The following is a 57,671-nucleotide window of genomic DNA, read 5'->3' on the forward strand; positions in this document are numbered from 1 at the left end:
AATTTTACCCCTACAAATGATTTGGTTGCCAGTGGTTGGAATGAGCTTACTACCAATATTTCCAGAACCTTGGCAGCAATTGAAGTGCTGACTCCGTTAGCGGATGAAGGAGATGCAGAAGCTGCAGGGGCTTTGTATGAAATGAAAGCGTTAAGGGCTTATTTGAACATGTTGTTGTTAGACAGTTGGGGTATCGTGCTTAAAAAAGAATCATCTGAAGAACTTTCTGAGGTATTGAGAACCCAAGATGCCATTGATTATATAGAAAGTGAGTTGTTGTCTGTTGTTGATGTAATCAATGATGATAAAGGACCTGGTAGAATGACACGTCCTGCCGTTTACGGATTCTTGGCTAGATTAAATCTTAACGCTGCTGTATACCGTGACCCTTATGGTACGCCTAATTTTACGCAAGCCGATATGGATGCGGTAATAACATATACCAGCAATATCATAGACTCTGGAAGTTTTTCGTTATCTCCGGAGTATTTTGAACTGTTCAATGATGAAAATCATTCAAATCCTGAGTTGATATTTGCATTAGATCAACGTGGGGTATTGACAAGAGAGCATAGCCGTTGGGCATATTGGTCTATTGCAGGATCAATGTTTCCAAGACCGGAGTGGCCTAGTGCCGATGGTACTGACGGACCTGCCATTACTTCAGATTTTTATCAAACATGGGCAGATGCCTATGGCGATGTAGATCCTGCAGAAGCAGATGCGCGTTTCTATCAAAAAAATACCTTGGTGCCAGATGTACAATTGGCAGATTTGGAAGGTCGTGAAAAACTGTTGGAGACAGAGACCGAAGATAGTTTTTACTGTGTGCAAGATGTTGCTTTTGAAATGGACAGAGGTATTCTTCGTGGTATACAGTGGGGACCAAGAAAAGGTGATGATGGTCAGTTTCTTACCTGTGAAGACGGTACAGTTAAAATATTACCTGTAAGACAGGTAAAAGGAAACGGTCCTTCACGAGATATAGGGTATGTAGATCACACTTTAGAAATTGATTTCACTAATGAGGGGTCATTGCATAATACAGGATATAGAGTTTCTAAATATCAATTTAGTCGCACCTCACCAAACGGTAATGGTAACAGTAGTGTTGATTTGGTGTTGATGAGATTGGCTGAGGTATACTTAATGAGAGCGGAAGCTAAATTAAGAAATGGCGATACCGCTGGTGCTTTGGCAGACGTGAATATAGTAAGAACATCTAGAACAGCACGCCCAGAACAAACTCCCGCTCCTTTATCTACTATAGATGCGGATGACTTATTTCGTGAGCGTGGTTTTGAACTGTACTGGGAAGGGTTTAGACGAGGAGATCAAATACGTTTTGGAAAGTATGAAGATAGCTGGACAGAAAAAACGGATACAGATGTAAATCATAGATTATTCCCTATACCGCAAAGTGCCGTTGATGGTGCTTCTGGTATAGACGGATTCTTGGATCAGAATCCAGGATATTAATCAAAAACTAAATATATTTGGAAACGGTAAGAATGTAAGTTCTTGCCGTTTTTATTCTTTAAAGTGGGTAAATACCCCGAGGCTTGCCTCGCCTGTCTTCTTTAAAGTCTGAAAACGTCTTTTAAAAATGCCCCACGGGCTTACCCTAGGGAAATTTACTTCCATAAATAATTATACAATGCGAAAAATTTTAATGTTAATTGTTGTAGTACTGTTACAATGGGCGTGTACCTCACAAACAGCCATAAGTAAAGAAGAAACAAGTGTGTTTACCTCTAAAGAGGAAGCTCCGGTAAATATAATTCTCATGATCGGTGACGGTATGGGTGTTCCTCAAATTTCTACCGCTTTTTATTTTGAAGATCGAACTTCGAATTTTGAACGGTTCAAAAGTATCGGGTTTCATAAATCTTCTTCCACCAGTCATTGGATTACTGATTCTGCTGCTGGTGCTACTGCATTTTCAATTGGAGAGAAAACTTATAAAAGGGCTATAGGTGTTTCGGCAGATACGGTTCCAAAAGAAACGATTTTAGAAAAATTACAGAATAAAGGCTATAAAACAGGACTTATTAGTCTAACATCTTTAACCCATGCCACACCGGCTAGTTTTTATGCCCATGTGAAAGATAGAGATATGCATGAAGAAATAGCCGAGCAATTGGTTGTCTCTAATGTTGATTTTTTTGCAGGTGGTGGAAAGAAATATTTTAACCAGCGTAAGGATGCTAAAAACCTATTTCTAGAATTGGAAAATAGGCAGTACAATATTGATACTTTGGCATTGTCAAAGCCCAATGCATCTACTAAAAATGCATTTATTTTAACCGAGGAAGGATTACCATCAAAAATAGATGGTCGTGGTGATTTTTTGAAAGAGGCTACACAAAACGCACTACAGTACTTTGATCAGGCGAACCAGCCATTTTTTATGATGATAGAGGGGTCTTATATAGATTGGGGAGGTCATGCCGAAAATGCAGAAATGGTAATCTCTGAGGTTAGTGATTTTGATCGAACGCTGGGTGCTGTTTTAGATTTTGTAGAAAGTCATCCTAATACTTTATTAGTGGTTACAGCAGATCATGAAACTGGCGGAGTAAGTGTTGGTAAATTTTATGAAACAGATAAGGAAAGCGGTAAGAAAACAGAGGTGCCACAAAAGGTAGGTGTATATTTTAATACCGATCAACACTCGGGCGAATTAATTCCAGTATTTGCTAAAGGGAAAGGTGCTCATAACTTTCAAGGGATATATGAGAATAGTGAGATTTATCATCACATGATTAAAGTGATTTTGGAGAGTGAATAATGTTCAAGGAAACTAAAATAAATGGTATGGTCTTTATTTTATTAAACTTTTGAGATTTTACTATTTGATATATAACAATCCCCTCAACAAACCAGAGGTTTAACTTATTCTACCACTTTTTATAACCATCTAATAACATTAAAAAAGTTACTAATAGTAAATAAATACTGAATTTCGAAGTAAATATTTACTATTAGTAAACAAATGTTGCGTGTTTAAAATTTCTAAAATAAATATGAACGTACTTCTGAACGGAGCTTTTGCTTCATTCGGACTCTACTTTTGTATGTATGCTTTTAGAAAGCCTTTCTCGGTAGCAACATTCGATGGTCAACTTTTATTCGGTATCGATTATAAGATTCTTCTCATTCTGGCTCAGGTAGTTGGGTATATGCTTTCTAAGTTTATCGGTATTCGGGTGGTTTCGAGTTTAAAAGCACAGCATAGAGTGGCCTACCTAACGGGTATGATACTATTTGCAGAGCTTACACTTGTTTTATTCGGACTATTGCCAAAACCTTATAATTTCATCCTTTTCTTCTTTAACGGACTTTCCCTAGGGATGATTTGGGGAATTACCTTTTCTTATTTAGAAGGTAGAAAAATGACCGAAATTCTAAGTATTATTTTATGCTCAAGTTTTATAGTTTCTAGTGGAGCCGTGAAATCTGTTGGGTTGTGGCTAATGACCACTTATGCTATTTCCGAATTTTGGATGCCGGCGGTAACCGGTGCAATCTTTTTACTTCCGTTTTTTATATGCTTGTATTTTTTGAAAAAATTACCACCGCCAACGACAGAAGATATTAGTCTTAGAAAAAAAAGAAAACCAATGTGTGCGGCAGACCGCAAGCAGGTGTTCAAAAGATTTTCTTTTCCCATTATAATTTTAGTGGTCTTTTATACAGCGCTTACGGCATTGCGAGATTTTAGGGATAATTTTTCTAGGGAATTATGGGACAGTGTAGGCTGTGCCGGTGATGCTTCTATCTATACCTTGGCAGAACTGCCCATTGCATTTTTAGTCTTGTTGGTACTGGGGTTGTTCGGTTTGGTGAAAAATAATTTTAAGGCATTTATAGGTTTTCATTTCTTGTTGATATTGGCAAGTATACTTGTAGGTGTTTCTACCTTTTTATTTCAGCACGGTGCGATGTCTCCCGTATATTGGATGGTGCTCATAGGCTTCGGGCTGTATGCCTGCTATGTTCCTTTCAACTGTATATTTTTCGATAGAATGATAGCAACATTTAAAATTAAAGGTAACGCTGGCTACCTTATTTATATTGCTGATTCTTTCGGCTATTTGGGTAGTATGACTGTGTTGCTCTATAAAAACTTTGGACAACCCAACAGTTCATGGCTTCAGTTTTTTGTAAATGCTACCTACAGTATTGCATTTTTGGGTGTTGGTGTTTCCGTAGTGTCAATGTTTTATTTTCAAAAGAAATACAAGCAAGATAATTCTAGTTTCCATTTTAAAATACCTATTGTTAATGGCAGATATTGAGTATGATTTAGTTGTAGTTGGTGGTGGAGTATTAGGTACTTTCCATGCCTATCACGCTATGAAAAAAGGATTAAAAGTGGCTTTGCTCGAAAAAGATGCCATGCCCAAAGGGGCAACCGTTCGAAATTTTGGGCAGGTAGTACCATCTGGGATGAATACCAAATGGCAGCAGTACGGGCGTAAAAGTTTAAAGATTTATAAGAAGATTCACGCCAAATTCGATATCTCGGTACGTCAAGAAGGTTCTATTTATTTGGCTTCCAACGAGGAGGAAGTTCAGCTTATAGAAGAGTTAAAGGAAATAAATCGTGCCAATGATTACACATCCATACTATTTACAAAGACGGAATGTCTTAGAAAATATCCAGGACTAAACGACCAATATGTAAAAGCTGGCTTATTTTTTCCGGAGGAAATTACCGTAGAACCCCGTACTATGATCGGTCGTGTACATAAGTATTTAAAGAAAAAGGGTGTCAGTATTTTTTACAAAGCCAAAGTAATAGAATGTAACGCTCTAAATAACGAGGTAAGTACTCAATTGGCCAATGGTAGAATGCTGTTGTCTTCTAAAGTGATTATCTGTAATGGGAGTGATTTTAAAACCTTGTATCCAGAGATGTTCGCTACCAGCGATTTAGAAATTTCTAAGTTGCAAATGATGAAGACGAAATCACAGGGCGATTATAAAATTAGTGGTTCTATTTTAACGGGACTTTCCATAAGAAGATATGAGGCTTTTGCCGAATGCCCGTCATATTTAAAGATCAAATCCAAAGAACCATTGGATAGCTTAGAGAAAAAATGGGGTGTTCACATTTTATTCAAACAAGCTATGGATGGGGGTGTAATTTTGGGAGATTCTCACGAATATGCGGATGCGGATAATATAGATGATCTTGGGTTTGACCTTAATATGGATATTGATAATCTAATGTTGTCAAAAGCTAAAGAAATTTTTAGCTTACCTACTTATGAAATAGAACAACGCTGGTTCGGTATGTATTCGCAATGTAAAAACGCCGATATTTATGAGCGTACCATTGACAGGAATATACATATCATAACCGGTATTGGCGGCAAGGGAATGACGGGCAGTGCCGGTTTTTCAAAACATAACATTCAACAACTTTTTAATATTTAACATGCATACAATTAAATTGGCCGTATTTGATATGGCAGGTACCGTTGTCAATGAAGACAATGTGGTATACAAGACCTTACAGAGAGCTATTAATGAAAGAGGATTTCAAGTAACCTTGGATTTTGTCTTGGAACACGGTGCCGGTAAAGAAAAACATCAAGCTATAAAAGATATAATTAAAGCGGATATTGGTAGTGTTGATACAGATATGGCAGCTTCCATTTTTGAAGATTTTAAAGTATTGCTGGGTAAGGCTTACGAGCAATTGGAGGTTGATAGTTATGACGGGGTAGAGGACTTGTTGCTGGCCTTAAAGGAGAACGGAATAAAAGTGGCTTTGAATACCGGTTATGATACCCAAACAGCCCAGTTGTTATTAGATAAAATGGATTGGGTCGAAGGTAAACAATATGATGTTTTAGTAACTGCGGATGATGTTGTTCTTGGTAGGCCTAATCCAGATATGATCGTTAAGGCCATGATGAAACTTAACGTGCAACAAGAAGAGTTGGTGTTAAAAGCAGGTGATTCTATTATTGATATAGAAGAAGGTAAAAATGCCAACTGTGGTATAACTATAGGTGTAACTACCGGTGCACATACCAGACAACAGTTGCTTAGTGCAAACCCCACCCATGTTTTAGATAGCTTGACCGAATTAAAACAGTTGTTATTGCCATCATAAAGAATAAAATGAAGATAAAAAAAGCCACTGATTGTGGCTTTTTTTATTTGAATTCTGTGGTTAATTATATAAAAAAATAGAGCACTAGCATAGTTGCCGTGCTATTACTTCTATTTTCGGGTACATGGGCAATTCTACCATCAAAAAAAATAGAATCCCCTTCTTTTATAAGTACTTCTTCTTCGTCTATAATGTAGTAACATTCTCCCGAGAGCATGTATTTGAATTCGTAGGCATCGGTTTTCACCTTATCTCTTTTAGAATTTGGATGCACGTGTAGCAATACGGCTTCAAACCCAAGGCTATTCAGTTGTTTTCCGAAAATAAAGGAATACGAAAATCCTATGGCATCGTCTTCTTTTTCAATGGTTGTATTTTCCTCTTTTCTCGATACAATAAAATTGGCGCCATTAGATTGTGGTAGCCCGCTAAAAAAATCGGTCACCTCTATATCCAAAGAGCTAATAATTTTTAAAAGCACGGGTAAAGAGGGTATCGTTCTTCCATTTTCTATTCTAGAAATAAGTCCGGCAGTGACCCCTGCACGCATGGCAATTTCACTAATAGTCAAATTTCCATTTTTGCGAATTTCCTTTATTCGTTTTCCAATTCCAATAAGGTAATCATCCATTGATAAGTGTTCTCCTACAAACATAATGAAAAATAAAATGTATTGGTTTTTGGTGAGTGGTATGGCTGTTAACACCCATTATAAAGGGGCTTAACATAAAACTTACATTTTGCATATTTGTAAATAATGTTTAACTAACTTTTAGGTAACTTTAGCCTCGCAATGGTTGCAATTGCTTAATATATAATAGGCTTGTCATTGAATTTTCATTTAGATATTTGCTGAACTAACAAACCAAAGTTTACAAATACGAACAAAATGAAAAAAACATTATTAATTACAATGCTTGTATTCTTAGCAAGTTTTGTAGCACATGCCCAAACTGTATTTACGGGTACTGTGTTAGATGAAAACCAAGTTCCTTTGCCTGGTGCCACAGTGGTAGTGAAAGGAACAACGAACGGAGTTGCTACCGATTTTGATGGTAACTTCAGTATTGAACTAAACAGTTCAGATGATATTTTAGTGGTATCTTATATCGGGTACATTAAGCAGGAGTTTGAAACTGCGAACAAGCTTACGGGTACTATATCACTACAGCCAGATTCTCAACAACTAGATGAGGTTGTGGTTACCGCATTGGGTATAGAAAGAGAGAAAAAATCGCTGGGTTATGCTTCGCAAGAATTGGATAACGATGAAGTTGTTCAGGCAAGGGAACCCAACTTATTGAACAGCATGTCCGGTAAAGTTGCCGGTTTGCAAATTACCAACAGCCCAACTGGTTTGGGTGGTTCTGCAAGGGTTTCTATTCGTGGCGATGCTTCTTTAGATATTAATGGTAACTCGCCATTGTTCATTGTTGACGGTACACCTATTAGTAATGAAATTGTAGGGTCGAGCGGATCAGGTACACAAAGTGTAGATTATGGTAACGGCGCAGCAGAAATCAATCCGCAGGATATTGAATCGATCAACGTATTAAAAGGTCCGGCTGCTGCCGCACTTTACGGGTCAAGAGCTGCGAATGGTGCAATTATTATTACGACAAAAAAGGGAACGTCGCAAAGCAGTAAACTGGGAGTATCCTTTAATACCGGTATTACCATTGAAAATGTTTTGATGTTGCCAGATTGGCAAAATGAATATGGTCAAGGTAACAATCAACAGTTCTCTTTTGTTGATGGTAGCGGTTCTGGTATTGCCGATGGTGTTGATGAAAGTTGGGGACCTCGTTTAGATACCGGACTCATGATCGCACAATTTGATTCGCCAAGAACAGACGGTACTCGTGGTGGCGACACTTTTGTTAGTGATGCCGATATAATTCCAACGCCATGGGTTTCTCAACCGGATAATACTAGAGATTTCTTTGAAACGGGAATTACAAAGACCAATAGCATCGCTATTTCTAAAAGTGGAGAAATGGGGAACATGCGTTTGTCTTTTCAGAATTTAGATCAGGAAGGTACCTTACCGAATACCGATTTAAAGAGAAATACTTTAAGCTTTTCTGGTACCATGAACGTATCGGATAAGGTTAAGGTAAATGCCAATATGAATTATGTAAAAACCGACAGTGACAACAGACCTGCGGTTGGTTATGGTACAGAAAGTATTATGTACTTGTTTATCTGGTACGGTCGTCAATTGAATACCAATAATTTAAGAGATTACTGGCAGCCAGGTTTAGAGGGTACGCAGCAGTTCAACTACAACTACAACTACCACGATAACCCTTACTTTACCATGTATGAGAATACAAATGCGCAAGACAAGGATCGTATGTTCGGTAATGTGAGTCTTACCTATGACATCAGTGAAAACTGGAAGTTATTATTACGTAGTGGTCGCGATTTCTATAGAGATTTTAGAGTTCGTAAAAGAGCGTTTAGTACACAGCGTTTCCCATTTGGTACATACCAAGAGGATAATATTTTCTTCGAAGAAAGTAACTCAGATTTCTTATTGAGTTATGATAAGGATTTTGGTGAAAAGTTCAATTTAAATGTTTCCGCAGGTGGAAACCAATTGCGCCAAAAGCAAGATTTCACTAAAAGTGTTGCACCACAATTAATTAACCCTGGGGTGTATTCTTTTAACAATAGTAGACAGGCGGTACAGGTAAGTTCTAACAACAGTGAAAAACGCATCAACAGTTTATATGGGTATGCACGTTTTAGTTATGACAATGTATTGTTCATGGATATTACAGGTAGAAATGACTGGTCTAGTACTTTGCCTGAAGGAAACAACTCGTATTTCTACCCATCGGTAACATTAAGTGGTATTGCCAGTGATATGTTCAATATGCCAGACTGGGTAACGTTTGCTAAAGTAAGGGCTGCTTATGCTGAAGTTGGTAATGATACCGATGCATATAGGTTACGTAGCTTCTATCAAAACGAAACTCCGTTCGACGGTTCTACGCCAATATTGACGGAATCATCTTTAATACCGAATGCAGATTTAAAACCAGAGATTACAGGTTCTTACGAATTCGGTTTAGATCTACGCTTCCTGCAAAGCAGAATCAATTTAGATCTTACGTATTATGACAGTTCTACTAAAAACCAGATTATCAACATTAGTACAGATATCGCTAGTGGTTACAGTAGTCAATTGATTAATGCCGGTGAAGTTCGTAACTACGGTTTTGAAGCTATTGCGAACTTTGTTCCGGTACTTACAGATAACTTTAAATGGAGCTCAACGTTCAACTTTGCTACCAACAAAAGTGAAGTGACAGATTTAGGCGATGATATCCAGTTCACCTTAGCTTCAGCGAACGGGGCATATATTCAAGCTCGTGAAGGTGGTTCTATCAGTGCGATTTACGGTAGAGGTTTTCAAAGGGTAGAAGATGAGGACAGCGAGTATTTTGGTCAAATGATCATCAATAATCAAGGTATTCCAGAACGTACGGATGATTTAGTTTACCAAGGCGATTATGCACCAGACTTTACTTTGGGCATGCAAAATACGTTTAAGTATAAGAATGTTGACCTAGGATTTTTGATCGATACCAGACAAGGTGGTATCGTAGTTTCTAGAACAAAAACCATTGGTAGTACTTCTGGTCAATTGCAAGAAACATTGGAAGGTAGAGAAACAGGTATCGTTGCAGAAGGCGTAGTAAATACCGGTACTGCAGAGAGTCCTAATTATGTGCCAAATACCGTAAATGTAGATGCTAGAACATTTAATAACAGATACTACGAGAGAGATAATGTTGAAGCTGCAAAATATGATGCTTCTTACACTAAACTACGTGAGGTTTCTTTAGGGTATTCTTTCCCACAGAAAATGATCAACCAATTGCCTATTACCAATGCAAGAATTTCTGTAACAGGTAGAAACTTGATTTTATGGACAGATAACCCACATTTCGACCCTGAAACGGTTGGGGTATCGGGTGGTACGCTACAACCGGGTATAGAGAATATGTCTTATCCAAGTTCACGTTCGTTTACCTTCAATTTACAGGTTAATTTCTAAGAGTAGAAGAAACTATTAATTAAAGAAATCATGAAAAAAACACTATTAATTATATGTTCTTTAGTACTGGCGGTAAGCTGTACCGAAGATTTTGAAACGATCAATATAAACCCTAACTATCCTGCTTCTGCTGAGCCAGGTTTATTATTGCCGGGCGTACAAAGAGAGATGGCTTACAATTGGGGCGATCAAGGTTGGGAAGAAGGTTTTACCGTAGTACAATATGGGGCTAGACTGCAGTTTACCAGTGGTGATACTTATAACTGGTCTCCTTCCGGTGATCCTTATGATAACGCTTATGCTTCTTTAAGAGATGTAGAAAATATTATTAGGGATACCGAAGCTAACGAAGATGCCCAGAATTATTACGGCGTTGCCTTGGTGATGAAATCTTGGATCTATTCTTATGTTACCGATGCTTACGGAGATGTGCCTTACTCAGAAGCTACCATGGGTATTGAGAATGGTAATGTTACTCCTGCTTTTGATGCTCAAAGTGCTATATATGCCGGTATTTTGGCAGATTTAGAAACTGCGAATACGGTTTTGACAGATGCCGATAATATTTCAGGTGATATTTTTTACGATGGCGATATTGAAAAATGGAGAAAATTTGCCAATTCGTTAAGATTGCGTTTGTTAATGAGAATCAGTGATGTGGATAATGCAACCGCAGTAGCTGGTATGACTCAAATTACGAGTAATCCTTCTGCATACCCTATTTTTGAGAGTAATGAGGATATGACTTTCGTGGCATGGAATTCAGATAACCCACAGCCAAAATATGACACACGTAGTGGTAGTTTTGATGAGGTTCGTTTAAGCCAAACCTTAGAAACTCGCTTAAAGGATTTGAACGATAACAGATTGTATGTTTTCGCACAGCCTACTACAGCTTCTGAAAAGGGAATTTTCTCTGAAGATTTTGATGATTATGTAGGTATGCCAAATGGTTTGGATGATGAGGCTGCATTAGGCTACAGTCCGTCTGAAAACCCAGATGAGTCCGGATCAAATTTCATTTCCAGATTGGGTATTTTGTTAGGTTGTAGAGCATGTAACCCAGAGCAGGCATCTGCTACCGCTTCACAGACCATTATCATGAGCTATTCTGAACTACAGTTCATTTTGGCAGAGGCTGCGGAAAGAGGATTCATTTCTGCAGGTGATGCGGCAACGTACTATGAAAACGGAATTAGAGCTTCTTTTGAGTATTACACAGAAAGAGTTGCTGCTGGCGGATGGTCTGATATTGCAAACGCTATGCAAGCAACGGATCTTGATGCCTATGTAGCGCAAGATGCCGTAGCTCTTACGGGCGATGCCGATGACAACCTGGCTAAAATTGCACTTCAAAAATGGATTTCTCTTTTCTATACCGGTTTTGAAGGCTGGTCCGATTGGAGAAGAACGGGAATGCCAGAGGTAATTCCTGGTCCAGATGCCGTGAACGATGGTATGGTACCGGTTCGTTTTCAATATCCTAATTCTGTAAAATCCACGAACAGCGAAAACTACAATGCCGCTGTACAAAGTATGGGTGCAGATGATATTAATACCAAACTTTGGTGGGATGTTGATTAAGCATAGGATTAAAAAATACTCTTCAATTATTGCACTGACCATAGGGATGACCTCCCTATGGTCTTGTGATTATGACAAGTTGGATAATATGGGTGCGGAAAATACCCATGTTGTGGTCATCGGTTTTGATGGGTTGAGTCCCGACGGACTCCAGAATGCAGATACGCCTACTTTCGATAAATTGATGCTAGAAGGTGCATCTACAATGCACGCTAGGGCAGTTTTGCCAACAAGTTCAAGCACCAATTGGGCTTCTATGATCATGGGTGCAGGACCAGAGCAACACGGTATTACTTCCAATTCATGGGAGAAGGATAATTTAGTTTTACCGGCAGTTACGCAGAGCGAACCGTTTTTATTTCCTAGTATTTTTCATTTAATCCGTGAACAACGAAAATCGGAGAAAATCGGAGCCATTTATCATTGGGGCGGTTTTGGTCGTTTATTTGAAAAAAGTGCCGTTGATTTTGACGAAAATCCGGCTACGGAAGAAGAGACTGCCGTAAATGCCAGTAGTTATATTAAAGTAGAACAACCGTTATTTACGTTTATTCATTTTGACCATATTGACCACGCAGGTCATGAGTTTGGGCATGGTACAAAAGAGTATTATACATCTGTTCAAAAAGGAGATTCATTATTGGCTGAGATTATGAAAGCGATAGCGGAATCTGATATGGCAGATAATACCATGGTCATCATTAGTTCCGATCACGGGGGTACAGGAAAAGGGCACGGTGGTGAATCTATGGATGAAATAGAAATACCATTTATCCTTTGGGGAAAGGGTATTAAAAAGAACTACCAAATTAAATACCCGGTATATCAATACGACAATGCAGCAACCGTTGCACATGCATTACGTATAAAAACACCGCGTGCTTGGATAGGTAGACCTGTTATTGAAGCATTTGAGGGCGAAAAAATAGAAGATGATTATCCTGTTTTGGTACAATTGAAAGACCCAGAATTGTCTAATCCGGCAAAAGGCTATGCTGCTGAAGGCGGATTGTTCAATGATTCTGTTGAACTCATTTTAAAGAATCCGAATTCGGTAGGTGAAGTAAAGTATACATTAGATGGAAATATGCCCAATAGTGATGCCGACACTTTTTCGTCACCCGTAGTGCTTACAGAAAACACGGTGGTTAAAAGTGCTGTTTTTGTAGACGGTACATTGAGTAGCGGGGTAAAAGAAGCGTATTTCAGAATTAAACCAGTGACATTAAAAGCTCCTGTTTCTTATGAGGTTTTTCATTTGGATAACCTGTCGTTTATTCCATCCATCGGCAATAGAAAACCAGATGCCACAGGTGCCGTATTCGAATTTTCATCGGAAGAGGTGGGTCAACATATTCAATCAAATACGTTGTTCCGCTTTAAAAGTATACTTGAAATACCTACGGATGACAACTATAATTTTGCCATAAGATCAGATGATGGTAGTCAGTTATTTATTGATGGTGATTTGGTGGTAGATAACGATGGTGACCACGGCGTAAGAACAAAAAACGGAAGCATTGAACTTGAAAAAGGGAAGCATACCGTTGAGGTACTTTGGTTTAATGGTGGAGGTGATGCTTGGTTAGATGTGTATGTGAAAAGTAGTGAAATGCCCAATCAGATCTTGTCGACCAATCTTTTAAGAAACTAACATTGAAAAGGTACAAATATCTCTTAGTTATACAGATTCTTTTGGTATCGGCATTTTGTTATTCTCAGGGTATCGATAAACAATTACCCAGCTGGGAAGAGGGAATAATGGATATTCACCATATCAATACAGGTAGGGGAGATGCCGCTTTTGCCATTTTACCGGACGGTACTACTTTATTGATCGATGCTGGCGATATGTCTGAGACCCACCCGAGAACACTGTCGGCAAGAAATGCACCTAGATTGCCAAATACCAATAAAACAGCACCAGAGTGGATCGTTGATTACATGCATCAATTTTTTCCGAAAGGATATAAAAAACAACTGGATTATGCGCTGATCACACACTATCATGATGATCATTTTGGTGAATTGGATAGTTTAAGGATAAAAGCCGAAAATGGTGATTATAGGCTCACTGGTATTACCGAAGTAGGCAATAAGTTTCCTATACATAAAATATTGGATAGAGGCTTTACATACCCCATTAATTTACGTAACCCCGAGATTCAAAATCAAGAAAGGTTTCAAAATGATGCCTATGGTATGGTGCCGACGCTTAAGAACTATTGGAAGTTTCTATCGGCTGAACAAACTCGAAATGGTTTGGTACACGAGCAATTGATACCAGGGCAAAATAACCAGATCGCTTTGGTGAACAAAGCGAAAAAGTATCACAATTTTAATATTCGCAATATTGCCGTAAACGGAACAGTTTGGACGGGGGTAGGTAATGATACATTGTCTCTCTTTTCAAAAGGGGAATACCCAGGTGAGAATAATTTGAGTACCTGTATTAAAATTAGCTATGGTAAGTTCGATTATTTTACCGGTGGAGATATAAGTGGAGTAAATGGTATAGGTGCTACCGATGATAATTCTGTGGAATCTCATATTGCACCCGTTATTGGAGCGGTAGATGTGGCAACCTTAAATCACCATGGCAATCGCGATTCGCAGAATGATGTCTACGTGCGCACATTGAGACCACGGGTATGGATTCAACAAAACTGGTCATCAGACCACCCAGGTGATGAAGTATTGAGAAGAATAACATCCAAAGAACTATATCCCGGAGAACGTGACATTTTTTCTAACGTCATGTTACAGGCAAATAAAGATGTTATTGGTGGTAGATTAAATCAATACAAAAGTCAAAATGGTCATATAGTGCTACGCGTATATCCTAATGGAAATAGCTACGCCATTTTTGTACTTGATGATACCACGGATAAAAGAGAAATAACCGCAAAATTCGGACCGTATGAAGCAAGATAAACTACAGAACAAGCGTACTGAAGGCGATATTAATCTGACGGCAGCGAGGAAAGAATGGCATGAAAGCATTACCGATCCTAAAACCTTAAAATTATTGGAAAAAGATGCGCGTTTCTTTTTTCATCAAGCATTATCAACTCCGTGCTTAGACGTGCTTGGTAATTGTAACGGCGCACATATAGAAAATATATCGGGTAAGCGCTATCTTGATTTTCATGGTAACAATGTGCATCAATTAGGATTTTCGCATCCTAAGTTGGTAAAGCGTTTAACCGAGCAATTGCAAGGCTTGTCTTTTTCTACCCGAAGATATACGAATGAGCCTGCTATAAAATTTGCAGAGAAGCTCTCCTCCTTACTTCCTTCAGATTTAAATCGGGTTTTAATGACCCCAAATGGTAGTTCGGCAATCGGTATTGCCCTAAAACTTGCACGAGCCATTACGGGCAAGTTTAAAGTGGTCTCTTTCTGGGATTCTTTTCATGGCGCTTCTTTAGATGCGATCAGTGTTGGTGGCGAAGCGGTTTTTAGGGAGTATATGGGGCCCATGATGCCGGGAGTTGAACGTGTTCCGCCACCGGTAACCTATCGCGGAATTTTTGAAGGTAATGAAGCCAAATGTTTGGAGCATTTAGAATATGTTTTCGCCAAAGAAGGTGATATTGGAGCCTTTGTTGCCGAAACCGTAAGAAATACCGATGTACAATTACCATCTGTAGGGTTTTGGAAAGAAGCACGTGCCCTGTGCGATAAATATGGGGTGGTACTTATTTTAGATGAAATTCCCATTGCCTTAGGTAGAACAGGTAAAATGTTCGCTTTTGAACATTATGACATTGAACCCGATATTCTTTGTTTGGGCAAAGGATTGGGAGGCGGAATTTTTCCTCAGGCATGTATCGTTACAAGAGATAGGTATAACACATTCCCAGATATTTCATTGGGTCATTATACCCATGAGAAAAGTCCGTTAGGTGCCATGGCAGCTTTAACTACCTTAGAAATTATTGAGGACGAAAAAATCTTGCATAAGGTTGCCGGTGACTCGCTGAACATGTGTACATCAATGACCATATTAAAAGAAAAGTACGAACTGATTGGTGATATACGTGGTCGCGGCTTACTGTGGGGTGTTGAGTTAGTTACCGATAGGGAAACAAAAGAAAAGGCGGTGCAGCAAGCAGAACAGGTAATGTACGAATGCCTTAAAAACGGATTGAGTTTTAAGGTGTCTGCCGGCAACGTACTACAGTTGGCGCCAGCTTTGACCATCTCAAGAAAAGAGCTAAAAGAAGCCTTGATAATTTTAGAAAATGCACTGGAAAGTGCGAGTAATTAGATACGTATGAAAACAATAAAATTTAATGTATTGGTTATCCTTTTATGGGGAACTGTTCTGAATGCCCAAAAAAAGGCAGCTTTTGTGGTTCAGCCTTATTTGCAAGATGCAAACCCTACCGAAATTACCGTTAAGTGGGAGACATCGTTAGGTGAAGAGAGTGTTGTGGAATATGGCACTTCACCAAAATTGGGGAAAAAGACAAACGGAAATGCTTATGATATTAACTTCGGTACTTCTCGTATTCATGAAGTACACCTAACCGGACTCAAAAGGTTTACTACGTATTATTATCGAGTAAAGACCGGTAAGTTGGTATCCGATATTTTTCAGTTTAAAACTCCTCCATTTGCTAGTGATAACGAATCGTTCAACTTTTTGGCGATGAGCGATATGCAAATAGATCATCAGAATCCAGATAAGTTCAATGAAATAGTAAATAAAGGAGTGCTTCCTTTTTTAAAGTCGGAATATGGTAATGACGTGCCAGATGATTTGGCAATGGTATTGATTCCTGGAGATTTGGTGGAGAACGGAGCAAAATATGAGCAATGGCAGAATGACTTCTTTGAGCCCGCGCAAAATCTATTTGCTGAAGTACCCGTATATCCTGTATTGGGGAATCATGAACGAAACTCCAACTATTATTTCAAGTATTTCAGTCTACCTAAGAATGGTACGGCTGCCTATGCAGAACATTGGTGGTATAAAGATTATGGCAATACGAGAATCATCGGGCTGAATTCTAATGATGGTTATCGTGATAGTAGAGAACAATTTGCATGGTTAAAATCATTGCTTGAAGAGACGGCTAAGAATGCGGAAATCGATTTTGTTTTCGCACAATTGCATCATCCGCATAAATCAGAATTATGGATTCCCGGTGAAGAGGAATCTTCTGGCAAAGTGGTAAAAATGTTAGAAGAGTTTACTACAAAAACCGGTAAACCCAGTTTGCACTTTTTTGGTCATACGCATGGCTATTCAAGAGGACAGTCTAAAGATCATAAACATCTTTGGGTCAACGTAGCCTCGGCAGGAGGCGCAATAGATAATTGGGGAGAATTTGAAGGTAGGGATTATGATGAGTTTAGCGTTACCCAAGATGAGTATGGTTTTGTTATGGTTGAGGTAGACGCCAATAAGAACAACCCTAAATTTACGATCAAAAGAATAAGCCGTGGTAACGAACACAAGTTCAGGGAAAATGAAAAGACCGATGAAATCGTTATCTACGCAAATGCACATAAACCTGATACTCCAGAAGCTATAGCATTTAATGGTAATGTGGAGTACACTGGAGGAATGTTAAAGGCGCAACCTTTTAAAAGCACGTTGAAAGATGCCTACCATGCGGCTTCGCACTGGCAAATAGCCACCATCGAAGATTTCAGTGATTTGGTATTGGATAGTTGGAAGCAATCTGAAAACTGGTATTACGGGGAGAACAGGCAAAAAAATGATAACTTAACCGATGAGCCTACCAAAAGGCTAAAACCAAATACCAATTATTATTGGCGTGTACGTTATAGAGACCAGCATTTAAATTGGAGCGATTGGTCAAAAACGCAGTCGTTTAAAACAAATAATTAATTGATTATGAAAGTACTATTAAGAATGTTTTTGGTGACATTGCTATTTGTGACCACACAGATAAACGCCCAAGAAGATAAAAATCCCAATGTGTTTTTAATTACGTTGGATGGCGTGCGCTGGCAAGATGTATTCACAGGTATGGATACTGACCTATTGAATAGTGAATTCACACAAAATAAAGATTTGCTGATCCAAAAATTTGTGGGTAAATCAACCGAAGAAAATAGGGAAATGGTCATGCCTTTTTTTTGGAATACCATTGCTAAAGAAGGACAATTGTATGGTAATAGAAATAAAGGGAGCAAGGTAGATTTGACCAATAAAATGCTGTTTTCCTACCCTGGGTACAATGAGATTTTAACGGGTAAGGCAGATGACGTCCATATTGATAGTAACGATAAAAATTATAATAAGAACGTAACGGTTTTAGAATTGGCAAACAGCCAAGATGAATATAAGGACAAAGTAGCGGCCTTCGCTAGTTGGGATGTGTTTCCGTACATCATCAACGACAAAAGAAGCGGTATACCTGTTAATGCGGGCTATATGAACGCAATTGGAGATCTGAACGAAAAAGAACAATTTTTAAATGAGATTCAAGAGGAGGCTCCCGTAATTTGGGAAAGTGTGCGCTTAGATGTTTTTACGCATCATTATGCAAAAGAATACGTAAAAAAGAACCATCCGAAAGTGGTGTACATCTCTTATGGTGAAACAGATGATTTTGCACATGGCGGTCAGTTTGATTTTTATATGAAATCATTGCACAATACCGATGCTTTAATAGCAGATTTGTGGGATTATGTACAAAATGATGCATTTTACAAAGACAATACCTATTTCATAATCACTACAGATCATGGTAGGGGAAATGGTGTTCAAGAAGATTCTAAATGGACAAGTCATGGTACAGATGTAAAAGGAGCCGAGCACACTTGGATCGCTATTTTGGGACCAAAGGTAAACCCTGTTGGAGAAGTGGGCAATGGTCAACTATTTGCAAATCAGATAGCACCAACGTTAGCTAAAATATTAAGCTTAAAATCGGATGATAAGTCAATGTCGGCAAAGCCCATAAACTTAAAATAACATTGACAATTTCTTTAAATAAAAGATAGTATTAATCGCCATTTTTACGGTGAGTTTAGAATAATTTAGAGTTGTTAAAAAGCCAATGCCAATTAATTTTGGTGTTGGTTTTTTTGTAACTAATTAAAAATTAAAAGGGCGGTTATTGAGATTATAACAGCCTTTTAATATTATCGTCAATGAATCATTCTAAGATAAAACCTAAAAAATATGATGTAGTTCTATTTTTGCATAATTCTTATTTTATGGTCATTTTTTTATTATTTAATCGGTTGTGTATTGTTTCGTACTTTTATTATAAACTTTCTACTGCATATTTTAAGTAATTGCTAGCCAAATTCTTTGGTATTCCTATTGTGTATTGCATTTTGTATAGAAATCATTAGTTATTTACAAAATATAGTTGTAAGTTAAATCCTGTTAATTTAAGCTTTAAATTTCCCCCTGGGATTAACAAATATTATTAGCTATGAATATAGATACTGTTTGTATTATTGATGACGACCCGATTTGCGTTTATGGGACTAAAATTCTTTTAAACCATAACAATTTTATAAGTGCTAATATTTTAATTTATGAAGATGGAGCAGAGGCGTTGATAAATTTAACATCGCAATTAGATAAGGGTCAGCCAATGCCAGATATTATTTTGTTAGATTTGAATATGCCTGTTATGAACGGTTGGGAATTTTTGGACAAGTTTCACGAATTAACTTTAGCTAATAAACCGCGAGTATTTATTGTAAGTTCACATTTTAATAAAACAGAGATTGAAAAAGGAAAAAGTTATTCTTTAGTACGTGATTTTATTTCGAAACCTTTAATTGCTAAAAATTTGAATGATATTATTGCTATGAGTAAGATAGCGGTGTAAACTTTTTCGTTCACTAAAAGTGAAAATAATAGAAAAGATGGTTTTTACTAATGGAGCTAGATTATTACCTAACTGTCTTCCCAACTAGCTCCAGTTCTGTAAATGCAGCTGGCTGTCAAAAAAACCAAACACTTTAAAATAAAAAAGTCCGACAAGTTTACTTGTCGGACTTTTTTTGTTCTAAAGCGCAAATGAGTTGCGCTTAATTGTGGAGCCGGAGGGTCTAGAACCTTTTTCCTTAAACGCCTATGCATAGGGGTTTAAAGAGCTTATAGTTTTTATACTCACCGAATAGGTGACTTTTTAACAACCCGAACAGATTTTTCGCTGTAAATAATTAAAAATTTAGGCTAGATGTGCTTCTACCCCAAATAAACTATTGATGCATTTTGGCACTAAAAAATTATAAGAGTTGACAGTAATTGGTTATGAAATCTACCATTCACCATCTTTTTATTTTAGAGGAAAATGCAGTAATTAATCAAACTGCACTTAAATAGATTACTCATCTCTGCCCAGTAGAACGTTAGGGTTATAATATTTTGAATTTTCACAAACAGTTTGAGTCCCGTAAAAGGTCAATTAACGAAACTACTAAAAGAGACCATGAACAGGACAGCCTCTAAAAAGGTATTTTATATTTTAGAAATGGTACTGTAATTCGGCCCTATTTTGGAACTTTCCCTATTTCCTAAATCAGTATCACCAGATGGGGGGCTTTATAGGGTTATTTGTATGAAATAGTACTAATTGTACTATACTGTTGTGGCAATAAAGCACTACAAAAAATAGGGGTTTAACATATTAAATGAGTTCGTTGTCCTCTAAAGTCTTTTTGAGCTTAGAATGATTCTCCCAGAACCTGTCTTTTATTTTTTGCATGATGGCCTCAAAATCGGGATGACTTTTTAAAGGTTTAATCAAAGGTTCATCTTCAATTAATAAAAACCAATACAGATAATTCTCTGTTTCGGAAAATATTCTAAGCTGTTCGATAGCCTCATTGATTTTTCCTTCATAAGCGTATTTCCAAACCAGATTCACACTTCTATAAATGGATTGATCATTTTTACAGTACTCTGAGAAATCGTTAAATAGTTTCTCAGCTTTAGTATCTAAACCCATTTTCTTATAGACCAGTGCAATTTTGACGTTTTCCTGTAGATAAATATCCAGTCCCTTTGCTTCCCTGGTTTCGACAAATTTTTTAAAATAGAAATAGGCACTGTCATAATTTTCCTCGATGTAGTACAACTTCCCTATGTCCTGTAAAATATCGAGCCTAGTCGTATCCTTATTCCATTCCTCAATCAGCAAATTCCTGATACGCTCAATATTACCATCCTTGGCGAACAGAATAAATGCCTTTAGGTGCGGAGCAAAATAGTTTTCAGCGTTATAATCCAACGACTTATTGATATATTTTAAGGCTTCATCTGCAAATCCTGATGACACTAGCGCATTACTTAGCTGTAAATAAGTATAGCTCTGAGTGAAGGAATCACTCGCTACATTTAGCTGGACCCCTTTTAATGCGTACTCTAGGTACTTGTTGGTATTGGGAACCATGTGAGAATAAAATTCCGCAAGCATTTGCACCGCCAAAGATGAATTAGGGTTGTACTCCAGTGCCTTGTTAAGATGGGGCAAGGCCAATTTGTACTCCTTTGTTTGTATGTAGTAAAATGCCTTGGCGACTAGGCTTTCGGCAGATTTTGAATCATAAAGTAAGGCCTTATCCGCAAAGCTATTAATCTTTTCGGTGTATTGCTTTTCGAGTTGGGACATTTCGAGCAGATAGTATGAAATAGCGATGTTGGCATAGGCCAAGGCAAACTCCGGATCCTGCTCTATAGCTTTTTCAAATAATGAAATGGCCTTTTCCAAACCTTCATTAGTGCGCGAATAATAAGGATCCAATGCTTGTAGGTAGTAGTCATAGGCCAATAGATTGTCAGTTGGTTTTTTTTCAATTTGCTCCAATTCGGCCGGTGTTACGACGGCTGCAATGGCATCCGCGATTTTTTTGGCCACATCGTTTTGTAAAGCAAAGATGTCTACTACTTCCCGATTGTATTGTTCCAACCAAATTGGGGTGTCCGATGAAGCTTCGATCAATTGAATATTGAGTAACACCTGATTTCCGATTCGTTGGCCACTACCTTCTACCAAGTAGTTCACATCAAGTTCTTCGGCAATCTCTGGAATGCCCTTCTCGGTTTTTCTGTACTTCTCTACCGAGGTTCTACTGATGACCCGCAAGTCTTCAATTTTCTGAAGGTTGTTTAATGCAGATTCCATCAACCCGTTTACAAAATAAAGATTGGTGGAATCGCTGCTCTCATTTTTAAAGGGCAATACTGCGATGGATTTTTCAATTTCCAATTGATGAACCTTATCGTTTTTACTAAAAATTAAAAAGGAAACAACCAGAAGTATAACGGATGTTACAGCAATAAGCGGCAATTTGTAAAGCTTCAAATAGTTTGGCTTAACCTGTTCGATTTCTACTTGTACATCACTTTTTCCAACTTCGCCAGGGGAATATCCGTACTGTTCACGAAAGCATTTAATGAAATAGGAAGTGCTTCCAAAACCTACTTGATATGAAATTTCCGAAACCGTTGAAGCATCTTCCTTTAACAGATTCATTGCTTCTTTAAGACGGACTTGACGTATAAACTGGCTTGCAGAAAGCTGTGTCTGTTTCTTGATCTTCCGGAGCAAGTTGGATCGGCTCATGTGCGTAGCTTCCGCAAGTTCGGACACCCCAAATTGATCGTTGGCCAAATTCTCCAGAATTATGGCTTCCGCTTGTTCGATAAAGGTTGGTTTTTTGGGCGATGGATTTGACATGTTGTTTTTTGCTGGCTCTAAATTAGGGAAAATCTAGAGAATTATGCGTTAACCCTGCAGTCATTGATTTACCGGATAAAGCATCGTTTGCATCATAAGTTACATCGTTGCGCCATAATTTTTATGGTCTCCTGAAACTTTACATAGCTCTCCGCATAGCTCATACGGGTTGCTTCAAGTTCGATGGCATCTTTGTACCAACAAAAGTCATAACAAAACAATTTAAAATAATAATTATGAAAACATCAATCATAAGAACAGCAACGGAATCAAGAACAGGACAGTATTTCTCATCCTTTAGTAGCAGCAAAAGGGCGCAGTGGGCACAATACAGAAACTTCAGCAGATAATCTGAATCAAAAAAAAAGTAAACAATCTATAAAAACAAATAAAGCATGAAAGCATCAATCACAAGAACCGCAACGGAATTTAGAACAGGCCAGTACTTCTCATCTTTCAGCAACAGCAAGAGAACCCAATGGGCGCAGCCCCGGAATTTTAACCGCTAATCACGGTCAATAAGAATTTATCAAAAAACAATACAGTTATGAGAACAATCATCAATCACTCACCAACGGAATCTAGAAGGCTCACCTTTCTTACCCATGTAAAGGATAGCAAGAGAATCCATTGGTCAAATTCCAGACCTTACCTTCATTTAGAAGCCTAGTTTGTTGGTTTGGAAAAAGGGTTAGGCTCTAATCAAAGTCTATCCCTTACCATAACAAAATTATAACAATAATTAAAAATGTAATTATGAAATCGAAGATTCACGAATACCTATTAAAATTAAATAACAAAGACATGAGTAAAACAATCAAAAAACAAGCTAAGTTAAAAGTGGCGTGTGCTGCCTTTACTTTAATATCTGCACTAGCATTTGCACAAAATAATTCTAACACTCTAAACATCTTTAACCGAGATGGTTTTATGTTCGAATTTGGTCTAGGTGGTGGTATAATCAGTATAGAAGATAGTGCTGGAACCCAAAGTTTTGATGATACCCAAGGCGGTGGCACTTTTCCTGAATTAAAGTTTGGCTATATGCTAAACAACCGTTTAGCCGTTACCGTTTCTGCACCTGGAATGATTTACACGCTTAATGATAACGACAGGCACTTTGGAGGCATTATACCTTCTGTTCAATACTGGGTAAAAGACCGGTGGTGGATACATGGTGGTGCCGGTTTAGCCTTAGATGGCCCTGCCTTATATGATATTGAAGATAACATAAATGACGATTGGAATACGGGTTTAGCTGTTATGGCGAGCACGGGTTACGAAGTGTACAGAAAAAACAAATTTGCCTTAAACGTCCAATCCAAATTACTCCTGGGTGGTGTAAAGCTAGATAATAATAATGACAGAGAGGTGGTGCAATTTAGTTTAGGAATTGGCTTTAGCTGGTTTTAATCATTTGCACCGCCAAAGGGTATAATACCCCAAGGCTTGCCTCGAAATTAAAAGTCCGTTTCCTACGAATGCATTGCGGGCTTGCCCCGAGGTCGTTTACTAAAGAAAAAATAATAGCAATAATCAAAAAAAAGATAATCATGAAATCAAAGATTCACGAATACCTATTAAAATTAAATAACATAATCATGAATAAACCATTTAGAATTATCACATTAAGAACCTTGGGATACATGTCATTAGGTCTTCTTTTACTTACGACCGCATGTGGTCAAACAAGCAGTAAATCAAAAACCGAAGTAACCACCAGTACCGAAACCAAGTCGGTAGTTGATGCACCAGAAATGGATATTCAAACAGCGATACTATCGGACAATCTTGAAGCTGTTAAACAGCATATTTCGGCAGGAACAGATTTGAACAAAAAAGACCCTATGACCGGGGCCACACCACTAATCACTGCCGCGAGCTTTGGAAAGCATAAAATTGCGCAAGCCCTTATTGATGCCGGTGCGGATTTATCGGCTAAAAATAACGATGGTGCAACAGCTTTGCATACGGCCGCATTCTTTTGTAGAGTCGAAGTCGTACAGACGCTTATTGATGCCAAAGCCGATAAGTCCGCTAAAAACAACTTTGGTATGACACCAAGGGAAAGTGTAATAGGGCCATTTGGAGAAATAAAACCCATTTATGAAATGCTACAGCAACAATTAGGGCCGATAGGTTTGAAAATTGAGTTGACCGAAATCGAAAAAACCCGTCCGGTCATAGCAATGATGTTGCAATAATCGATTTTAAAATTAAACATGATGAAAACGGAAAGAAGATACGACATTGATTGGCTAAGGGTCATAGCAATAGGCTTGCTACTCATCTATCACATAGCCATCATATTCCAGCCTTGGGCCATGTTCATTGGTTTTATCAAGAGCGATGAATCCCTAGAGAGCCTATGGAAACCAATGACCATGCTCAACGTCTGGCGAATTCCGTTGTTATTTTATGTCTCCGGAATGGGGCTTTATTTCGCTATGCGTAAACGAAATTGGAGGCAATTACTTTTAGAGCGCGCAAAGCGGATTCTCTTGCCTTTCCTATTTGGTATCGTTGCCATTACCACCCTGCACATGTTTATTTTTCAGGAATACTATAACATGCCTTTGGGGTATTTCCCCCATCAAGGTCATTTATGGTTCTTGGGAAATATCTTTGTGTACGTACTCTTGCTCTTGCCTTTTTTTTACTACTTAAAAAAGAATGGAAACGGTAAAATTAAAAGAGTGTTATTGTGGCTAATGAGCCATCCTGGTGGGCCTTTATTGGTATCCCTATTTTTTGTCTTAGAGGTTCTGTTGGTAAAGCCCTCGCTGTTTGCATTATACGCCCAGACTTGGCATGGCTTTGTTATTGGATTTTTGGCCTTCTTTTTCGGCTTTCTTTTCGTGTACAGTGGTAAAACATTCTGGCAGACCGTTTTAAAATGGCGCTGGTTATATATTGGTTTGGCCGTCGTGATGTTCGGTATAAGATATTTTAATTACGCGACGGAAGCACCCGGTTATCTTACGGCTATCGAATCCAATTGTTGGATTTTCGGCGTTTTCGGCCTCGGATATAAGTACTTGAACAAACCAAGTAAAATCCTGACTTATTTGAGCCAAGCAGCGTATCCTGTTTATATCATACACATGTTTGTTTTGTACGCAGGGGCTATGTTCATATTGCCATTGGAAATACCTATCTTATTGAAATTCGTAGGTATTGTAGCTTTTACAGTTTTAGCCTGCTATCTCATTTATGAATTTATGATTAAAAGGATTGGATTCTTAAAGCCATTGTTTGGACTTAAATGGAAATCCAATAATGCAAAAAAGCTCATGAAAATGTATAATCTAAAAATTAAGGACTCTTCAAATTAGTTCCAATTTAAAAAACCGAACGATTGGTCACACTTTTTAAGATACTTTCATGTTGCTTTTTTGATAGTCTTGAAAGTTGAAATGTAACAAGCCTAGGTTTATTAAGTCTTCTTTAAAAATATTAAAATGTCGAAAAAATTAAGCCATCTAAAACAAGTCTTGAAAACAATACTGTTGTTTTTGGGAATTTTAACCTTGCTAAGTGCTGTTTGCTACTATGCAATACTGAGATTGAATCCGACAAGTATCTATGTCGGAGCTTTGATGATGTGCCCTGCACTTTCGGCCTTCATTACATTGAAGCTAATGAAAAGACCGATTTCAAGTCTTTCTTGGGGTCTGAAAAGTTTGAAAAATTTACGCCTATCGTATTTGATTCCGGTAGCCTACATTATGATTTCTTATATATTAATCTGGGTTATCGGTTTTGGAGATGTGATCAATCAGGAAACTATCACCGAGTGGTCGCAAGAATTAGGCATGGAAGGTTTTAGTAGTACTATTATACTATTGACTATGATTGTTCTCTTATCTATTGTTGGTGTTGTAAAGAACATTGGTTCGACATTGGGCGAGGAAATTGGATGGCGGGGATTCTTCATCTACGAACTTCGGAAACTATTTTCCTTTGGCACTGTTTCTATAATTAGCGGCCTAATTTGGGCGATATGGCATTGGCCAATTATCTTTTTGATATACAAGGGAAGTGGAAACCTGTTGCTACACATTACAGCTTTTACCGTAATGATAGTTGCAATTTCGGTCATTTTGGCCTACTATACTTTTAAATCCAACAGCTTGTGGCCTGCGGCCCTATTTCATTCCGTACACAATATATTCATACAGAAGATTTTAACGCCGTTGACGATAACAAATGACCGCACTACTTTTTGGATAGATGAATACGGACTCATGCTACCGATTATTACGACGCTATTTGCCATCTATTTTTGGCGAAAGGCAAAAGTTGAGAACCTATAGGTTTTAAGACAATAAAATGAAACAAACAACCGTATTATGGCAAAGAAACAATCAAAACGAATACTCAAAATCATATTAATTATGGCAAGCATCAGCTCACTATTCTTTGTACCATGGATTTTGCTAAGATTACTGTTAACACCATTACCTGATACGGTTCAAGAACAGGTCAATGATGCTATTGGATACGGATTGGACGGCATGATTGTTTATGTAGACCAAGCTGGTAAGCCACCTGAGTTTTATGCCGCTGGTTGGCAGGATCGAAAGAATAAAATTCCTGCCAACCCAAAAGCTTTATTCCGGATTGCCAGCATTAGCAAGTTGTATGTTGCTGTTGCCGTAGCAAAATTAGTTAATGACAATCAGTTGTCTTTAGACAAAACGCTCACTGATTATATGCCGGAACTAGTGGGACGAATTGAAAATGCGGATAAAATCACCTTGAGAATGATGGTGCAACATCGGAGTGGTATTCCGAATTACACCGACTCTCCAGATTTTTGGATAAACGACTATTCGAAAAATACCAAAGAATCGCTCGATTTGGTCCTCGATACTCCTGCCGATTTTAAACCGGATAAAAAATATAGGTACTCAAATACCAATTATCTGTTGATTGGCGATATTTTGGATAAAACATTGGGATATAGTCATCACCAATTTATTAAAAAAGAAATTTTAATGCCCCTCGGGCTCAACCATACCTACAGTTTGCTAAGTGAAGTGAATTTAGACGATGTAATGAGCGGATATGCCGTGGATTATGAGCCAGACCTAAAGCCCAATGATTTTGTAAGCCCTGCCGGCTCCATGGTGGCTACAGCACAGGACGTGGGTATATTCTTGAGGGCGTTGAACGAAGGCTCATTGCTAAATGATAAGGAACAAGCTATCTATTCGTCAATCTATGTATATGAACATACTGGATTATTACCAGGTTACAGCAGTATTGCCAAATATCACAAAGATATTGATGCTGTGGTTGTTCAATTTGTAAATACCAGTGGCGGATACTCTTGGAACGTCTCAGAAAAAATTAATAATAGAATTGTAAAAATCCTGAAAAGGAGAAAGTAACCAATACCCTAAAATTAATATTCTTGATAAAAAAAACAGATACTATGGAAACAAATGCATCAAACAATACCCCCAAGCTCATGAAAACTAAATCTCATCCTTTTTGGCGCTGGTTCTGGCTCACTTTCCTTGTTGTTTCTCTTTGGTATGCATGGTATTCATTCTATGTGCCTTCAAATGATATGGTTTGGAATGATGACATGGTGTCTGCTCAAAAGCTTGCTGACAGTTCTGACAAAAATATAATGTTATTTTTTACCGGGGAATGGTGTTCGCCTTGTCGCATTATGAAGCGTGAAATTTTTGGAGACAAAGAAGCTATGAATGCCATTAATGCGAAAGTTATACCCGTTGAGATTAATATTGATGACCCTAATGTTAAAGAACTCGCAAAGCACTATAACATTGGCGCTACCCCAACTACAGTTTTTATTGATTCTGAAGGAAATGTAATTGATTACGCTGTAGGAAAGGTTGGGAGAACAAAATTCCTTGAAATACTTAAAAATTTGAATTTGCCCTAATTCTAAGTAAGGTAGAAGCGCCTGATATAAAAAACGACATTATACATCTTGTAAATTACAAAAGACTAAAGACATTTCGCTTCCAAAAGCAGCCATAATAAAATTGGGTGATACTTTAGACGAAAGTTATGCAAATATCTTTTGGTTTGATGCTCAGATTATTGAAACGTTTAGGCTAAAACTAACTAGGATTCCTTCACAACGGTTAACCTAATAATAGTTTATTGACATTTGATTTATAAGTCTGTCCTATGGGAACTTTATGATCTCCAATGTAAATTCTGTTGCCTTCTACACTACGTATATGCTTTTTTGCAACTGCAAAAGACTTATGAACTTGAAGAAAATCATTGTCTGAAAATAATTGTATCGTATCCGATATTTTTTCTCGAATGCTGATGATGCCATCAGTAGTAACAACTTTGGTATAGTTTCCAGAAGCTTCAATAAATAGTATGGAATCTATAGCTACCTGAACATGACTATTATTTTGCTTTAAAAAAATATGCTTTCCTTCAGGCTTTATATTCTGCTGCCTTCCCATACTTATTGTACTAATGGTCGAAGACGTTACTTTATTAATAGCACTCAAAAAACGTTCTAAACTAAAAGGTTTTAACAGGTAATCTACAACGTTTAATTCGTAGCCTTCAATTGCGAATTCACTATAGGCGGTCGTGACAATAACTTTAGGAGGTGATGTTAAGGTTCTTAAAAATTCAAATCCTTTTAATTTGGGCATATTTATATCTAAAAAGATTAATTCAACTTGATGTGAATTTAAATACTCAAGCGCTTCCAAAGCGCTATAACAGTTTTTCTGCAACTTCATATGCGGAAGCATTTCACAATATTCCATGATAATCTTATGGGCTATATGTTCATCATCTATGATTAGATATCTCATTATTTTAATTTTAGAGATAGTTTAACTGTATAACTAGTTGTGTTTACGTCAAAAGAAAGAACATGCTTATTTGGATAAACTAGCTCTAATCTTCTCTTTAAGTTTTTTAAACCAATACCTTCTGTATTGGGTGTTTGTTGTAATTCAAAATTATTTTCAATTATGAAATTTACGTTATTATCCTTTTCGGTTAAGTTAATATGGATATACGCGTCTTTTTCTAAATTTTCCAAGCCATGCTTAAAAGCATTCTCTACTAGAATAATAAATAGTAAAGGCATAATTTTAGCTTGCGGATTCTCAATTTCAGAATTAAATTGAACATCAGACTTTTTATGATAGCGTATTCCTTGAAGTTCAATATAGTTTTTTAAGTAATCTAATTCTTGTTTAAGGGTAACCCAATCTTTTTGGCCCTCATAAATACTATATCGCATCATATCAGAAAGTTTAAGTACCATTTCCCTTTCCTTAGAATCTTTTTCCATCAATCCATACAAATTGTTGAGTGTATTGAAGAAGAAATGTGGGTTTACCTGACTCTTTAAATGCAGTAATTCTGTTTTTTCTTTTTCATTCTTTAATCGAATAATTGATTTGATCTGTTTAAAAACCCAGTGGGCAATTGTAATGATTAAGAGAATAAAGTACAATACAACAAACTCAGCAAACCCTTCTAATTTACCAAAAGTGTCATTAAAGATTACAATGACTATACCTATAATTACAAGGGATATCTTATAAACCCTGTTTATAATTTTCTTTTTTCTATCTGAAATTTTCAACTTCATAGGTCAAGATTAATTAAATAAAATTCCTCCTACAAATTAGTTGACAAACAATAGATACACAGGGATAAACACCTACTTAGTTGGGATAAAGTACGTTTGTACCCTTCTTAAGGTGTTGTATCACGCCTAACATCAGATGTGTCACTTTTTGTTTTTTATAATTAAGGCCCACCATAAGTTTGCCTCAATCAATCAAAAAACGAACAATATGGAACTTAGAATTGACAATCTATCAAAAACGTATTCAAACGGGATTAAAGCTTTACAAAACATTTCACTAGATATACCAACAGGGATGTTTGGTCTTTTAGGCCCAAATGGTGCAGGCAAGTCTACGTTAATGCGAACTATTGCAACACTGCAAGAAGCCGATGCTGGTTCCATTGTTCTTGGAGACATCGATGGATTGAAACAAAAAAATGAATTGCGGCAGGTATTAGGTTATTTGCCGCAACAATTTGGCTTGTACCCAAAAATATCGGCAGAGGTGTTACTTAATCATTTTGCAGTGCTTAAAGGCATCACTAATAAAAATGAACGCAAAGAATTAGTGAAAGCGCTTTTGTATAAAACCAATTTATATGACGTACGACAACAAAACCTTAAAGGATTTTCTGGTGGGATGAAGCAACGTTTTGGTATTGCACAAGCCTTACTTAACAATCCGAAGTTACTTATTGTTGATGAACCAACAGCAGGATTGGATCCCGTTGAACGCAATCGATTTTACAACGTTCTAAGCGAGCTTGGGGAACATACCGTGGTTATTTTATCCACACACATTGTTGACGATGTCAAAGAACTCTGCACAAATATGGCCATTATTAATCAAGGACAAGTATGCTTAAAAGGGCAGCCGTTGCAAATACTAGAAGGCCTAAAAGATAAAGTCTATAAAAAAACAATCGAGAAATCAGAATTGAACCTATATAAAGAAAATTATCAGGTCATCAGTGAACGATTATTTCTTGGAAAACCAACCATTCATATCGTAAGTGATACAAATCCAGGAGACGGTTTTTCGCTTATTAATGCCGAATTAGAGGACGTCTATTTTTCGGAAATATTCAATACTACTAACCTTAAATCTAATTAGTTATGTGGTATACTATTTTTAAGTTCGAAATACAATACCGAATTAAACGACCAGATACTTATGTATTCTTCCTTTTTCTATTTCTATTTTCAATTGTTGGTGTTGACTTTATTTTTCAAGGTTCAGAAATGGGACTTATGAAAAAAAACTCACCCATAGTGATTGCAAAAACAATGGGAGCCATTACCGGTATATTTATGATTTTAGCGTCAATGATAATGGGCGTTTCTGTACTAAGGGATTTTGAATACAATATTGAATCATTGCTATTTTCTGCACCAATCAACAAAAAAGATTATTTACTAGGTCGATTTTTAGGATCGTTTGCAGTTTTGCTATTTGCATTTACAGGTATTTTATTTGGCATGATGCTAAGCGAATTTATGCCATGGCATAATCCAGAAGATCTATTAGGGTTTAATGCCATTGTTTATATAAAGACATTTTTAATGGTAACGTTACCAACGTTATTTTTTGGAGCTTCGTTATTTTTTGTTACAGGTGCTTTAAGCAGAAACCTGGTAGTAGTCTATACACAAGGTATTATTTTATTTGTGGTTTTTATGCTAACCAAAGCTATCACTAATGAATTTTGGCAAGCCATTCTAGATCCATTTTCGCTAACAACAACCACTTTTGCGACAAAGTCTTGGTCAGCTTTAGAAAAAAGCACACAAGAACTTCCTTTTATTGGAGCATTGCTATATAACAAACTATTTTGGATGTCTCTAGGAATACTCGCGCTAATCTATGGTTATAAAAAATTCAATTTTAATGTTGTTAAAGAAAAGCAATCAAAGAGAAAGCAAGTTGAAAAATTAGTTGGTAAAAGCACTAGTGTTGTTAGTGGTATAGAAATTCCTGAAGCTACAAAGCAATATGGATTACTTTCAAAATGGAATCAATTAAAACAATTTACTTGGTTTTACTTTATCGATATTTGCAAGCAAGCATCATTTTGGGGAATTGTTATTTGTGGGATGATTATCATTCTCATTAATTCCGTAAATCTTGGAACTGTATATGGTGTTGATAGCTATCCAGCAACCTATTTTATTGTTGAAGAACTCAAAGAAACATCTATTTATTTCTTCATAATAATTTTAGTGTTTTATTCAGGTGAATTGGTATGGAAAGAGCGAGGTGCTAAATTAGATTTGATCTATGACGCAACACCAATATCTAGTTTTATCAAACTAATTGGTAAATACATTGGATTAAACGTAGTGTATGTAGTATTAATGCTCGCACTAATTGGTTCAGGAATTCTATTTCAAACATTAAGTGGGTATTACAAATATGAATTCCAAGTCTATTTTTATGGTTTCTTCTTAGAAATTTTACCGTTTTTAGCACTGTATACATGCATTGCATTTTTTATTCAATCTGTGGTAAACCATAAGTTTGTAGGCATAATGTTGGTGATTATATTTTTTATAGTCAATGTTGCTTTAGGTTTATTCGGGTTTGATCACGATTTATATTTTTTCGGAGGCAGTGCTTTAGGAACGTATTCTGATATGAATGGTTATGGTCATTTTTTAAAACCCTATCTGTTAATTAAATCATATTGGTTTCTCTTCGGAATACTATTACTAATTATTGGGTCTTTAGTAAACGTAAGAGGTACTGAAACCAATTTAATACAACGCATAAGAGCTAGCAAAAACAGATTGAGCAAGCCGCTTTTTAAAGTTGGTTCTATGGTCTTTTTAGTATTTATACTCATGGGAAGTTTAATCTTTTACAATACGAATATTTTAAACACTTATTGGACCAATACTAAAGCAACTGAATTTAGAGTAGGTTATGAAAAGGAACTCAAACAGTTTGAATATATACCACAGCCCAGAATAGTAGATGTGAATTTAAAAGTGGAGTTGTATCCTGTATCAAGAGATTATACTGCGGAAGGGTATTATATATTAAAAAATACCAACGCGCAACCCATTAATGAGATTCATATTCAGAAACTAATCGAAGAGAATATCACATTAGATGCTGTCACTTTTGATGGAGGCGCAACAGAAAATAATACATACGCTTCCTACGATTATACCATCTATCAGTTGCATAGCCCTTTGAATCCTGGAGATTCAATTAAAATGGACTTTAAGCAATCATTTACTACGAATGGATTTGAAGCAGGTAATTCAAATGCTAATATTGTTGAAAATGGAACATTCTTTAACAATAAAGACTTTCCAACATTAGGTTACAACAGAAAATATGAGCTAAGTGATAGGGATGAACGTTCAGAATATAATTTATCTGAAAGAACAAATAGAGCAAATAGAAATGACGTGAAAGAATTAGTTAACGCAAGGTCTGGTAGTGATTCTGATGGTATTCATTTTGAAATGATTATAGGAACAGACATTGACCAAACAGCATTAGTTCCTGGTAATTTATTGAGGGAGTGGACAGAAAATAATCGCAATTATTTTCATTATAAAATGGAAATTCCAATGATTGATTTTTACTCAATTGTTTCAGCAAAATATGACATAAAAAGAGGTAAATGGATTTCAAAATCTGATTCAATTTCAAAACAAGTAGATCTGGAAATTTACTATCATAAAGGTCATGAGTACAACATAGATAGAATGATGACGGCTATGAAAGCCTCATTAGATTACTATTGCACAAATTTCAGTCCGTATCAATATGAACAGTTACGTATAATGGAGTTTCCGCGTTATGCGCAATTTGCACAATCATTTCCGGGCACTGTTCCTTTCTCAGAATCTATAGGTTTTGTTTTAGATATTGATGATGAAACCGATGTAGATATGGCATTTTATGTCACTGCCCATGAAATTGCCCACCAATGGTTTGGTATGCAGGTAGAAGCGGCCAATGTAAAAGGGAGAAATTTAATTTTAGAAACCTTGTCACAGTATGCAGCTATGATGGTTTTAAAACAAGAATATTCAGAGGAGAAGCTACTTCAATTTATAGAGATTCAAAAAGAGAGGTATAAAGAAGGAAAAGGTAAAGAAGCTCTAAAGGAACCTTCATTGGCTTTAGTAGAAAACCAAAAGTATGTGTACTATGCCAAAGGTGCCCTCAACATGTATCAATTTCTAAAGGTTATAGGCGAGGAGAAGGTCAATAAAGCTTTAAGACGCTTTTTGGAAGATTGGAATACCACCAACGGTAAACTAAAAATGAATACCAATTGCTATGCTACCAGTCAAGACTTGTTAAGCTATTTTAGAGCGGCTACGCCTGATTCGCTTCAGCATATAATCCTTGAACTATTTGAAAGTGTTAAACCGGTAGAATTGTAACTTCTTACCTTATGGCACTTTTCCAGGCTTAGGAATTAAGATTGAACATCTTGTAAAATTATAGTTTATCAAAAGGAATACCGAACTTACAAATAACTGGCAATGACTAAAACGACGTAGGCGGTCAAGAGGTCCGATTTATAAGAATAGAAATGACCCGGGTAAACACTAGTTATAACGCCCAATCCTAATTGCTATCGGTGGAGGGGCGGCTCATGGGCATAGAATGAAATTTTTATTTGAATTACGTTTAAACCTTTAATCTTGCGTCTATGTATTTTTCCTTTCCGTATTTAAAATCAATGTGTTTCTTTGTATATGAATGAATATCAGTACAAAAACACTTAAAAGTAATACTACAAAGGCCCTTTATTGGAAGTGCCAATTATTAGGATGGTGTACGGTTTCTGTTTATTGGGCATACACGGTATATACCAGGGATAACTATGGGGTGTTTTACACTTTCTGTAATTATGTTTTGGATGTAGGCATCGGAATTTTCCTGACCCATATGTACAGAACATATGCTTTAAAGGCAAATTGGAGTCAATTACCCATCCAAAGGTTGCTTGTTCGTGTAATTCCCAGTATACTTTTATTGGCTGTTTTATATGTGCTTTTAAACAATATGAAGTGGTATGGTTACTGGACCTTGATCGCAGAACAGGATAAGGATATATGGGCATCGCTTCTTTATTGGGACCCCATATTGCTTACCGGTTTACGGTTAATGTCTATCTGGATTTTAGCGTATCACCTGTATCATTATTATCAAAAAGAAGTTGTAACTGCAAGAGAATATGCTCAACTTTCCTTAGTGGCGAAACAAGCACAATTAGACAATTTAGCGGCTCAACTAAACCCACATTTTTTATTTAATTCCTTGAATTCCATAAAGTCCTTAATCGTTGAGAACCCTAATGTAGCTAGACGTGGGATAGACCTATTGTCCGACTTATTACGTTCCTCTTTATATGAAAAAGATAAAGACCTAATTTCAATAAAAAACGAATTGGCTTTAGTAAAAGATTATATAGAGCTGGAAAAACTTCGTTTTGAAGAACGATTGACCATTGATATCACCATTGATAAAACATTAACCAATTTTAAAATTCCCACTTTGAGTATCCAATTGTTGTTAGAAAATGCAATTAAACATGGAATTGACAAAATTATTGAAGGTGGGCTAATAACTTTGAAAATTGGTAAGAACGGAGATCAAGTCTATATTCAAGTTCAAAATCCAGGAAAATTAACTGATACTAAATCTGCAAGAGGTTTAGGTTTAATGAACTTAAAGAAGCGCTTGGAGCTTCAATATAACAAAGAGGCTTCTTTTAATTTAGAAGAAATAGATAATAACATAGTGCAAGCGACTATACTAGTACCCTATAAAACAGATGAAAACATATAAAGCGGTTATTATCGATGATGAACGTTTAGCGCGAGAAGAGGTAAAACGTGCTTTAAAGAAATATCCAGAATTTATCGTGGTTGGAGAGGCAAACAATGTGGATGCCGCCATAAAATTAATAGCGAATGAAGATCCAGACCTATTGTTTTTGGACATACACATGCCTGAAAAGTCAGGATTTGATTTATTAGAAGAATTAACCACAGTTCCAGAAGTTGTTTTTACAACTGCCTATGACCAATACGCTGTAAAAGCTTTTGAGTTGAATGCATTGGACTATTTGGTTAAACCCTTACGGGAAGAACGTTTTGCAAAAACCATAGAAAAAGTAAAGCAGGAGTTGGCAGAGAAGGCAAAGGTGCCACAAGATGTTTTGCCCATGCATAAAAAGATTTTTATTAAAGACGGCGAATCTTGTTACTTTATTCCAATTTCCGATATCTATTATATTGAATCGATAGAGAATTATGCACGACTATATTTTGGCGATAAAAAAGCTATGATTAAACGTTCGTTGAATCTACTGGAAAAAAAGTTAGATACCACCGTGTTTTTTAGGGCCAATAGGAGTCAAATTATCAACACACATTTTATTAAAGAAATTCACCCGCATTTTAATAATAAGCTACACATCATCTTGATTTCTGGTGAAAAGATTGAAGTTTCAAGCCGACAGTCTGTTAAGTTTAAAAACTGGAATAGCTTATAATTGATTGGTTTGTAAATTAATTTTACGCTTATTTTCTTTTATTCACGTTCCTGTACTTTCCCTTTACACCTTTATATATTCATCATTTCTTTGCTTAATAGATAAAATTTTAATTAAAAAAATAGAAAGATGTGTAACTCCAAAAATAAGTATCACCTACCTGTAATTCTAATTGTTTTGATCATTATGGGACTATATTCATGCACCAATGACACCTTAAAAATCGCTGTGCAACCTACTTTATCCAATTATTCCGTTGGAGAAAAATGGATCTGGAAGTATAAAGGTGTTACCACCGAAGGCGAGGTACGTTCAGAGGGAGAAGATACAAGAGAAGTAGTTATTGCAGATGGTGTTTTGGGGATGACAATGGGTAATGATACGATTCCAATAACAGACATTGTAAAACCGGAAGAAAGCGAAACGCCAAGATATGACTGGCCTTTGGAAGTTGGTAAAAAGTGGAAATATGAAAAAAATTGGACCAGTCAAGATGGTACTACAGGAAAGCAAAGTCAAGATGTAGAGGTTTTATCCTTTAAGGAAGAAACAGTAGAAGCAGGAACATTCATGGCTTATACGATACAATACAAAGGTGTAATTACAAATTCCAGAGGCTATAATGCCAAAACGGATGAAGTTTGGTTGTATGCTCCAGCTGTAAAAAATTTTATAAAACTTACTCAAACTCAAGATGATTTTTTATACGAAGAGGAGTTAAAACTGTATTCAAACTAAAGATGAAAAATGAGCATTTTCCAATTGCACTTTTAAAAAGGGAACCATGAAAAGAACATTGCTGATATTATTTCTGACTCTAATTCATCTTACTTCTTTTGGACAAGGATTTGACTTTAAAAAAGTACCATTGTCTAATACTAAGGTGCTTGCCAATCATATGCAAGCCTTGGCCGCATCCTATCCTTTAAAAGAGTTATCAGGATTAGACTTAATCAAGGTTCAAATCGTAAGTGAAAAATATGACGATGCCATAGCAACTATCGAGAAAGAAACTAAGGACAAGCCAAAAACGGAACAGATCTATTTAGATTTATATCACCAGTATGCCAAAGCAAAACTCACACCTAACTTTCAAGTGGCCTTTAAAGAATTATATAAATCCTATGTGACAAAGGCCGATGATTTTCAGGTACTTAATTTAGATGACACATTAATTGCCAGAGATGGTACGGACTATTTTATTTCTGATTTTGAACGTACGTATGAAAATATAACTACTGAAACGATTTCAAAGGAAACCTCACAAAATTTAATCCACAAATATTTCTTAAAAACGGTTTATGAATCCACCAGAAATCTGTTTTTTGAAGCCATAAAACAAGACCATAAACGCAGATATAGAATAAATGACAGTATAATAGTGCCCATGAAAGATGGGGCAGAGGTTTCCGTAGTAGTGGTTGAAAGAAAAGAAAGTGATAAAGCGAAGAAACCGGCCATCTTAATTGCTTCTATTTACTCAGGTACCAATGAGACTGGGGCAATGTTATCCGCCTCAAAAGGCTATGTTGGAGTAATCGCCAATACAAGGGGGAAACGATTAAGCAAAGGACCGGTAAAGCCTCTAGAACACGAAAATACGGATGTCTATGAAGTGATCGATTGGATTAGTAAACAATCGTGGTCAAATCAAAAAGTAGGAATGTACGGTGGTAGTTATAACGGATTTACCCAATGGGCATCCATGAAATATAAAGTGCATTCAGCTTTAAAAACCATTGTTCCCATGGTAGCCATTGCACCAGGAATTGATTATCCAATGGAAAACAATATACTACATAATTATTCCTATTCTTGGAATTTTTATGTAACCAATAATAAGTTTTTGGATTTTAAAGCCTCCCAAGATTTTACTCGATGGAATACCTTAAAAAATACGTGGTATACCACTGGAGTTGCCTTTAATAGATTGGATAGCTTGGATGGTCAAGTCAATAGATTATGGAATGCCTATATGCAGCATCCTAGTTATGATGATTACTGGAAGAAAATGATTCCTTATAAACAAGAATTTTTAAAAATCAACATTCCAATTTTGACCATCACAGGCTATTATGACGATTCTCAAAGAGGAGCCCTATATTATTATGACCAGCATACTAAGTATGTAAAAAATCCAAATCACTATGTATTGGTAGGACCTTACGATCATTGGACGGCACAAACCCAACCTCAGGAGTTCTTAAGGGATTATAAATTAGATAAGGCCGCCTTAATTGACATTAGATATGACTTGGTTTATCAATGGTTCGATTACATCTTAAAAGGTAAAGAAAAACCAAGTATTCTAAAGGATAAAGTGAATTTTCAGGTAATGGGAACCAATACATGGATGCACAAACCGAGTTTAAGTGCCATGACCAATGATACCTTGACTTTTCAATTAAGTGATGATAAAATGGATGATTTTTATGAGCTTAAATCGAAATCGAATGCTTCCAAAATTAACTTAACCGTTGATTTTAAAGATAGAGAAAGCATGAATAACACAGGGTATTATCCTTGGCCTTTAGAAAAAGAAAACATCAATATAAAGGATGGATTGCTTTTTAAATCGAAACCCTTAGAGGAGGATGTGATTATAAATGGATCCTTCCTCGGAAATCTTGAATTTACTATCAATAAAAAAGATGTTGATTATTCCGTTATCCTATATCACTTAACGCCAGAAGGTAACTACTTTCATTTAAGCTATTATATTGGTAGAGCGAGTTATGCTCAAGATAGGGAGCACAGACATCTGCTAACTCCCAATAAAAAGATACAAGTGTCCTTCAACAATTCTAAACTAATCAGTAAAAAACTACAAAAAGGAAGTAGGATGGTAGCTCTGGTCAATGTGAATAAAAACAATAATGCACAACTTAATTATGGAACGGGGAAGGATGTGAATGAAGAAAATATTAAAGATGCTGAAGTCCCATTAAAAATTATATTTTCAGGTAATAGTAGTATTTCTTTACCGGTTTGGTATTCCCTAAAGGAATAACCAAATTCTAATAAGTATATCTCATCAATCATTCATCTAATGAAACGGATAAGGGTGATAATCGAAAGAATCTTATGGCTACTGCTCTTAGGTATTTGGAAAACTTAATTTTTGAAAAATAATCTATTTTCAAAAATGTTTATGAAATCAGAAAAATTAAAATAGGATTTAATAAGAAGGCTGGTTTGCGTCATAATTTATAGAACTGCGTCATAATTTTCAATCTATCATCAAACTTTTTATATAAGGCTACATAAGTGTTTAGAGGCATATTGCTTCTTGATGGATCTTTGTAGAAACGAAAATCAAGTTTTTAATTATTATGAATTTAATCATTTATGTATTTGATGAACTAAGGAATAATAAGTACTAACAAATGATTATAAGGTACAAATTCTGTCTGTAACTTATAAGAGGTAGTTTATCATTAACAAACATTCATATATCACATAAAGTTTAATTGATTAAAGACCTTTTTTAAGTTTACCATAATCAAAAAAACAAACAATCAAAAAGTGAATAATTATGAATTCAATTAAAAGTAAAAAAGGAATTAGACTTGTAATAGGCATATTTTCAGGGGTATTAGTAGGCTTGTTAACCTCAAACATAGCCTTGTGGCTTCCCATTGGAATTGCCATTGGTGCCGCGTTAGAATACTAAAAAAAATCTTAATGTAACAACTGAGATTACAAAATAAATCATCAATCAAAAAGCGAACAATCATGAAATCAATTAAAATGAAAACAATCAAAAAACAAATCGGATTAAAAGTGGCTTGTGTAGCCTTTGCATTATTATCAAGTATAACATATGCACAAAACGCAGATTCTAAAACAACAACACAGCGAGGTGGCTTTATCATTGAATTTTCACTAGGTGGAGGTCTAATCAGTTTAGAAGATAGTGAAGGTATTCAAACGTTTGACACATCTCAAGGAACGTTTGTTTTTCCAGATCTAAAGTTGGGCTATATGTTGAATGAAAATCTTGCCATTACTGCCGCTATGCCAGGAAACATATACGAATTTCAAGATAATGACAGGAATTTTGGAGGTTTTATTCCATCTGTACAATATTGGGTAAAAGATCGTTGGTGGATTCATGGTGGAATTGGTTTAGCAATAGATTCGCCAGCATTATATGATATTAAAGACGATGTAAATGACGATTGGAATTTTGGTTGCGCTGTAATGGCAAGTACAGGTTATGAAATTTACAAAAAGAAAAACTTTGCACTTAATGTTCAGTCTAAATTAGTGCTTGGTCGTGCGTCTTTAGAAGGAGATGCGCACAGAGATACAGTAATCTTTAATATAGGATTAGGGTTTAGTTGGTTATAAAAATTTATCTATTGCCATATATTCTATTGTTACCAAACATATAAAGCAAACTATGAAAAATTTGACATTTGTAATTTTATATATTCTTCTTTCAGGAGTACAAACCACATTTGGACAGAATGAAACAGATATTATAGTAGGAAGTAAGTTCGTTATTAAATCTAATATTTTAGATGAAGAAAGAACCTGTTTAATAAGTCTTCCTGATTCATACAATAATTCATCTGAAGTTGATAAAAAATATCCAGTTATCATATTATTGGATGGATATACTCATTTTAAAACATCATCTGGAATAGTACATTTTATGAGTTCTAATAGGAATCGAAAAAATTTAATGTCTGAAAGTATTATTATAGCCATAGAGAATGTTGACCGAGAACGAGATTTTACAGTTACAAAAATTAAGACCAAACGACCGAATAATATGGGAGGTGGAAGGATTTTTTTGAATTTCATTGAGAAAGAACTAGTACCTTATATTGATAAAAAGTATAAGACAGAACCGTTTAGAACTCTTGTTGGGCACTCTTTAGGAGGACTACTTACACTAAATTCCTATATGGATGAAAATAGCGTATTCAATGCTTACATTTCTATAGACCCAAGTATTTGGTGGAATGAGGAGATGATGAAAAACAAAGTTAATTCTACTTCCTCAATATCATTAGATAAAAAACTTTATATAGCTACTGCCAATCAAGGAGAGGCTAATTACGAAAGGAATAAACAAAGACACGACTCTCTTTATACTTTAATAACAAAGAAATCGGATAAACCTCTAAATATCGAAATAGAATATTTTGAAAAAGAAAACCATCGCTCTGTACCATTAATAGCTTTATACGAAGGGTTAAAATATATTAATCAAGAGGAATGATTTCGAAGCTGGTAATATCAACAAATACGTTTGGTAACACCGTATAAAATTAATTGCTTGTATTAGCCAATTTACGAAAGTCTTCGCTGACTTTCTATCTGTGATTTATTTGTTAAATCAGGTGCTTAAACACGCAACGAATCTTATACAATCACATTGCCATTAATTAAAAACTGCAACAGTTTAATTAATTTATAGTCTTTCAGTAATATTTTAAAAATGAATAGAATAAAAAGTCTCTTTTTTCTAACATCAATAATTTTTTTCACAAACTGTCAAAACAAAAAAAAGCCGACGGCAAAGTATTTGTCTGAAACAACAATAAACCAAATAGACACATTGATGAAAGTGTCATTTGATCGTGGATTATTCAACGGGAATGTCCTTATTGCAAGGGGCAATAACATTATATATCAAAATGAATTTGGATATTCAGATGCCACTAGATCAAAAAAACTTAGTAGAAACTCAATATTTAACATTGGTTCTATAGCAAAAGAATTCAACGCTGTTGGGATAATGATTTTAAATGAAAGAGGGTTACTTAATCTGGATGATAAAATCTCAAATTTTGAATTGCAATTACCAGAATGGTCAAATACCATTAGTATTAGGCATCTACTTCAATATACTAGTGGACTGCCAAGAATCAACTGGAACAATATTAAAAATGACAAAGATATCTATAACGAATTAAAAAATATTAAACATCTAAGTTTTAAACCTGGCACAGATTACTTGTACAGTAACAATAATGTTTTTCTACAAAGAAGAATTGTTGAACAAGTATCTGGAATGAGTTTTAATGATTTCATTCAAAAAAACCTACTTATTCCTGGCGGTATGACAAATGCTATTATTGACGCGGATTCTCAAAACCCTGAATTAGTAACCGCATTTAATAATTCTTTTGTAAATGATAGAGCAATGGATATCGAATTCTCTGGTTGGGTAAACCCTAGTGCAAATGATATGTATAAATGGATAATCAACTTACATTCAGGACAGTTTATATCTGATAAATCATTAATTACTTTATTTGATTCGCATTCTAAGGAGAGTTCTTCTGCTTTAGGAATTGGGGTAATTGAGAATGACACTTTGCTAATTCATCAACATCATGGATCATCTTTCAATTATGAATCCTTTATCCATTATAATGTGAAAGAAGATTTATCAATCGTTTTAATGACAAATAATAAAAACCGCAAGCTTCGAGAAATAACTGATGCAGTCGAAAATATTTTAAAAGGCAATTCCTTTTCAATACCACAGAAGTCTATTTATTTCGCAATTAGAGAAAAATGTTATGATAATGCTAATGAGGGAATTCAGCTTTATAAAAACTTAAAAAAGCAAAATTTTCCGGAATATAATTTTTCGGATGAAAATGAATTAAATCAACTTGGCTATGACTTGATTAAGAAAGGTCAAATAGAAGGGGCTATTAGCATTTTTACATTACTTATCTCAGAATTCCCAAATTCATCAAATGCATTTGATAGTATGGGCGAAAGTTATTTCTTAAATGACCAATTTGAATTATCAAAAATAAGCTATCAAAAATCTTTAGAACTCAATCCTGAAAATACAAATGCAGAAGAAATGATAAACAGAATTGAAAAAATAAATGTAAAAACAAACTAATGGCAACAAAGTGTATAATTCATTGCTAGTTCTAGCCTACTTTCGAAAATCCTCTCTGATTTTCTATTCGGATTGTATTTGCAAAATTAGTTGCTTAAACGCGCAAAAGATCTTATACAAAACCGGTTGTGTGCCATTAGGGCAAAACTGTAACAATTACTCTTTTACAGAGTCAGAATTAGTATAAAATAATAAAAATAAATCATCTATGATTGCAAATACAGAACAAAAAAGATTAATTAAAACAGCTAGAATAACTGGCTTATGGTATTTAATGATGGCTATTACAGGAATTCTTGGGTTTATGGTCTTTCATTCTCAAATATTTGTGTCTGGTAATCCTGAACAAACGCTAACAAATTTAGTAGAATTAGAATCTACAGCAAGAATTAGGTTGCTATTAGAATTTGGTATAGTAATTTCTCAGGCACTTACCGCAGTTTGGTTTTTCAAATTATTTAAAGATAATTATGAATGGGAAGCTTGGACTCTAGGTATATGGGGAATGGTAAATGCTTTAGCCATTATGATTAGTGCAATTTCAATCGCCTCAGCAATAGGTATTGCAAATTCTGAAATAAGTGCTATGGAAGACAAAGTTTTACTAATTCAGGTTTTTCAAAATATTATTTCGAATGCTTGGGGTATTGGTGGCCTATTTTTCGGGTTATGGCTATTTCCAATGGGATACATAGTTATCAAATCTAAAAGGTTGCCTGTCTGGTTAGGAAGAATAATTATTTTAGGTGGTATAGGCTATCTAATTTCTACAGTTATACACTACGCAGGAATTGATTTTAGCTTCAATAGATTTCTTACGCTACCTGCAACCATTGGAGAATTTTGGATGATAGGTTATTTACTAATTTTTGGCATAAGACCTAGCTATAAGTAATTGCTTTTCTCTCCTACTTCTGAAAATCCTCACGGATTTCAGTTTGGTTTATACTTGCAACGTTAAGTGCTTATCCACGAAACTACTCATAGCCGAAATCGTTGTGGGTAAGGAGAAAAATTGAACTTACTTGAATAAAATTTAACAAAAAATGATAAATAAAAGTTTTGAAAACGCAAAAGAGCAAAGCAAATCATTAGAAAATGATTTGTATAAGAATCCTCAAAAGTACCGCGTATTAACGGGAGATAGACCTACAGGTAATTTGCATCTTGGACACTATTTTGGCTCAATTATAAACCGATTAAAATTACAAAGCTTGGGAATTGAGACTTATATTTTACTTGCTGATTATCAAGTGTTGACAGATAGAAGTGTTTTTAATGAAATTTCAAAATTCACCTATGAACTAACTTTGGACTATTTAGCCTGTGGATTAGACCCTGAAAATTATAAAACTCATATTTTTCCACATAGTCATATTCCTGAATTAAATCAACTAACTATTCCATTTCTGACATTAGTTTCCAGTTCAGAATTAATCAAAAATCCAACTGTTAAAGAAGAAATTACTGCTTCAGGACTAAGTAATATTAATGCGGGAATGTATATCTATCCAGTTCATCAAGCTGCTGATATTTTCTTTTGTAAAAGTAATGTGGTTCCTGTTGGAAAATATCAATTATCTCATATAGAATTAACTCGGAAAATTGCAAAGCGCTTTAATACCAAATTCAATAAAAATATTTTTACAGAACCAGTTGCATTTTTTACTGATACCCCTATTATTCTTGGGTTAGACGGTATTCAAAAAATGAGCAAAAGTCGCAACAATTCAATTAAGATAAAGTCAACAGCTGACGAAACAGCAAAACTAAGAAAATCTGCCAAAACTGATTCAAATCGTTACATATCTTACGACCCCGAAAACAGACCAGAGGTTTCCAACTTACTTAAGTTAGCTTCCTTATGTTCAAATAAAAGTCCAACAGATATTGCTGATAAAATTGGCGACCAAGGTTCAGGAAAACTTAAACAGCTAACAGCAGAAGCCATAAACACATATTTTGATCATATTAGAAAAAAAAGAATAGAGCTTGAAAAAAATAAAGATTATGTCAGGGATATTTTGCTTAAAGGTATAAGTAAAGCGAGAGAAATAGCTATTGGAACGTTGAGTGAAGTCACTGAGGCAATGAATATGAAAATATAATAGCACTACATCCAGCAAAGAACTGAAATCGGACTTGATTCAATCTTTTTATTTGAAAGAATAGATTTGATTTTAAATGGAATCTCGAAGAACAAATAAAGCGGACGGAAGCATTTCAAAAAAACAAAATAACTAAAACTATTATTTAATTCTACTTTTTCAAGAAGGTAAACTTCAATCAATAATCATCATTAATCAAAAAAAAATCATTATGAAAAAAACTTTAATTACTTTGACTTTGTGCGGACTAACATTAATCGCCAAAGCTCAAAACACTAGTGTAGAAAAATCAACATTCGGAGTACAAACTGGAGTTCTAGGAATCTGGGCATATAATGAAGCAAAACTATCAAATACCGTAGCACTGAGAACAGAAATTGGTTTTGATTTTGGTATATGGGAAACTACTTTTTACGATGATTATGATTCTCCATTTCTACTAACACCTGTTATAGTTGTTGAACCAAGATTTTATTATAACCTCGAAAAACGTTCAAAAAACTCAAAACCAACCGATGGGAATAGTGGCAACTTTATTGCTTTAAAAATGGGGTATCATCCAGATTGGTTTGTCTTATTCAATACTGACGATGCTCCTATTGTAAGTGATTTTTCTATTATACCCACTTGGGGAATTAGAAGAAACATAGGCAAACATTTTAATTATGAAGCAGGTCTTGGTACAGGGTTTAGTTACACATTTGCTAAACGTGCTGGTTATTTAAAGAACAAAAGTGAAATGGAATTAAATATGCACTTGCGAATAGGGTACAGGTTTTAGCAAAAACAATTCTCTGAGCTTTTGCTTAGTGCGCAGCCCGAAATTCCCTGAATTTCTGCGCCCGCACCGCTCATAGTCAGAAGGTTAAATCCAATATAGACCAACATATGAAAACAAAAATCACAATCTTGCTATCAATACTAATTTTGATTTTGTCATGCGAGCCAACAATTGAAGAAACTGTTGATTTAAATGTTCAAAATTGGATTCATGGTTCTGAAAACTGTGAAGATAATATTGACCCACCAATTCAGGTCGTTAAGTACAATAGCAAAACTTATATTTTACGTCAAAACAAATGTACAAATTACGAAGCACCTTTTATGTTTCTGTTTTTTGGTGAAAACAAAGCGCTATTAATGGATACTGGAGCTACTCAAGAGGATGATATTTTTCCGATTTATGAAACTGTAAATAGAATTATTAACGACTGGTCTAAAAAGAATGGAGCGGTCGAATTAATTGTTGCGCATACCCATAAGCATGGAGACCACTTTGCAGGCGATGTACAATTCAAAGGAAAACCGAAAACTTCTGTAATCGACCTTGAGGTTAAAGACGTACAAGATTTTTTTAAGATAGCGAACTGGCCCGAAGAAGTTGTAGATTATGATTTAGGAAATCGCATGATGAAGATAATACCAATTCCTGGACACCAAGCTTCTTCAATAGCGGTTTATGATACTTCGACGAAAATTCTCTTGACTGGAGACACCTTTTATCCTGGTAGACTATACATAAATGATTGGATTGCTTTTAAAATTAGTATTGAACGACTTGTAAAATTCACCGACAGTTATGAGGTTTCAACCATACTTGGAAATCACATCGAAATGACTCAAACAGTTGGAGTTGATTATCCCATGGGAAGTAACTACCAGCCTAAAGAACACCAACTTCCGTTAAGTGTGCTCACATTAAAAGAACTTTCACGAGCGCTTACAAAATTAGGAGATACACCGACAAAGAAAATACATGATAGCTTTATAATATATCCCGTCGATTAAAACATACTAAGAAATGAAAAATCTTAAAATTAAATTATCCGTATTGCTATCTGTAATATTTTTAAGTGCCTGTAAAACTGAGAATTCGAATGTAAAAGAAAATGATTCTTTGACCATAGAAAACCCATATCTTGGTCAAAAGCCACCAGAATTAAAGCCTATACCATTTGCTCCTGGTCTTGTGTCTACAGAAATTTATGAATATGATGGTGCATTCACCCCAGATATGAAAGCGTTTTATTTTATTAGAAGAGGAGAAGAAAATAAAAAATCAGCTTTTTACGAATACAAATACAACGAAATTAATGGGAAATGGGAAAAATCTGAAATAGCATCTCCATGGATAGGAAGACCAGTAATATCCCCAGATGGACAAACCATGCATTTAGGTGACAGGTATCTAAAAAGAACAGAATCTGGATGGTCAGAATTACAAAAACTAGAACCTCCTAACGTAAGTAATGATTCTATGTATATTATGCGCCTTTCATCGTCTTCAAATGGTACGTATTATTTTGACACTTATAAAGAAAACGATTCAACATTTCCAATTCGCTATTCGCGTTTAATAGATGGAAAGCATGAGGAACCTAGAGCTTTGCCTAAAGAAATAAATACTGGCACTTTTTTAAGCCATCCTTTTATAGCACCAGACGAATCATATTTATTATTTGATGCTAAAAGGGAAAATGGTTTCGGAGACTCTGATATTTACATCAGTTTTAAAGAAAGTGATGGCACTTGGGGTGATGGGATTAATTTGGGAGATAAAATAAACACCAACGGTTGGGAAGCTTCTGCTAGCATAACACCAGACGGTAAATACCTTTTCTTTAGCAGAAATGTAGGGTCAGTAGATTTTGAAAATGTAGATATATTTTGGGTAGATGCAGAAGTTATCTTATCACTTAAAAAAAACCATCAAAACATTAAATCAACGCATTAAAAATCATTAATCAAATCAAAACAATTTTAAAGCGAACAATTATGTATTCAGTAAGAATTAACACGAGTAATTCGTCATAGTATTCTACAATACATCAATCATTATCATCAATCAAAAAACGAACAGTACATGTTTTTCAAATCAAAAGAAGGAAAAGAAAAAATCTTATTCCTTTACAATCAAAAGTTAAATAAGCTGAATATTGAATATTCAGAAAAATTGATAGAAACAAAGTTTGGAGTCACTAATGTTATCATTACTGGCGACACTAAAAACCCTCCATTAGTACTTATTCATGGCACAGGAGGTTGTGCACCACAAATTTTAGATTCTTTCCCCAATCTAGCTTCAAAATATTGTGTCTATGCCATTGATGTCTTAGCGCAGCCCAATAAAAGTGCAGAGAATAGGTTGGACATGAAATCTTTAGATTATGGAAAATGGCTTATTGAAGTAATCATAAAACTAAGATTGAAAGACGTGACCCTAGTAGGTTTTTCTTTTGGTGGTTTCATTAGCTTAAAAGCACTGGAGTTTAACGAGACACCAATAAGAAGGGTTTTCTTAATCGCTCCAGTCTATATGGTAAATGGCAATCCTCTTGTAGGTTTGTTTAAAATGTTCCTACCATTAAAAAAGTTTATAAGAACTAACAATCAAAAGCACATTAAAAAGGTAATGAACGTACTTTTTTCTGAATACGATGATTTTGCTTTAGAGTTTATGTCTACTACGTTTCAACACTGTAATATGGATTTTTCTCCTTTGCCACTACTATCTAAAAATGATGCAAATAGACTAAAAACACCGATTACCATTTTTGCCTGTGAAAAAGACATCATGTTTCCCGGAAAAAAAATGATTAGAAGAGCAAATCGAATATTTTCATCTATAGAAGAAGTTGTTTTGATTGAAGAGGCTAAACACGTACCAAATTCAAAGGATTTTAAAAAAATAGAAGATTTAATTATTTATAAAAACAGGCACTGAAATGATACAAGAAATTAAATCTTTAAAATTTCCCAAATCCAATATAATTTCAATAAATGGAATTGAGTTAGGAGTATTTGAAGCAGGTAAAGAAAATATTGGCAATCCGATTGTACTTTGTCATGGCTTTCCCGAACATGCCTTTTCTTGGCGTTATCAAATACCAGCGCTTGCTAAAGCTGGTTATCATGTCATTGTTCCAAATCAAAGAGGATATGGCAATTCATCGTGCCCTAAAGAAGTAACGGCATATGATATAACCCATTTAACAGATGATTTAGTGGCCTTACTTGATTATTACAACTACAGAGATGCTGTTTTTGTGGGTCATGATTGGGGCGCAAATGTAGTATGGAACCTTGCACTATTGCATCCAGAACGCGTAAATAAAATACTAAATCTTGCATTGCCTTATCAAGAACGAGGTGAAAAACCATGGATTCAGTTTATGGAAGAGATTTTTGGTGAAGATTTCTATTTTGTTCATTTTAATAAAAAACCAGGAGTAGCAGATGCTTTGTTAGAGAACCATGCAGAAAACTTTCTTCGTAATTTATTTCGTAAGAATGTGCCTCTTACACCTCCAGAACCGGGAATGTTATTGATGAATCTTGCAAAAGCGGAAAAGCCTTCTGGTGAGCCTATTATGAACGACGTTGATTTGTCTGTATTTGTAAGTGCCTTTAGAAATTCAGGATTTAATGGAGCTATTAATTGGTATAGAAACCTTGACCGAAACTGGCACGTATTAGCAGAAATAGATCCAATCATCAAACAACCTACTCTTATGATCTATGGTAATCTAGATATGATTCCAAAATTTGAAAGGCTACAGGATTTTGTTCCTAATTTGGATGTGATTAGTTTAGAGTGTGGCCATCACATTCAACAAGAATTACCACAAGAAACAAATGAATCGATTTTAAAATGGTTAGCAAAATTTAATGGTTAAAAAAGGATTGGAATCAAGAATGGTATTTTATAGAGAAGGAGCAGAATTTGTTAGAGACTATTTAAAGATGTAGCATCAAAAATAATTGAAAATTTAAATAATCGAGAAATAAGCCAATAAGATGAAAAATTCAAAACAAATTTCACTAACCTATTTCTGCATATTATTTTTGATGGGTGTTACAGTCTCATGCTCAAATGATGATATTATTGGGGCTTTAAATCTTACTTATTTAAACATACCCGATTCAAGTTTTGAAGCGATACTTATAAAAACAGGTGTAGATTCTGATGGTATTATAAATCAGCAAATGCTAAGCAGTGATGCTGAAGAAATAACTACCCTTGACTTAAGTAATCTAGAATATGGAGCTATTACTGACTTAACGGGAATAGAAGGCTTCACTAGTTTAACGAAATTAATTGCCATCCAGCATGATATAGCGCAAATTGATTTAAGTGATAATTTAAATTTGGATACCTTAAATCTTGCGGGGAATAAATTGTTAAGTATTGATATTAGCAACAACAGTAAATTAGTTTTACTTGATTTGACTGCTAATGAAATGAATTCAGTAGTTGGATTATCAGAATTGGGTAAATTAAGGGACTTGGATTTGTCTTGGAATTATTTTGAAACTTTTAGTATTTCTAGTGAGTCGTTACAGGTTTTACATATGAGTAATAATGATTTGTATTTACTCGACATAAGTTCAGCTCCAAATCTAAAAAACCTACTTTTAACATCAAATAGATTGCAAGGTTTAGAGGTGTTTTCAAATAAAAAGTTAGAAACATTACTGATTTCTGATAACGAGCTGCAAACTATAAATCTCTTAGAAAATCATAATTTAACGCATCTTTATATCACCAGTAATTCCTTGGATAGGTTAAACGTAAGTTTTAATCAAAACCTTATTGATTTGAAAGTAGATAGAAATCCAAATCTGTCATGTATTAAAGTTCTTGATGGACAAAATATTCCACAGATTTCTAAATCAGATCATCAAGAGCTAAATGATGATTGCAATTAAAAAGCCATTGCAGATAATTACCTCAAAGGCTCACTAAATTATATATTAGGTATTTACTACCCTCACTAAGATATAAAAATCATGAATAGAACATATATATTATTACTAATAGTACAAGATAACTTTTTTATAAATAACATTATATCAGTTAATTACCAGGAAATCGGTGAGTGTTTTTTTAATTAAAAAGTACTCACCGAATAGGTCACATAAAATACGGTTTCAAAACGCTTCAAATGAAACCATATAAAATGAAAAACCCTGTTAATCATACGATTACAGGGTTTTTAAATAGTTTTGGTACTATTCTAGTGGAGCCGGAGGGATTCGAACCCTCGTCCAAACAAGCAATTAAAATGCTTTCTACATGTTTAGGATCTGATTAATTTTCGATGCATACCTGACCAGAAACCGCCCAATATACACTTATCTTCTTAAGATTTTGGTGGTGTCGCCAAAGTGAGCGGACACCCTTATGTTGACTTTTCTGGTGCTCCTATAAGAATCGCCATCAACAAGGGCTATTCAGGAACATCTCGCTTCCCTACCTGGTAGGGACGAGGCTAATCTTACTATAATTCAGATTAAGCGGCAAGAGCGTAATTATTTTCGCCAATTAAAAGTGTGAAAAATGAGATTAACGAGCTGTTTCCCAGCGCTCGACATGCTTACATTCCAACTGGTCTCGCTGTCAAAACCGGTCGGCCCCAATATGTAAAAGAACTTTCTAATCTATATAATAGCTGAATCAATTCAATCGACATCGACTATTAAATAGCGGGCAGCAAAGCTAACAAAACTTTACGATCCCCTATAATTTTTATTTTGACCTAAGCCAAGTGTTTCTAATTGTATAATTTAGTGCAATATTTATACCAAACCCATATGAAGTTCGGAATCATCAGAGAACGTAAGAATCCGCCAGATAAGCGTGTAGTTCTATCGCCAAAAGCATGTCAAAAAGTCTTGAATACGCATTCAAAGGCTGAAATTATAGTAGAACCATCCCCAATTAGAGCTTATGAAGATGATGCTTACCGGGATTTAGGTATTACCGTGGCAAGTGAAATGGAACAGTGCGACGTGCTTTTAGGAGTCAAAGAAGTACCAATAGATGCTTTAATTCCGAATAAAAAATACTTTTTCTTTTCGCATACTATTAAAAAGCAACCTTATAATAGAGATTTGCTTCGTGCTATTTTGGATAAGAACATTGAAATGTATGACCATGAGGTAATTACCAACAAGCAAGAACAGCGAGTAGTTGCCTTTGGTAGATATGCAGGTATTGTGGGAGCTTATAATGGTTTTAGGGCATATGGACTTAAAAACGATGTTTTTCATTTGCCAAAGGCCAATGATTTACCAGATCAACAAGCCTTGATAGCAGAATTGAAAAAACTATCATTACCGAATATAAAAGTACTGCTTACCGGTAGAGGTAGAGTGGGTAATGGCGCTAGAGAAATGTTGGACGGTATGGGTATGAGACGTGTAAATGTTACCGAGTATTTAGAGGAAACTTTCGCCGAACCTGTCTATTGCCAAATTGATGCCGGTGAATATAATAGGCGTAAAGATGGCGTACGTGGAAATAAATCTGATTTCTTTGCTCACCCAGAAGAATATAAATCTAACTTCTTTAGGTTTGCCAAAGTAACCGATTTCTATATTGCCGGTCATTTTTATGGTCAAGGAGCTCCTTATTTATTCACTACGGAAGATGCAAAACATGAAGATTTTAAAATTAAGGTTGTTGCCGATATAAGTTGTGACATTGACGGACCGGTTGCTTCTACTATTAAACCTTCTACGATTGCTGATCCCATTTATGGCTATGACCCAGTATCGGAGTCCGAAACAGATTTCACGAATGCTGATGCTATTGCAGTTATGGCTGTAGATAATCTACCTTGTGAATTACCTAGAGATGCAAGTGAAGGTTTTGGTGAGGCTTTTATAAAAAATGTGATTCCGGCTTTCTTCAATAATGATAAAGATGGAGTTCTTGAAAGAGCTAGAATGACCAAGGATGGGAAACTGACCGAACGTTATGCTTACCTGCAAGATTACGTAGATGGTAAAGAATAAATAGAGGCCTCACTTTAATTTGTAGGTTGTTTAAATAGGAATCTTTTTTTGATTTCTAAACACGTTACTGTAAGTATACCTAAGGTATATGCCAATAAATGTTGAATACTAAAAAAGTTTCGAAAGTGTGTCGAATGGATCTGGATTTAAAAAAATATGATAATCTTTAAGTAATTATTTTGAGAATAGTTTTTATATCTGGTCTTTTTAATTTATTAAAGATACTCCAATACCTAAAGTGGTCTGTCTATGGTTATAGTCTATTAGAGTTTCGCCGTAACCATCAAAAAATTGTACATGACCATTGAAGTTTTCAAAGATTGGAAAAGACCAGTTTAATTGTAAACTACCACGGCTTTTGTCTCCTAGGTTTAAAGAGTGTCTGGCAATAGCTCTAAAGCGCTGTCTGCCCCAGTCATAGGTGATATCGGCTTCGCCACGGCCTATATAATCAGATATCTTTTCGTTGTCATCAATTTTGCTTCCTATACGTATCCATGGTTTTAGCATTACTTGCCAGTTCCCTCGTTCTAATGCAGCATGAAAAGCAATACGGTTCCAGCTTCTTGAAATTGGATCTGACTGTCCGTTAGATTCATGAATTATAGCAGCTCCAATCATTTTAGCATCGAAACCGAGTATTTTAAATTGAATGGGGAAATTGGCAATAATTTCAGGCTGATAATTTAATTCGCGAAATGGTCTAGAACGCTCTGTATTATAAATTTGCCAATAGGCAGTTTGCGAATAACCCATCCATAAATCCATTTTACCATCGAACATGCCATGAAAGATTTTGGTTTTTAGGCTAATCTGAAATTTTGACTCTACAGCATTTAACCTGTTCGGCTCATCTAAAACTTTATCTGAATTTTCTGCTTGAGGAAATTCATTTGGGTTGGTAGAATATTTTGCGGCGGTTATGTAGATAGGTTTGTAAGAGGTTAGAATGAATGTACCGCGTTGGTGCTCATCATCTAGCTCCCATAATTCACTTAAGCTTTTACTATTGTTGAAATACCAATTGTGATCATGATCTTCTTGCGAAAAACATTGATAACCGATACTTATTATAAAAGTGAATATTAAAACTGTTGCTGTTTTATGTAACATCTATAAATTTTAAATGAGTCAAAATTATATATTTGGATGGGTATTAGTAAATGTATTCGTAATTTAAATTAATATAATCGATTTTATTATGAAGCCAGCAGAGAGCTATATTTTCAATCAACCTGAACCATACAGAGGAATTTTAATGCATTTACAAATGATGATTGAAACGACCTTGCCAGATATTGAAATGAAATTTAAATGGAATATTCCCTGTTTTTACATTGGTAAATCTCCTATTTGTTATTTGAATGCAAATCATAAAAAGCAGTTTGTAGATATTGCTTTTTGGAACTCTGCCCACCTTACAAAACATTTGAACGTACTAATTCCTGAAAATAGAAAAGTAGTACGTTCATTGCGTTATAGTTCCCTTGAAGATATCGATAACGATATTCTTGTTGAAGTTTTGAAAGATGCTTACTCTGTTCGTAAGAATGGGTTTTATAAGCAGAAAGATTTGCTCTAAAACTCATTCACCACAGCTCTCAACGCAACTAAGTCAGTCAATAGCTTTTTCATCAATCCTAAGTCTAGCATATTGGCGCCATCACTTTTTGCATTGGCACAATCAAAATGGGTTTCTATAAAAAGTCCGTCAACACCTGCGGCAACACCTGCACGTGCCATAGTACCAATCAAAGCAGGTCTACCACCTGTAACGCCAGAAGTTTGATTCGGTTGTTGTAATGAATGTGTAACATCTAAAACCACAGGCGCATATTGCTTCATGGTCGGTACACCTCTAAAATCTACGATCATATCTTGGTAGCCGAACATGGTTCCGCGATCGGTAATCATAGCTTGCTGGTTTCCTGTTTCGGTAACTTTATTTACGGCATGCTTCATACTCTCAGGACTCATAAATTGTCCTTTTTTGATGTTGACCGTTTTACCAGTTTCAGCAGCGGCAACTACTAAATCTGTCTGGCGAGCTAAAAATGCAGGTATTTGTAAAACATCTACATATTCTGCAGCCATAACAGCATCTTGCTCTGTATGTATATCGGTAACCGTTGGTACTTTAAATGTTTCAGAAACTTTACGTAGAATCTTTAAAGCCTTTTCATCTCCAATACCGGTAAATGAATCTAGTCTACTTCGGTTTGCTTTTTTAAAACTTCCTTTAAAAACGTAAGGAATTTTAAGCTCATCGGTTGTGGTAATAATATGCTCTGCAATGCGCATAGCCATATCTTCACCTTCAATGGCACAAGGTCCTGAAAGTAAAAAGAAATTGTTGCTGTCGGTATGTTTTATTTGGGGTATAAGAGATAGGTTCATTTGTCGAATATTTTTAAACAAAGATACTATTTTAAGAAGCTTACTGTTCTATTAAGATAAGATTGTCGAAACCCCAAATGGAAATGAAAATCAAACAGTTTTCAATTATACTATTGCTTATAATTTGTACTGGCAATGCCCGTGCTCAATTTGGTAAAAATTGTGAATTGAGGCAGGTGAAGATTAATCTTATTAATCCCGGTCTCGAATATGAAATGGCTTTGGGTACCAATACGACACTTGATATTAAAGCGGGAATTCAAGTTGCTTTAGATCCTCTTTTACCAGATGTTTACGGGGAATTTGGTGTTTTTCCTGCCATTGCCGGTCAATATCGTTACTATTACAATTTTGAAAAGCGTCAGCGTAAAAGAAAACAGATTTATGGTAACTCTGCAAATTATGCGGCACCTGCTGTTGCTGTCTTTTTTCCTGGTTCGCGAACTATTGCCAATGAGAATGTATCAGGAGCTTTTGGCTATGCCGGATTGGTAACTGGTCTACAACGTAGTTATGATTCCGGATTCAACTTTTCCGTTGATGTCGGTGCGGCGTATTATGAAGGGCAATTTGAAGGTGGTATTTATCCCGTGGCCAACTTAAGTATTGGTTTTATAATTAGTGAAAAACGCTGGTGCGTAGGTCGTTAATTTTGTAGTTATTTTCTTAATATTTCTTTAAATCAGGTAATTACATTTCTTAAATCATGTAGTTTTAGTTGCAACATCAATCAATTTACATGAAAAAAAATACACTTATTCTTCTGTTTTTATCGGTAACTACAGCGAATGCCCAAATCAGGGATTTCTCGGAAAAAGGCAACGGACTCGTTAATCTAGAGCGACATCAATTTACTATCAACTTATTGGGACCGGGTATTAGATATGAACTGGGTCTTTTTAAAAACGTTAGTGCTTCAACTAGTTTTACACCCGCTTTTGCAAGATATCAAGAAGGCTATGCTTTGGGCTATGCCTGGCATACTAGAATTAGATATTACCATAATTTTCAAGAGCGATTAGATATTAATAAGAATGTGGTTGGCAACTCTGCAAATTATATTGGTCCTGCGCGTAGTATATTCTGGGAACCGGTACAGTTTACCGATAATATTTCTGACGGGAATAGTAATTATGCCTTTGCGTTCTATGGTGGTGTGTATGGTATACAGCGTACTAATAGAAAAGGATTCAATATTAATGCCGAAGTAGGGTATGGCTATTTTGACGGAGATGGTATAGATAATGGACACGGTTTTATGGTGAATCTAAATTTCGGTTGGGTAGCTACAATACGAAAATCGACTAAACCTACGTTCGATTAAAGTGGTCTGATATTTGATATACAATCCGAATAAAATCAAACCAAATTAATTATGAAAAAAATGTTCGGCCTAACGGTAATTTTGATGTCCGCTATTTATGTGAATGCCCAGTCTGATAAATTAGTAGAGGACGGACTCTTTAAAATTAATGCTTTGCTACCAGGAGTATCTTATGAAATGGGAGTAGGAGAGAGAACTACCATAAATGCTGAAGCTATAATAGGTTTTGCTCTACAAGGAGCTTCTAATGTAGAAACAGAATTTGGACTATACCCAGGTTTTGCGGCTGACTTTAGATATTACAATAACTTTGACAGAAGATTGAAAAAAGGTAAAAACATATCAGGTAACACAGGTAACTACTTTAGTTTTTTAAATCAATTACAATTTGGGACACCCATTATCGGCAATTTAGAATATGCATCTGATTACTATTATAATGCAGCTTTAGTGTATGGTTTACAGCGAACTTACAAGAAGGGGTTTTATTTTAGTTTAGCATTCGGACCGGGTGTTTTTGTCAATGAATTTAATACAGATGCGGGTATTTTAATTGATGCT

The 57,671-nt window shown here is 35.5% G+C and carries 49 protein-coding genes and 1 other RNA gene (2 of these 50 running past the window's edge); 43 read left to right on the top strand and 7 right to left on the bottom strand.

Annotated elements, in window-relative coordinates; translation table 11 throughout:
* The 5 genes from DFQ03_RS05420 to DFQ03_RS05440 form a co-directional block, all read left to right on the top strand.
* Positions 1–1,479, top strand: the 3' portion of a protein-coding gene (locus DFQ03_RS05420) for a RagB/SusD family nutrient uptake outer membrane protein (protein ID WP_133672159.1). It extends 279 nt beyond the left edge of the window; 1,479 of the gene's 1,758 nt are visible here — the last part of the coding sequence; its start codon lies off the left edge, out of view; its stop codon occupies positions 1,477–1,479.
* 178 nt (positions 1,480–1,657) lie between these two features.
* On the top strand, positions 1,658–2,791 hold the full coding sequence (locus tag DFQ03_RS05425; RefSeq protein WP_133672161.1) for an alkaline phosphatase: 1,134 nt from the start codon (positions 1,658–1,660) through the stop codon (positions 2,789–2,791).
* A gap of 235 nt (positions 2,792–3,026) precedes the next feature.
* Positions 3,027–4,301 carry a DUF5690 family protein gene (locus DFQ03_RS05430; protein ID WP_133672163.1) on the top strand — a complete coding sequence of 425 codons (1,275 nt, stop codon included), beginning with the start codon at positions 3,027–3,029 and terminating at the stop codon, positions 4,299–4,301.
* Complete coding sequence (locus DFQ03_RS05435; RefSeq protein WP_133672165.1) at positions 4,288–5,445, top strand: TIGR03364 family FAD-dependent oxidoreductase; 1,158 nt, start codon at positions 4,288–4,290, stop codon at positions 5,443–5,445. Before DFQ03_RS05430 ends, DFQ03_RS05435 begins: the two co-directional genes overlap by 14 nt.
* A gap of 1 nt (position 5,446) precedes the next feature.
* On the top strand, positions 5,447–6,130 hold the full coding sequence (locus DFQ03_RS05440) for a phosphonatase-like hydrolase (RefSeq protein WP_133672167.1): 684 nt from the start codon (positions 5,447–5,449) through the stop codon (positions 6,128–6,130).
* A 64-nt stretch (positions 6,131–6,194) separates the two neighbouring features.
* On the opposite strand, the gene DFQ03_RS05445 is transcribed toward DFQ03_RS05440, so the two are convergent.
* Positions 6,195–6,761 carry a helix-turn-helix domain-containing protein gene (locus tag DFQ03_RS05445; RefSeq protein ID WP_133672621.1) on the bottom strand — a complete coding sequence of 189 codons (567 nt, stop codon included), beginning with the start codon at positions 6,759–6,761 and terminating at the stop codon, positions 6,195–6,197.
* Positions 6,762–7,019: 258 nt separating this feature from the next.
* On the opposite strand from DFQ03_RS05445, the gene DFQ03_RS05450 reads away from it, so the two are divergent.
* From DFQ03_RS05450 to DFQ03_RS05485, 8 genes are all read left to right on the top strand, one after another.
* A complete protein-coding gene (locus DFQ03_RS05450; protein ID WP_133672169.1) occupies positions 7,020–10,199 on the top strand; it encodes a SusC/RagA family TonB-linked outer membrane protein in 3,180 nt (1,059 codons plus the stop codon).
* A gap of 30 nt (positions 10,200–10,229) precedes the next feature.
* Positions 10,230–11,783 (top strand): SusD/RagB family nutrient-binding outer membrane lipoprotein, encoded by a 1,554-nt coding sequence (locus DFQ03_RS05455; protein ID WP_133672171.1) that lies wholly within the window; start codon positions 10,230–10,232, stop codon positions 11,781–11,783.
* Positions 11,746–13,437, top strand: coding sequence for an alkaline phosphatase family protein (locus tag DFQ03_RS05460; RefSeq protein WP_166637438.1), 1,692 nt, complete (start codon positions 11,746–11,748; stop codon positions 13,435–13,437). Before DFQ03_RS05455 ends, DFQ03_RS05460 begins: the two co-directional genes overlap by 38 nt.
* A 2-nt stretch (positions 13,438–13,439) precedes the next feature.
* Positions 13,440–14,717: an MBL fold metallo-hydrolase gene (locus DFQ03_RS05465; protein WP_133672174.1), complete on the top strand. Its 1,278-nt coding sequence runs from the start codon at positions 13,440–13,442 to the stop codon at positions 14,715–14,717.
* Complete coding sequence (pbfA, locus tag DFQ03_RS05470) at positions 14,704–16,056, top strand: (R)-1-hydroxy-2-aminoethylphosphonate ammonia-lyase (RefSeq protein WP_133672175.1); 1,353 nt, start codon at positions 14,704–14,706, stop codon at positions 16,054–16,056. The genes DFQ03_RS05465 and pbfA overlap by 14 nt, the downstream gene beginning before the upstream one ends.
* Before the next feature lie 6 nt (positions 16,057–16,062).
* Positions 16,063–17,649 carry a fibronectin type III domain-containing protein gene (locus tag DFQ03_RS05475; RefSeq protein WP_133672176.1) on the top strand — a complete coding sequence of 529 codons (1,587 nt, stop codon included), beginning with the start codon at positions 16,063–16,065 and terminating at the stop codon, positions 17,647–17,649.
* Positions 17,650–17,655: 6 nt separating this feature from the next.
* A complete protein-coding gene (locus tag DFQ03_RS05480; RefSeq protein ID WP_133672177.1) occupies positions 17,656–18,741 on the top strand; it encodes a phosphoglyceromutase in 1,086 nt (361 codons plus the stop codon).
* Positions 18,742–19,210: 469 nt separating this feature from the next.
* Entirely contained in the window at positions 19,211–19,615 is a 405-nt protein-coding gene (locus DFQ03_RS05485) for a response regulator (RefSeq protein ID WP_133672178.1), read from the top strand.
* Positions 19,616–20,419: 804 nt separating this feature from the next.
* Here the strand turns inward: DFQ03_RS05485 and DFQ03_RS05490 are convergent.
* Positions 20,420–22,471 (bottom strand): helix-turn-helix domain-containing protein, encoded by a 2,052-nt coding sequence (locus DFQ03_RS05490; RefSeq protein WP_133672179.1) that lies wholly within the window; start codon positions 22,469–22,471, stop codon positions 20,420–20,422.
* A gap of 547 nt (positions 22,472–23,018) precedes the next feature.
* On the opposite strand from DFQ03_RS05490, the gene DFQ03_RS19135 reads away from it, so the two are divergent.
* The 7 genes from DFQ03_RS19135 (at position 23,019) to DFQ03_RS05520 (ending at position 28,391) form a co-directional block, all read left to right on the top strand.
* The gene (locus tag DFQ03_RS19135; protein WP_262711551.1) at positions 23,019–23,141 is read left to right on the top strand and encodes a hypothetical protein; all 123 of its coding nucleotides are present in this window, start codon (positions 23,019–23,021) and stop codon (positions 23,139–23,141) included.
* 134 nt (positions 23,142–23,275) lie between these two features.
* Positions 23,276–23,884, top strand: a complete 609-nt coding sequence (locus tag DFQ03_RS05495; RefSeq protein ID WP_133672180.1) for a hypothetical protein — start codon at positions 23,276–23,278, stop codon at positions 23,882–23,884.
* A gap of 188 nt (positions 23,885–24,072) precedes the next feature.
* Entirely contained in the window at positions 24,073–24,675 is a 603-nt protein-coding gene (locus tag DFQ03_RS05500) for an ankyrin repeat domain-containing protein (protein ID WP_243834427.1), read from the top strand.
* 21 nt (positions 24,676–24,696) lie between these two features.
* A complete protein-coding gene (locus tag DFQ03_RS05505; RefSeq protein ID WP_133672623.1) occupies positions 24,697–25,806 on the top strand; it encodes an acyltransferase family protein in 1,110 nt (369 codons plus the stop codon).
* A gap of 126 nt (positions 25,807–25,932) precedes the next feature.
* Entirely contained in the window at positions 25,933–26,787 is an 855-nt protein-coding gene (locus DFQ03_RS05510; RefSeq protein WP_133672181.1) for a CPBP family intramembrane glutamic endopeptidase, read from the top strand.
* Between the two features lie 36 nt (positions 26,788–26,823).
* Complete coding sequence (locus DFQ03_RS05515; protein ID WP_133672182.1) at positions 26,824–27,867, top strand: serine hydrolase domain-containing protein; 1,044 nt, start codon at positions 26,824–26,826, stop codon at positions 27,865–27,867.
* Positions 27,868–27,911: 44 nt separating this feature from the next.
* Positions 27,912–28,391 (top strand): thioredoxin family protein, encoded by a 480-nt coding sequence (locus DFQ03_RS05520; protein WP_133672183.1) that lies wholly within the window; start codon positions 27,912–27,914, stop codon positions 28,389–28,391.
* Positions 28,392–28,596: 205 nt separating this feature from the next.
* On the opposite strand, the gene DFQ03_RS05525 is transcribed toward DFQ03_RS05520, so the two are convergent.
* Entirely contained in the window at positions 28,597–29,298 is a 702-nt protein-coding gene (locus tag DFQ03_RS05525) for a LytR/AlgR family response regulator transcription factor (protein ID WP_317128162.1), read from the bottom strand.
* Entirely contained in the window at positions 29,298–30,089 is a 792-nt protein-coding gene (locus tag DFQ03_RS05530; protein WP_133672185.1) for a sensor histidine kinase, read from the bottom strand. The genes DFQ03_RS05525 and DFQ03_RS05530 overlap by 1 nt, the downstream gene beginning before the upstream one ends.
* A gap of 208 nt (positions 30,090–30,297) precedes the next feature.
* Here DFQ03_RS05530 and DFQ03_RS05535 point away from each other — a divergent pair, with 208 nt between their 5' ends.
* The 18 genes from DFQ03_RS05535 to DFQ03_RS05615 all read left to right on the top strand — a co-directional run bounded on the left by DFQ03_RS05535 (position 30,298) and on the right by DFQ03_RS05615 (position 51,298).
* A complete protein-coding gene (locus tag DFQ03_RS05535; protein ID WP_133672186.1) occupies positions 30,298–31,185 on the top strand; it encodes an ABC transporter ATP-binding protein in 888 nt (295 codons plus the stop codon).
* 2 nt (positions 31,186–31,187) lie between these two features.
* Positions 31,188–34,478, top strand: a complete 3,291-nt coding sequence (locus DFQ03_RS05540) for an ABC transporter permease/M1 family aminopeptidase (protein ID WP_133672187.1) — start codon at positions 31,188–31,190, stop codon at positions 34,476–34,478.
* Between the two features lie 322 nt (positions 34,479–34,800).
* Positions 34,801–35,892 (top strand): sensor histidine kinase, encoded by a 1,092-nt coding sequence (locus DFQ03_RS05545; RefSeq protein ID WP_243834428.1) that lies wholly within the window; start codon positions 34,801–34,803, stop codon positions 35,890–35,892.
* A complete protein-coding gene (locus DFQ03_RS05550) occupies positions 35,879–36,601 on the top strand; it encodes a LytR/AlgR family response regulator transcription factor (RefSeq protein ID WP_133672188.1) in 723 nt (240 codons plus the stop codon). The genes DFQ03_RS05545 and DFQ03_RS05550 overlap by 14 nt, the downstream gene beginning before the upstream one ends.
* 129 nt (positions 36,602–36,730) lie before the next feature.
* On the top strand, positions 36,731–37,339 hold the full coding sequence (locus DFQ03_RS05555) for a hypothetical protein (RefSeq protein ID WP_133672189.1): 609 nt from the start codon (positions 36,731–36,733) through the stop codon (positions 37,337–37,339).
* A gap of 46 nt (positions 37,340–37,385) precedes the next feature.
* Positions 37,386–39,611, top strand: a complete 2,226-nt coding sequence (locus DFQ03_RS05560; protein WP_208295893.1) for a CocE/NonD family hydrolase — start codon at positions 37,386–37,388, stop codon at positions 39,609–39,611.
* Positions 39,612–40,136: 525 nt separating this feature from the next.
* On the top strand, positions 40,137–40,274 hold the full coding sequence (locus DFQ03_RS18775) for a hypothetical protein (protein ID WP_166637439.1): 138 nt from the start codon (positions 40,137–40,139) through the stop codon (positions 40,272–40,274).
* A gap of 62 nt (positions 40,275–40,336) precedes the next feature.
* The gene (locus DFQ03_RS05565; protein ID WP_243834429.1) at positions 40,337–40,954 is read left to right on the top strand and encodes a hypothetical protein; all 618 of its coding nucleotides are present in this window, start codon (positions 40,337–40,339) and stop codon (positions 40,952–40,954) included.
* 52 nt (positions 40,955–41,006) lie between these two features.
* Positions 41,007–41,834, top strand: coding sequence for an alpha/beta hydrolase (locus DFQ03_RS05570; protein WP_133672190.1), 828 nt, complete (start codon positions 41,007–41,009; stop codon positions 41,832–41,834).
* A 342-nt stretch (positions 41,835–42,176) separates the two neighbouring features.
* Entirely contained in the window at positions 42,177–43,481 is a 1,305-nt protein-coding gene (locus DFQ03_RS05575) for a serine hydrolase (RefSeq protein WP_208295894.1), read from the top strand.
* 208 nt (positions 43,482–43,689) lie between these two features.
* A complete protein-coding gene (locus tag DFQ03_RS05580; RefSeq protein ID WP_133672192.1) occupies positions 43,690–44,376 on the top strand; it encodes a DUF4386 domain-containing protein in 687 nt (228 codons plus the stop codon).
* 151 nt (positions 44,377–44,527) lie between these two features.
* Positions 44,528–45,589 carry a tryptophan--tRNA ligase gene (gene trpS / locus DFQ03_RS05585; protein WP_133672193.1) on the top strand — a complete coding sequence of 354 codons (1,062 nt, stop codon included), beginning with the start codon at positions 44,528–44,530 and terminating at the stop codon, positions 45,587–45,589.
* Positions 45,590–45,800: 211 nt separating this feature from the next.
* Entirely contained in the window at positions 45,801–46,370 is a 570-nt protein-coding gene (locus tag DFQ03_RS05590; protein ID WP_133672194.1) for a hypothetical protein, read from the top strand.
* Positions 46,371–46,498: 128 nt separating this feature from the next.
* Positions 46,499–47,377 carry an MBL fold metallo-hydrolase gene (locus tag DFQ03_RS05595; RefSeq protein WP_243834430.1) on the top strand — a complete coding sequence of 293 codons (879 nt, stop codon included), beginning with the start codon at positions 46,499–46,501 and terminating at the stop codon, positions 47,375–47,377.
* A gap of 13 nt (positions 47,378–47,390) precedes the next feature.
* Positions 47,391–48,323 (top strand): TolB family protein, encoded by a 933-nt coding sequence (locus DFQ03_RS05600; RefSeq protein WP_133672196.1) that lies wholly within the window; start codon positions 47,391–47,393, stop codon positions 48,321–48,323.
* A gap of 129 nt (positions 48,324–48,452) precedes the next feature.
* On the top strand, positions 48,453–49,313 hold the full coding sequence (locus DFQ03_RS05605; protein WP_133672197.1) for an alpha/beta fold hydrolase: 861 nt from the start codon (positions 48,453–48,455) through the stop codon (positions 49,311–49,313).
* 1 nt (position 49,314) lies between these two features.
* Positions 49,315–50,265 (top strand): alpha/beta fold hydrolase, encoded by a 951-nt coding sequence (locus DFQ03_RS05610; protein WP_133672198.1) that lies wholly within the window; start codon positions 49,315–49,317, stop codon positions 50,263–50,265.
* A gap of 121 nt (positions 50,266–50,386) precedes the next feature.
* Positions 50,387–51,298 (top strand): leucine-rich repeat domain-containing protein, encoded by a 912-nt coding sequence (locus DFQ03_RS05615; RefSeq protein WP_208295895.1) that lies wholly within the window; start codon positions 50,387–50,389, stop codon positions 51,296–51,298.
* A gap of 309 nt (positions 51,299–51,607) precedes the next feature.
* Here the strand turns inward: DFQ03_RS05615 and ssrA are convergent.
* Positions 51,608–52,007: a transfer-messenger RNA gene (ssrA, locus tag DFQ03_RS05620) on the bottom strand.
* Between the two features lie 176 nt (positions 52,008–52,183).
* Between ssrA and DFQ03_RS05625 the strand changes: the two genes are divergently transcribed.
* Positions 52,184–53,389 (top strand): NAD(P)-dependent oxidoreductase, encoded by a 1,206-nt coding sequence (locus DFQ03_RS05625; protein ID WP_133672199.1) that lies wholly within the window; start codon positions 52,184–52,186, stop codon positions 53,387–53,389.
* A gap of 207 nt (positions 53,390–53,596) precedes the next feature.
* Here the strand turns inward: DFQ03_RS05625 and DFQ03_RS05630 are convergent, their stop codons facing one another.
* Positions 53,597–54,502 (bottom strand): phospholipase A, encoded by a 906-nt coding sequence (locus tag DFQ03_RS05630; RefSeq protein WP_133672200.1) that lies wholly within the window; start codon positions 54,500–54,502, stop codon positions 53,597–53,599.
* 88 nt (positions 54,503–54,590) lie between these two features.
* On the opposite strand from DFQ03_RS05630, the gene DFQ03_RS05635 reads away from it, so the two are divergent.
* Positions 54,591–54,971, top strand: coding sequence for a DUF1801 domain-containing protein (locus tag DFQ03_RS05635; RefSeq protein ID WP_133672201.1), 381 nt, complete (start codon positions 54,591–54,593; stop codon positions 54,969–54,971).
* Here the strand turns inward: DFQ03_RS05635 and kdsA are convergent.
* Positions 54,968–55,786 carry a 3-deoxy-8-phosphooctulonate synthase gene (kdsA, locus tag DFQ03_RS05640; protein ID WP_133672202.1) on the bottom strand — a complete coding sequence of 273 codons (819 nt, stop codon included), beginning with the start codon at positions 55,784–55,786 and terminating at the stop codon, positions 54,968–54,970. The two genes, DFQ03_RS05635 and kdsA, sit on opposite strands and share 4 nt — an antisense overlap.
* Before the next feature lie 83 nt (positions 55,787–55,869).
* Between kdsA and DFQ03_RS05645 the strand changes: the two genes are divergently transcribed.
* The 3 genes from DFQ03_RS05645 to DFQ03_RS05655 all read left to right on the top strand — a co-directional run.
* Positions 55,870–56,436: a hypothetical protein gene (locus tag DFQ03_RS05645; protein WP_133672203.1), complete on the top strand. Its 567-nt coding sequence runs from the start codon at positions 55,870–55,872 to the stop codon at positions 56,434–56,436.
* Positions 56,437–56,525: 89 nt separating this feature from the next.
* The gene (locus tag DFQ03_RS05650; RefSeq protein ID WP_133672204.1) at positions 56,526–57,110 is read left to right on the top strand and encodes a hypothetical protein; all 585 of its coding nucleotides are present in this window, start codon (positions 56,526–56,528) and stop codon (positions 57,108–57,110) included.
* A 51-nt stretch (positions 57,111–57,161) separates the two neighbouring features.
* Positions 57,162–57,671: the 5' portion of a hypothetical protein gene (locus tag DFQ03_RS05655; RefSeq protein ID WP_133672205.1), read on the top strand. The gene runs 36 nt beyond the window's last position; the window shows 510 of its 546 coding nt (coding positions 1–510); its start codon is at positions 57,162–57,164; its stop codon lies beyond the right edge, outside the window.

The organism is Maribacter caenipelagi (assembly GCF_004364175.1).
Taxonomy (GTDB): domain Bacteria; phylum Bacteroidota; class Bacteroidia; order Flavobacteriales; family Flavobacteriaceae; genus Maribacter; species Maribacter caenipelagi.

What these genes read in the sequence shown, in the direction of transcription:
- DFQ03_RS05425 (WP_133672161.1), top strand. Translation starts at nt 1,658, where the DNA reads ATGCGAAAAATTTTAATGTTAATTGTTGTAGTACTGTTACAATGGGCG.
- DFQ03_RS05430 (WP_133672163.1), top strand. Translation starts at nt 3,027, where the DNA reads ATGAACGTACTTCTGAACGGAGCTTTTGCTTCATTCGGACTCTACTTT.
- DFQ03_RS05435 (WP_133672165.1), top strand. Translation starts at nt 4,288, where the DNA reads ATGGCAGATATTGAGTATGATTTAGTTGTAGTTGGTGGTGGAGTATTA.
- DFQ03_RS05440 (WP_133672167.1), top strand. Translation starts at nt 5,447, where the DNA reads ATGCATACAATTAAATTGGCCGTATTTGATATGGCAGGTACCGTTGTC.
- DFQ03_RS05445 (WP_133672621.1), bottom strand. Translation starts at nt 6,761, where the DNA reads ATGGATGATTACCTTATTGGAATTGGAAAACGAATAAAGGAAATTCGC.
- DFQ03_RS05450 (WP_133672169.1), top strand. Translation starts at nt 7,020, where the DNA reads ATGAAAAAAACATTATTAATTACAATGCTTGTATTCTTAGCAAGTTTT.
- DFQ03_RS05455 (WP_133672171.1), top strand. Translation starts at nt 10,230, where the DNA reads ATGAAAAAAACACTATTAATTATATGTTCTTTAGTACTGGCGGTAAGC.
- DFQ03_RS05460 (WP_166637438.1), top strand. Translation starts at nt 11,746, where the DNA reads ATGATATTAATACCAAACTTTGGTGGGATGTTGATTAAGCATAGGATT.
- pbfA (WP_133672175.1), top strand. Translation starts at nt 14,704, where the DNA reads ATGAAGCAAGATAAACTACAGAACAAGCGTACTGAAGGCGATATTAAT.
- DFQ03_RS05475 (WP_133672176.1), top strand. Translation starts at nt 16,063, where the DNA reads ATGAAAACAATAAAATTTAATGTATTGGTTATCCTTTTATGGGGAACT.
- DFQ03_RS05480 (WP_133672177.1), top strand. Translation starts at nt 17,656, where the DNA reads ATGAAAGTACTATTAAGAATGTTTTTGGTGACATTGCTATTTGTGACC.
- DFQ03_RS05485 (WP_133672178.1), top strand. Translation starts at nt 19,211, where the DNA reads ATGAATATAGATACTGTTTGTATTATTGATGACGACCCGATTTGCGTT.
- DFQ03_RS05490 (WP_133672179.1), bottom strand. Translation starts at nt 22,471, where the DNA reads ATGTCAAATCCATCGCCCAAAAAACCAACCTTTATCGAACAAGCGGAA.
- DFQ03_RS19135 (WP_262711551.1), top strand. Translation starts at nt 23,019, where the DNA reads ATGAGAACAATCATCAATCACTCACCAACGGAATCTAGAAGGCTCACC.
- DFQ03_RS05495 (WP_133672180.1), top strand. Translation starts at nt 23,276, where the DNA reads ATGAGTAAAACAATCAAAAAACAAGCTAAGTTAAAAGTGGCGTGTGCT.
- DFQ03_RS05500 (WP_243834427.1), top strand. Translation starts at nt 24,073, where the DNA reads ATGAATAAACCATTTAGAATTATCACATTAAGAACCTTGGGATACATG.
- DFQ03_RS05505 (WP_133672623.1), top strand. Translation starts at nt 24,697, where the DNA reads ATGAAAACGGAAAGAAGATACGACATTGATTGGCTAAGGGTCATAGCA.
- DFQ03_RS05510 (WP_133672181.1), top strand. Translation starts at nt 25,933, where the DNA reads ATGTCGAAAAAATTAAGCCATCTAAAACAAGTCTTGAAAACAATACTG.
- DFQ03_RS05515 (WP_133672182.1), top strand. Translation starts at nt 26,824, where the DNA reads ATGGCAAAGAAACAATCAAAACGAATACTCAAAATCATATTAATTATG.
- DFQ03_RS05520 (WP_133672183.1), top strand. Translation starts at nt 27,912, where the DNA reads ATGGAAACAAATGCATCAAACAATACCCCCAAGCTCATGAAAACTAAA.
- DFQ03_RS05525 (WP_317128162.1), bottom strand. Translation starts at nt 29,298, where the DNA reads ATGAGATATCTAATCATAGATGATGAACATATAGCCCATAAGATTATC.
- DFQ03_RS05530 (WP_133672185.1), bottom strand. Translation starts at nt 30,089, where the DNA reads ATGAAGTTGAAAATTTCAGATAGAAAAAAGAAAATTATAAACAGGGTT.
- DFQ03_RS05535 (WP_133672186.1), top strand. Translation starts at nt 30,298, where the DNA reads ATGGAACTTAGAATTGACAATCTATCAAAAACGTATTCAAACGGGATT.
- DFQ03_RS05540 (WP_133672187.1), top strand. Translation starts at nt 31,188, where the DNA reads ATGTGGTATACTATTTTTAAGTTCGAAATACAATACCGAATTAAACGA.
- DFQ03_RS05545 (WP_243834428.1), top strand. Translation starts at nt 34,801, where the DNA reads ATGAATATCAGTACAAAAACACTTAAAAGTAATACTACAAAGGCCCTT.
- DFQ03_RS05550 (WP_133672188.1), top strand. Translation starts at nt 35,879, where the DNA reads ATGAAAACATATAAAGCGGTTATTATCGATGATGAACGTTTAGCGCGA.
- DFQ03_RS05555 (WP_133672189.1), top strand. Translation starts at nt 36,731, where the DNA reads ATGTGTAACTCCAAAAATAAGTATCACCTACCTGTAATTCTAATTGTT.
- DFQ03_RS05560 (WP_208295893.1), top strand. Translation starts at nt 37,386, where the DNA reads ATGAAAAGAACATTGCTGATATTATTTCTGACTCTAATTCATCTTACT.
- DFQ03_RS18775 (WP_166637439.1), top strand. Translation starts at nt 40,137, where the DNA reads ATGAATTCAATTAAAAGTAAAAAAGGAATTAGACTTGTAATAGGCATA.
- DFQ03_RS05565 (WP_243834429.1), top strand. Translation starts at nt 40,337, where the DNA reads ATGAAATCAATTAAAATGAAAACAATCAAAAAACAAATCGGATTAAAA.
- DFQ03_RS05570 (WP_133672190.1), top strand. Translation starts at nt 41,007, where the DNA reads ATGAAAAATTTGACATTTGTAATTTTATATATTCTTCTTTCAGGAGTA.
- DFQ03_RS05575 (WP_208295894.1), top strand. Translation starts at nt 42,177, where the DNA reads ATGAAAGTGTCATTTGATCGTGGATTATTCAACGGGAATGTCCTTATT.
- DFQ03_RS05580 (WP_133672192.1), top strand. Translation starts at nt 43,690, where the DNA reads ATGATTGCAAATACAGAACAAAAAAGATTAATTAAAACAGCTAGAATA.
- trpS (WP_133672193.1), top strand. Translation starts at nt 44,528, where the DNA reads ATGATAAATAAAAGTTTTGAAAACGCAAAAGAGCAAAGCAAATCATTA.
- DFQ03_RS05590 (WP_133672194.1), top strand. Translation starts at nt 45,801, where the DNA reads ATGAAAAAAACTTTAATTACTTTGACTTTGTGCGGACTAACATTAATC.
- DFQ03_RS05600 (WP_133672196.1), top strand. Translation starts at nt 47,391, where the DNA reads ATGAAAAATCTTAAAATTAAATTATCCGTATTGCTATCTGTAATATTT.
- DFQ03_RS05605 (WP_133672197.1), top strand. Translation starts at nt 48,453, where the DNA reads ATGTTTTTCAAATCAAAAGAAGGAAAAGAAAAAATCTTATTCCTTTAC.
- DFQ03_RS05610 (WP_133672198.1), top strand. Translation starts at nt 49,315, where the DNA reads ATGATACAAGAAATTAAATCTTTAAAATTTCCCAAATCCAATATAATT.
- DFQ03_RS05615 (WP_208295895.1), top strand. Translation starts at nt 50,387, where the DNA reads ATGAAAAATTCAAAACAAATTTCACTAACCTATTTCTGCATATTATTT.
- DFQ03_RS05625 (WP_133672199.1), top strand. Translation starts at nt 52,184, where the DNA reads ATGAAGTTCGGAATCATCAGAGAACGTAAGAATCCGCCAGATAAGCGT.
- DFQ03_RS05630 (WP_133672200.1), bottom strand. Translation starts at nt 54,502, where the DNA reads ATGTTACATAAAACAGCAACAGTTTTAATATTCACTTTTATAATAAGT.
- DFQ03_RS05635 (WP_133672201.1), top strand. Translation starts at nt 54,591, where the DNA reads ATGAAGCCAGCAGAGAGCTATATTTTCAATCAACCTGAACCATACAGA.
- kdsA (WP_133672202.1), bottom strand. Translation starts at nt 55,786, where the DNA reads ATGAACCTATCTCTTATACCCCAAATAAAACATACCGACAGCAACAAT.
- DFQ03_RS05645 (WP_133672203.1), top strand. Translation starts at nt 55,870, where the DNA reads ATGAAAATCAAACAGTTTTCAATTATACTATTGCTTATAATTTGTACT.
- DFQ03_RS05650 (WP_133672204.1), top strand. Translation starts at nt 56,526, where the DNA reads ATGAAAAAAAATACACTTATTCTTCTGTTTTTATCGGTAACTACAGCG.